Genomic DNA, 57,671 nt, shown 5'->3' with positions numbered 1-57,671 from the left:
GCGGCGGCCTGGTCGAAGCCGCGCTCGGCGAGGAACTTCCGGGCGATCTCGGCCTCGGGGCCGTCCAGCTGCTCGACGTAGAACTGCGCGGCGGCCTTGTGGGCCTCCACCAGGCGGGTGCGCTCGCCCTGCTGGCGGCCGGGGGTGTAGCCGCCCTCCTCGTAGCGCAGGGTGATGCCGGCCTGGGAGGCGAGGCGCTCGATGGTCTCGGCGAAGGAGAGGTGGTCGATCTTCATGATGAAGTCGACGGTGTCGCCGCCCTCCTGGCAGCCGAAGCAGTGGTAGAGGCCCTTGGCGGGGCTGACGTGGAAGGACGGGGACTTCTCGTCGTGGAAGGGGCACAGCCCCTTGAGGTTGCCGCCGCCGGCGTTGCGGAGCTGGAGGTACTCGGACACGACGGCGTCGATCGGGACCGCGTCCCGTACCGCCTTCACATCGTCATCGTTGATCCTGCCTGCCACGCGTGAATTCTACGGCCGGGGTCGGACAGTCCCGGCCGCAGGCCGCTGCCGGGCGGTCCCCGGCGGCGCGGCGGCGGGAACCGCCCTCGCCACCGCTCACCCCAGCAGCTCCACGAAGCGGTCCAGGCCGATGTTGCCGCCGGAGACGATCACGCCGATGCGTGGGGGAAGGGGGGCGACGCGGCCGGCCAGCAGGGCGGCCAGGCCGCTGGCGCCGCTGGGCTCGGTGACGATCTTGAGGCGTTCGAAGGCGAACTTCATGGCACCGCGGATCTCGTCGTCGCCGACCAGCACGACCGAGTCCAGGAGCCGGAGGTTGACGGCGAAGGTCAGGGCGCCGGGCCGCTCGACGGCCTGGCCGTCGGCGATGGTGCGCGGGACGGGGATGGTGACGGGGTGGCCGGCGGCCAGGGAGCGGCGGGTGTCGTCGCCGGCCTCGGGCTCGACGCCGATCATGCGGATGCCGGGCGCCAGAGCCGTGGCGGCGAGGGCCGAGCCGGCCATCAGCCCGCCACCGCCGACGGGGGCCACGAGCGCGTCGAGCGGGCCGGTCTCCTCGATCAGCTCCAGCGCCGCGGTGCCCTGACCGGCGATGACGTGCGGATGGTCGTACGGCGGGATGAGGGCCAGGCCGCGCTCCTCGGCGAGCCGGCGGCCGAGGGCGGCGCGGTCGCCCGTGTAGCGGTCGTAGCGGACGATCTCGGCGCCGTATCCGGCGGTGGCCGCGGCCTTGGACTCCGGGGCGTCCTCGGGCATCACGATGACGGCGTGGCTGCCGAGTTCCCGGGCGGCGAGCGCGACGGCCTGGGCGTGGTTGCCGGAGGAGTAGGCGACGACGCCGCGGGCCAGCTGCTCGGGCGCCAGCCGTGAGACGGCGTTGTAGGCGCCGCGGAACTTGAAGGCGCCGACGCGCTGGAAGTTCTCGCACTTGAGGTGGACCTCGGCGCCGACCAGCGCGTCGAGGGTGCGCGAGCGCAGCACGGGCGTGCGGTGTGCCACGCCCGCCAGCCGCCGGGCGGCGTCTTTGACGTCGTCGAAGGTGACGAGGTCCGAGGCGGCGCTTCCAGAGCGGCCGGCGTGGTCGGCGGGATCCGTGGGACCAGTGGGGCTCTGCGTCATGGACGCACGCTACGGGAGCAGCGACTCCAGCGGAACCTCCGGATCGGCCAGCGCGCCGGGCTCCAACGGGGCGCCGGAGCGGATCAGTTGCTGGACGGTCTCGGCGACGTCCCAGACGTTGACGTTCATCCCGGCGAGCAGCCGGCCGTCCGCGCCGAGCCAGAAGGCGATGAACTCCCGTTTGGCGACGTCGCCGCGGCAGACCACCTGGGTGTACGAGCCGGGCGGGGCGTAGCCGGAGTACTCCATGCCGAGGTCGTACTGGTCGGAGAAGAAGTACGGGATGCGGTCGAAGCTCGTGTCCTGGCCGAGCATGGCGCGGGCGGCGGCCGGGCCGCCGTTGAGGGCGTTGGCCCAGTGCTCGACGCGCAGGCGGGTGTCCAGGAGGGGGTGGTCGGCGGCGGCGACGTCGCCGGCGGCGTAGATGTACGGGTCGGAGGTGCGCAGCGAGGCGTCCACCGCGATGCCGCCGCCGGCGCCGCGGTCGACGAGGTCCAGGCCGGCCTGTTCGGCGAGGGCGGTGCGCGGGGCGGCGCCGATCGCGGCGAGCACGTCGTGGGCGGGGTGCTCCTCGCCGTCGTCGGTGCGCACCGCGAGGACCATGCCGTCCTGGCCGACGATCTCGGTGAGGCGGGCACCGAAGTGGAAGCGGACGCCGCGTTCACGGTGCAGGGCGGTGAACATGCCGCCGAGTTCGGGGCCGAGGACGCCGTGCAGCGGGGTGGGGGCGGTTTCGATGACGGTGACCTCGGCGCCGTAGGTGCGCGCGGCGGCGGCGACCTCCAGGCCGATCCAGCCGGCGCCGGCGATGACGAGGTGCCCGTTCTCCCGGCCGAGGGAGGCCAGGACGCCGCGCAGCCGTTCGGCGTGCGCGAGGCGGCGCAGATGGTGCACGCCGGCCAGGCCGGTGCCGGGGATGTCCAGGCGGCGCGGCTCGGCGCCGGTGGCCAACAGCAGCTTGTCGTAGGCGATCAGGGTGCCGTCCCCGAGGCGTACGGTCTTGGCCGCGGGGTCCAGGTGGACGGCGGGCTGGCCCAGATGGAGCTCGATGTGCGCCTTGGCGTACCAGGCGGGCTCGTGGACGAAGACGCTGTCGCGCTCGTCCTTGCCGAGCAGGTACCCCTTGGACAGCGGGGGCCGCTCGTAGGGGTGGTCGCGCTCGTCACAGATGAGGATCACCCGGCCGGTGAAGCCTTCCGAGCGGAGCGTCTCCGCGGCCTTCGCTCCGGCCAGGCCACCCCCGACGATGACGAACGTCTGGTGTGCGTCGACCACTTGCTTCCTCCTCGTTGCGGTGCCGTACGTCCGCGTCCGCGTCCGTAAACGCCCCCGATGTACCCCCGGTCTGCTCCCCCGTAGATGCCGGTTGCTTCCCCCGTAGATGTGTGTGGTGTGGTCGGGGTTCCCCGTTCGAAAACGATCGACTTCGAGAACGGTCGGCTTCGAGCGTCCCGCACGGAGCGTGAGGGGGGAAGAGGGGCTTCCCCCCTAGGGTCACCCCCGGTTGTCCCCTACGTAACCAGGGCGTCGGGTGAGACGGGCGTGCAGCGAGCGGGCCGAGGTGTCCGTCAAAGACGCGATCTGGTCGATGACGGCGCGCATACGGGCGGTGTCGTCGGGGGCCGCGTCGAAGAGCGAACGGAACTGCGGATCAAGGCCGTCGGGGGCGCGGGCGAGGAACGCCTCGGCGAGCTCGGCGATCACGACGCGCTGGTCGGCCCGGAGCGCCTCCTGGTCGGGGCGCTGCATGACGTACCGGTCGGCGACCGCTTTCAAAACGGCGCATTCCAGCCGCGTTTCGGCCGGAACCACCAGCTCGGCCCCGTACCGGGTCAGCCGCCCGCTCCCCCACTGCGCCCGGGTCGCGGCCTCGGCCGCCAGGCAGAAGCGGCCGATCAGCTGACTGGTGGCGTCCTTGAGGCGGGCCTGGGCGAGCGCCGAGCCGTCGTAGCCGTGCGGCCACCACTCCTGCTCCAGGAGGCGGTCCAGTGCCGCGGCCAGCTCCTCGGGTCCGGCGCCGGGCGCATAGCGCGCACCGGCGACCGCGAAGATCTCGGCGCGCTCGGCGTCGGCGAGCAGGACGTTGGGGTCGAGGTGCCCGGCGTGCAGCCCGTCCTCCACGTCGTGCACCGAGTACGCCACATCGTCGGACCAGTCCATGACCTGCGCCTCGAAGCTCTGCGTCCCGTCGGGCGCACCCTGCCGGAACCACTCGAACACCGGCAGGTCGTCCGCGTAGACCCCGAACTTCACCGAGGCGGGGTCGGTGGGGTGCCCGCCGCGCGGCCAGGGGTACTTGGTGGCGGCGTCGAGGGCGGCGCGGGAGAGGTTCAGCCCGACGCTGAGCGCCCCGCCGTCCGGGGCGGGCACGAACCGCTTGGGCTCCAAACGGGCCAGCAGCCGCAGCGACTGGGCGTTGCCCTCGAAGCCGCCGCAGGGCGCGGCGACTTCGTTGAGGATCTGCTCACCGTTGTGCCCGAAGGGCGGGTGGCCGAGATCGTGCGCCAGGCAGGCGGTCTCGACCAGATCCGGGTCGCAGCCGAGGGCGGCGCCGAGTTCCCGGCCGACCTGGGCGCACTCCAGGGAGTGGGTCAGCCGGGTGCGCGGAGTGGCGTCCCAGGCGTGGGTGTGCGCGCCCGGGGCGACGACCTGGGTCTTGCCGGCGAGCCTGCGCAGCGCGGCGGAGTGCAGCACCCGGGCGCGGTCGCGCTGGAAGGCGGTGCGCCCCGGCCGTTTGTCGGGTTCGGGGACCCAGCGCTCGGCGTCGGCCGGGGTGTAGCCGGGGATGGTCGGTCGTGCGCCCGGTGGTGTCCCGGGTGGAGTGCCCGTCATACAGCGACGGTAGCCGCCCTGGGGCTCTCGGAGCCGGATCCGGTACGCGCCAGGAGCGCCTGGTCGTAGCGGTGCAGCACCAGACGGGCCAATGCGGGGTGGTCGGCCAGGGGCGCGGCGGCGACGCCCGGGGCGGCCGCCGCGCACTGGGTGGCGAAGCGGCCGGGCGCGGTGAAGCAGCCCGCGACGGCGATCCGGTCGTGGCCGCGGGCGGTCAGCTCCCGGACGGCTTCGGCGACGGTGGGGGCCGCGGCAATCTGAGAGGGGCGACGCGAAGCGTCTCGTGCCGGGGTGGTGGCGGGCGACGGGTGGGCGAAGGCGGGCAGGACGGGAAGGCCGCCGAGCCGGTCGGAGAGCAGCCGCGCGATGCGCTCGGTGTCCTGGGTGGAACGCGCCGCCCGGGAGCCGGCGGCGGCCAGGACCACGGCCGTGCTTCCCCGGCCGGCGGCGAATCCGGCCTCCAGCAGGCGGCCGTGCAGCGCCTCGGCGAGCAGCGGGTGCGGGCCGAGGGGCTCGGCGATCCGGCCCGTCAGATGAGGAGCGGCCGCCAGCGCGGCGGGCAGATCGTGGGTGACGTGATAGCCACGGCCGAAGAGCAGCGGTACGAGGACGGCCTCGCCGGGCAGCTCCGCGAGCGTGTCGGCGAGCAGCGGCCGGTCGAGCTCGATGTTGCCGAGCCGCACGGGCAGGCCGGGGCGGAGCGCGCGGACCCGGTCGAGCAGGGCGTGGACGGCGGGCAGCGCGCGGAGGTCGCGGCTGCCGTGGGCCACGGCGACGAGGGTCGGCGCGGCCGCCCCCGGGTGGCGGCGGCCGCGCGGCCGGACGCCGCACAGCCGGGCGCTGAGCTGGGCGGCGATCTCGGCGGCGAGATCACCCGCACCGAGCGGCCCGGCGGCAGTGGGAGACCGGTGGGAGGACGAATGCGGTATCGGCGCCGTCATGCCCTGAGCGTGGCACCCGGTCGTTGCGGTGCCGTTTCCCCGCGGGTAACTCCGTGTTCCGTACGGCTGCCGCCGGGGCCGCCCCGGGTGTGCGCGCGGCGAGTGCGTGCGGCGGGTGTGCGCTGCCTGTGACCTGCGCCGTTCCGGTGCGCACTCCCCGTTGTTACGCGCCCGTCGCGTGCGCGTCGACCTCCGCCAGATACCTCTCGCGCGTCGCCTCGTCGAGGAAGGCCGCCCGGAAGGAGTTGCGGGCGAGGGTGCGCAGGGTCTCCGCGTCGAAACCGAGGGCGTCGCGCACGGCGGTGAAGTTGTCGTCCGCGTAGCCGCCGAAGTAGGCCGGGTCGTCGGAGTTGACGGTCACCAGCAGCCCGGCGTCCAGCATCGCGGGCAGCGGGTGGTCGGCGAGGTCGTCGATGACCCGCAGCCGCACGTTCGACAGCGGGCAGACCGTCAGCGGCACCTGCTCCGCCGCCAGACGGGCCACCAACCGCTCGTCCTCCATGCAGCGCACGCCGTGGTCGATCCGGTCCACCCCGAGGACGTCCAGGGCCTCCCACACATACGCGGCGGGCCCCTCCTCCCCCGCGTGCGCCACACACCGGAGCCCGGCCTCGCGGGCCAGCGCGAAGACCTCCTTGAACTTGGCCGGCGGGTGCCCGACCTCGGCCGAGTCCAGGCCGACGGCGGTGATCCGGTGCAGGTAGGGGCGGGCCGCCTCGAAGGTCGCCAGGGCCGACTCGGCGCTCTCGTCGCGCAGGAAGCACATGATCAGGCGGGTGCTGATGCCGTAGGTCTCCTGGGCGCGGTCCAGCGCGCGGGCCAGCCCGTCGACGACCGTGCCGACCGGGACGCCGCGGGCGGTGTGCGCCTGCGGGTCGAAGAAGATCTCGGCGTGGCGTACGCCCTGCTCCTTGGCACGGGCGAGGTAGGCGTCCGCGAGGTCGGCGAAGTCGTCCTCGGTGCGCAGTACGGCCATCAGCGCGTAGTAGAGGTTCAGGAAGGACTGCAGATCGGCGAAGGAGTAGGCGCGGCGCAGCTCGTCCTCGGTGGCGTACGGCAGCGTGACGCCGTTGCGCTCGGCGAGCGCGAAGGCCAGCTCGGGTTCCAGCGTGCCCTCGATGTGCAGATGCAGCTCCGCCTTGGGCCACGGACCGGGAGTGGTCGCGGCGCAGGGAGCGGACGGGGGGAGGGACGGGGAGGAAGCCACGCGGTCACACCTGTTCTGCGGTACGGAAAAGCGGCCCGGTACGCGAGGGCCGTCGGCCCGGAGGAGCCGCCGGCCCCGGAGCGGTTGCCGGTCCGGGAGGAGTTTGTTCGTCCAGGCTATCCGCGGTGTGGCCGGGGGCGCCGGGGCGGTACCGCCCCCTGGCCACGGGGATCGCGCCGCGGCTACCGGGAAGGCGCGCGGCTACCGGGAGTGCGCCGTCGTGCCGCGCAGCCAGTCACCGCCGTCGACGGGGGTGCCGGTGGCGCGCAGCCGGGCGGCGAGTGGCTCGGCGGCCAGGTAGACCCAGGCTCGTACGGTCCTGCCGTCCGGGCACTCGGCTTCGGTGACCACCCGCTCGTAGAGGTTTTGCGGGTCACCGGGGGTGTAGTCCTCCAGCCGGTCCAGCGTCGCGCGCACCTCGTCGTAGTCGGCGTCGCGGGGCAGGACGAGAGCGCCGTACACCACCGCGTCCGGGGGTCCGGTGACGGCGTAGGGGTATCCGGGGCCGTCGTAGAGCAGCGCGCCACCGATCCGGGCCGGCTCCTCGCGGGCGGTGCGGCCGCGCAGGGTGCGGGCGTGGTTGGCCTGGCCGGGGCGCAGCGTTCCGTAGACGAAGAACGGCAGCCGCTCGGGCTCGGTGGTCATGGTGGCGCGATCCTCTCCGGGCTCGGTGCTTCTCCTGCCACGATGCCAGGCCCCTGTGGCGCCCCTCACCGGTCAGGCCCCCGGTGCAACCGTCACCGGCCGGTGGGCGTCGCAGCCTGCAGGATCGATCACGACCGGACGTGATCGGATGCGATCGGGGACAGGGGCGGCGGATGCGAGCGCTGATGCGGCGGATATGGGGCGGGGTGCGCCGCGTGCGACTGCCGCGGACCCGGCGCGGATGGCGCCGCGCGTACCAGGTGTCGGTGGCCGCGACGGTGCTCGCCCTGGCGCCCGCGACGTGGATGAACGCCACCGGGGGTCCCCGGGTGCGCACCGTCGCCGACGCGCCCGCCGCGCCGGTCGCCATCGTCTTCGGCGCGGGCCTGTGGAACGGCGAGCCGTCCCCCTACCTCGCCCACCGGCTGGACGCGGCAGCCGAGCTCTACGACCGTGGCACGGTCCGCGCGGTCCTGGTCACCGGCGACAACAGCCGGCGCGACTACGACGAGCCGGACGCGATGCGCGCGTATCTGCTGCGCCACGGCGTCCCGGCCGGGAAGATCGTCAGCGACTACGCGGGCTTCGACACCTGGGACTCCTGCAGCCGCGCCCACCGGATCTTCGGTGTCGACCGGGCGGTACTGGTCAGCCAGGGCTTCCACATCCGGCGTGCGCTGTCGCTGTGCGCGGCGGCCGGCATCGACTCGTACGGGGTCGGGGTGGCCGCCAAACGCGATGTGACCTGGGCGTACGGCGGTGTCCGGGAGATCTTCGCGGCCGGCAAGGCGGCGGCGGACGCGCTGCTGCGACCCGATCCGCACTTCCTCGGGCCGCGCGAGACGGGGGTGGCGGAGGCGCTGCGAGCCGGGGCCGACCCTAAGGACGCGCCCGGCACCGACAGGCGACAGGGATAGGTGCGTCGTATCACTCGACATGTACGGCGATGGTCCGTGCGCACTCCATCGACTCGGCCTGCGCGGTGTCCACCTCCAGGTCGTAGGCCACGCCCTGGTGGACCACATCCGCCTGGGACACGGCCATCCCGATGGTCCGATCGCCTCGTGCGACCTCACGGCCCGCGGCGACCGCACCGTCACACCTGACGCCGACCCACAGCACCCGCAGTCCGCCCAAGGCCTTCTGCCAGCGCTGCTGTGACCCCGCTCCGCCGAGGAAGACCTCGTCGACGATGACCCGGGCTCCCGCACGGGCCATCGCGGCGACCCCCTCGATCCACGCCGCTTCCAGCGTTCGGAACTCCGGCCCGACGATCACCTCGCCGTCCGGAGCGAACTCGATGCCGGCGTCCGACGCCTGCATGGACGCCGGCATCGCCTCGACCAGCGTGTCCGTCCCGAGGGCCAGCCACGGATCCGGCAGGACCGCCTGCAGACACCGCACGATCCCGGACTTCCCCGAGCTGGAACCACCGTTGAGCACGATCACCTGAGTCGTCACCGCGCCACGGTAGAGGCTTCGGGGCGACGCTCGAAGCGAATTTCCCCGAAGCCTGCACCGCGTGCCATGGATTACGAGGACCCGCGGACTACGAGGACCCGCGGACTACAAGACCCCGTGGACTACAAGGACCGTCGATCACGCCTGTGACGCGCGGGTGTAGAGGGCGAGGATCTTGCCCCCGAAGTACGGGCTGTAGGAGATCCGATCGTGGTCGGGGCCCTTGGGGCCGCCGCCGTTGAGGCCGCCGATCAGGCCGATGATCCGGCCGGTCCCGGTCTCCTCGTCGAGGTCGGTGAGCCAGGGGCCGCCCGAGGTTCCCGCGGCGAAGCCTCCGCACTCCATGCGGAGTTGACGGGTACCGGCGAGCCGGGCGCTGCGGGTGTCGCAGCGTACGGCGCGGTCCTCCGGGTCGTTGCGGACCTTGGGGTAGCCGATGACGGTGACGTCGTTGGTGTAACCGGGCGTCGCCGTGAGGAGGTTGCCGCCGGTGACCTCCTCAAGGGAGCGGCCGTCCTCGGCGGGGGCGACGGTGGCGAAGGCGAAGTCGAGGTCGGCCTTGTCGCCGGTGGTGCCGCGTTCGGGGTAGGCGAAGGACTTGGTGATCGCCCAGACGCCGTACGGCTGGGTCTGCGCGCCCGAACGGTACTGCGGGACGAAGGCGGCGCGGGCGCCCGGGTTGCAGTGCCCGGCGGTGAGGATCAGGTTGCGGTGCCGGCTGTGCACCACGCTGGCGGTGCAGTGGTGCGCGCGGGCGTCCTTGTCGACGGAGAACAGCACGCCCACGGACGGGATTCCGTCGAAGTGCCGGGCGGTGGCCGGGGCTTGGGCCGCCGCGGAGTCGCTGGGCCGGTCCGGACTGCCGGACGCGGGCGGGGTGGTGGGCGACGGGCTGGTGGGCGACTGATCCGGCGTGTCCTTGCCGGGCGGGGCGGCGGGCGGCTGGCTCGGCGTGTCCCCTCCGGCCGCGGTGGTGGGCGGCTGGCTCGGCGTCTCCGCTCCGGGCGGGGCGGCGGGCGCCTGACCCGTCGCGTCCTCGCCGTCCGGAGTCGTCGGCGGCTGACTCGGCGTGCCCTCTTCCGGCGGGGCGGCGGGCGACGGCTGGTCCGGGGTGTCGCCGTCGGCCGGGGGAGCCTCGTCGGTCGGGGCCGCGTCGTCGGCCGGGGCCGCGGCGGCCATCCGCTCGGGTGTCCAGTAGGCGGCGGCGTCCCGGCTGCCCAAGACGGGACCGGGGTGCGGCCGGCTGCTGTCCGCGGTGCCCGGGACTCCGTCGGAGGCATGGCCGACCGGGGCGGTGACCAGGCACATGGCCATGCCGAGCGCAGCGGTCGCCGCCCTGGTCCAGCGCCGCCGGGTGCGCCGCACGGGCTCCCCTCGCTCCGCGCCGGCCGGCGCCCCGTCGTGGCCGCCCGGGGCCACGCAGCCGCTACCCGGAGCCACGTTGCCGTTACCTGCCGACCGGTCGCTGTCGCCCGGAGTCATACCGTTGTCCCGTGCCACGTCAGCTCGTCTCCTTTGCGACCCACGACAGGTAGTCGGCGCCGCCGCGAGTGATCGGGGTGGCGATGATCTCGGGGGTGTCATAGTCGTGCGCCTGGAGGAGATGGCCCTCCAGCTCCGCGTAGCGCGCTTGCGTCGTCTTGAAAAGGACCTGCCACTCCCGGCTGGTCTCGACCGCGCCGTCCCAGCGGAACACCGAGGTCACCGGCGCGCTGATCTGCGCACAGGCGGCGAGCCTGGCCGCGATCGCCCCGCGCGCCAGCCGCTCGGCCTTCTCCTCGCTGTCGGTGGTCGTCATGACGGTCAGGAATCCTGTGCCCTGCCCGGCCGATCCGGGCGGTCCGGACGGTTCGCTCAGGGCTGTGGGGTCGGCCACGGTGGCGCATCCTTCGCAGTGGGGGGACATTCGCAGTGGGGGCGGGGGACGCCGGGACGTGTCACGGGGACCGTCCCGGGCCGCATCGTACGGACCACGATGATCATCGCGTAAGTGACGGGCCGCCCCGCACCGGTATGCACCCGGACGCCCGGGGCCGATTCCCCGGTTGCGTCCACCCGCACAACGGCAACGATGGAGAGGGATCCCGCCGAGCCCGCCGCCACGGATGCGAAAGGGCAGCGAAAGGGCAGCATCATGGACGACCTCGCCACACTCACCCGTCACCAACTCGACGACGCCCGGGCCTCCGCCCACGGGCGCAGCGCCCATCTGTTCCTGCACGACGGACCCTTGCGGCAGACCGTGATCGCGCTGATCGCGGGCGTCGCACTGGACGAGCACAACGCGCCACCGGCAGCGAGCCTGCAGGTGCTGCACGGGCGCGTCCGCCTCACCGGGCCCGGCGGCGGCCAGGAGCTGAAGGCGGGTCAGGTCGCCGCGATCCCGCACGAGCGGCACGGCCTGCAGGCCATCGAGGACTCGGCGGTCCTGCTCACGGCCGTGACGGAAGTGCCGGCACGGGCCCACCGGGCGGTCCCGGCGGGGGCGGGGGCGGGAGCGGAGCCACGGACGGGGGCGGCGCGGGGGTAGCCGCTGATCACGCTCCAGCACTTCGGCCTCTGCTCGGCCACCTTCGCCCAGCCACATCGCCCCGGCACCACATCGCCCCGGCACCACATCGATCCAGCCACCACATCGCCCCAGCCACATAGGCTCGATTTTCGAGTATTCACATTTTTCTGAATGTTATGTAGTCTCTGCTGCATGACCAGCCCGAGTACCCGCCCGAGTGCCAGCCAGAGCCCAGGCCCGCGCCCCAAGGTCCAGCTGACCGGGGCGCCGGAGACCCTCCTCGCCACGCTCTACGGCCGCGCCGCGGACAGCCGCTCGAAGCGGCCGATCCTCGGTGACACCATGGCCCTCGACACCGTCCGGCGGCTCGACCACGACTTCCGGAAGATGCGGCTGAACTCCGGCGACGCGGCCGGAGTCGCGCTGCGCGCCCGGCAGTTGGACGTCTGGACGTCCGGCTTCCTCGCGCGGCACGACGAGGCGACGGTGGTGCATCTGGGCTGCGGCCTCGACACCCGCATGCACCGCCTCGCCCCGGGCCCAGGGGTGCGCTGGTTCGACATCGACTTCCCCGAGGTCATAGAGCTGCGCAAACAGCTCTATCCCGAGCGCCCCGGATACACCATGATCCCGTCGTCGGTGACCGACCCGGCCTGGATGGAGCGCATTCCCGCGGACCGGCCGACGATGATCGTGGCCGAGGGACTGCTGATGCATCTGACCGAGGAGGACGGCACGGCGCTGCTGCGGCGGCTGATGGCCCACGCTCCGAGCGGCGAGCTGGCCTTCGACGCCTTCAGCCCGTTCGCCATCCGCACGCAGTGGATCAACAGGATCGTCGTCAAGGCCGGCGCCCGCCTGTACTGGGGCACCGACGCCGCGGGGATCGCCGCACTGAGCCCGCGACTGGAGATCGTCGAGAACGTCAGCGCCCTGGAGGTCCCGGGTGTCGAGAAGCTGCCGGCGGCCTACCGGCTCGGCGCCCGGGCCTGGGCGAAGCTGCCCAAGGTGCGGGACATGGCGCGGATGTACCACTGCCGGTTCTGAGGCCGGGCCCGGCCCGCACCAGCCCCCTTGACCTCAAGTCAACTTCAGGTTCTACGGTGCCGCTCGTACCAGTGACCGTTCAAGGGGGCACCCGACATGACGACCCATCACCTCTCCGACACCGAGCTCGCCGCACAGCCCGCCGCGTACTGGACCGGGCTGGCCTACGAGGCCCTCATCGCGTTCATCCGAGCCCGGCAGGCGGAACTCGGCTTCACCCAGCCCCAGTACTGGCTGCTGCGCAACCTGTCGAAGAACGACATCTCGCCCGACGGCCAGGGCATGACCCTCCCCGAACTCCAGCAGGCCACGAACTCCTACCTTCGCCCCGAGGACGACCTGGAGACCGAGTCGCAGCTCCTGCTGGAGCGCGGCTGGCTCACCCGTGACGCCGAGAAGCGGCTGTGGATCACCGAGGCGGGAGAACAGGCCCGAGCGGACCTCAAGCGGCAGGCGCCGGCCATCCGCGACCGCATCCACCAGGGCATCAGCGACATCGACTACGTCACCGCCCTGAAGGTGCTCCGGCAGATGCTCCGGAACACCGGGAGCCCTCTGGCCTGACCGGCCGATCCCCACTTGGCGACGGCCGGAATGTGTGAGGGTGCTGTCATGAGCGACTCAACACCCCGCACACTCAACGGATTTGCGCAGACCCTGGTCCGGCTGGGCATCGCGACGCAGGAACAGGCAACGGCCGGCCTGGCGGAGGCCGCCGAGATCGGCATGGACCTCGACGAGGAATTCGAGGACACCGACGAGCTGACCTTCCTCGTCGGCGAATGCGGCCTCGGCTTCCAGACGCCCGAAAAGGTGGGTGGTGATCTTGAGGACGGATATGCGGAGCTGCTGACAGAGGCGGCGGCGTGCTCGGGCGGTTCGGTGGTGGTCGACGACGTCGAGCTGGTGAAGGTCGAGAACGAGGACGGGGAGGAGGACGAGTACCTGCACTTCCGGCGCAATGGCCGGTCGATATGGCACAGGACGGAGCACCTCGACGAGGGCACCCGCTACATGGACTGGAATGTCGCCATGGACGCCATCGGCGACCTCGTGCCCGGCAACGACGATCCCCGGGCCTTCTGGCAGCTGGACGAGGATTCCTATGACGCCTGGTGGCTGCTGCTGACACCTGAACAGGCCGAGGGCCTGGAGGAGTTCGGCCTGCCGATGCCGGTGGACCTCGGGAACCGGGTCCGTGACGGGAAGCCCACGGCGGAGCCCGAGACGCCGGAGTGGTACATGGAGGACGACCGCCTGCATGCGAGCGAGGAGTCCCGCCGGGGCCTCGACGAGTGGCTGGCCCCCATGGACGCCGCACTGGACCGGTGGCGGAGCGCCCATCTGCCCGACGACTTCCCCTTCGACTACTCGCCGGACTCGCTCACGGCGCTGGAACGGCTTGTGCTGGACCGCTTCGACGGCCTCGCCGCGCTTGAGGCGGCGGGCGAGGACGAGTTCTTCGAGGGCGCGGTCAGGTACGTCGGTCAGACCGCACTGCGGCGCTGGCCGTGCCGCTGGACGTACCGGCACTCCGACGACGACGCGTCGCCCTTCACCAACGAGCCGCTGATCCGCTCCAACACCCCGGACGGCTTCGGCGGCGGGTTCTCCCCTGATTTCGTCCTGCGGACCCTCGTGAAACGCCGCACGAACCGTGGCATGCGAGAGCGCATGGAATCGATCGGGGAGGGGGTCGAGGACTACCGCAAGGCGCTGCGGGCCCGCACGCGCGGCCGGTAGGCCGTGTCCGCGAGGGCGGTGCCCGACGCGCCGCGGCGGCCACGGTCCCCGCGGGCCGCGGGCCCTGCCCTCAGACCGCCAGCCACTGGTCGTACGCCAGCTTGCACAGCAGGGCGACGACCACGACCACCAGCACCCCGCGGACGAATCCGGCGCCGCGCTTGAGCGCCATCCTCGCGCCGACCATCCCCCCGACGAGGTTGAACAGTGCGAGCAGGGCGCCGAGTTGCCACAGCACGGTGCCCTGGATCGCGAACATGGTCAGTGCGCCGACGTTGGTGCAGACGTTGACGACCTTGGCGGTGGCGGACGAGGTGACCAGGTCCATGTGCAGGACGGCGGCGAGCGCGATGACGAGGAACGCGCCCGTTCCCGGCCCGATCAGGCCGTCGTAGAAGCCGATCCCCAGGCCCGCGACGAGGACGGCCGCCAGCACCCGCCGCCGGGTGACCGGCCCCGACGGCGCGGGGGCGGTCCCGAAGGCCGGGCGGAAGAGGAGGAACGCGAGCACCGCCAGCAGCACCGCCATGATCAGCGGGCGCAGCACCTCGCTGTTGATGCCGGCCGCGAAGAACGCCCCGGCCAGCGAACCGGCGACCGCGGCAAGGCCGATGCGCAGCGCCGTGCGCAGATCGATGGGCGCCTTGCGGACGTAGGTGACCGCGGCGGCGGTGGTGCCCACGATGGCGGTGGACTTGTTGGTGCCCAGGACGTAGGCGGCGGGCGTGTGCGGAAGGCCGACCAGCAGAGCGGGGAGCAGCAGCAGTCCCCCACCGCCGACCACGGCGTCGATCCAGCCCGCCGCGAGCGCGGCCAGGCAGAGCAGGGTCAGGGCGAAGAGCGATATGTCAGGGGGCACCGGGCGATCTTACGAACCGGGCACCGCCCTAGGCTCGGCATTATGAACGCTGAGACCGCCGACGCCTTCGACTCCGACTCCGCCTTCGACCGCGACCGCGACCGCGACCGCGACGTGAGTTTCTCCATCGGCGGGGAGCTTCCGGTCCGGCGGCTGGGTTTCGGGGCCGGCGGGCTCGTCGGGCCGGGTTACTGGGGGCCGCGGTACGACGATCCGCAGCGCGCCGTCGCCCTGCTGCGGCAGGCCGTGGAGCGTGGCGTCACGCTGATCGACACCGCCGACAACTACGGCCCGGACGTGGCCGAGGAGCTGGTGGCGCACGCCCTGCATCCGTACCCGGAGGGGCTGGTGATCGCGACGAAGGGCGGGGTGGTGCGGACCGGCCCCGACGTCTGGCACATCGAGGGACGGCCGGAGCGGCTGCGCGCCATGTGCGAGGCGAGCCTGCGTCGGCTGCGCACCGACGCCATCGACCTCTACCAGTTGCACCGGCTGGACCCGGAGGTGCCGATGGCCGACCAGCTGGGCGCGCTGCGGGAACTCCAGCGGGAGGGCAAGGTCCGGCACATCGGGCTGGACTCCGTCAGCGCGGCGGAGCTGCGGCAGGCCCAGGAGCTGGCACCGATCGCGTCCGTCCAGAACCGCTACAACCTGATGGACCGCGCCTCGGAGGACGTACTGGAGCTGTGCGAGGAGCGCGGCACGGCGTTCCTGCCGTGGTTCCCGTTGGGCAATGGCGCGTTGGCGGGCGGCGCGGGTGCGGCACTGGGTGCGGCGCTCGACGCGGTCGCCGCCCGGCACGGGGCGAGTACCGGGCAGATCGCACTGGCCTGGCTGCTGCACCGCTCCCCCGTGCTGCTGCCCACCCCCGGTACGGGGTCGCCCGCTCACCTCGACGAGAACCTGGCGGCGTCCGGAATCGCGCTGACGGACGCCGACATGGCGGAGCTGAACCGGACGCGTTGACCGGCCGCGTGGACCGGCCGCGCGTGATCGGGTGGTTCCGGGCGGTTCCGGGCGGTTCAGGTACGGCGTGGGTCCCGGCTCTTCGCGACGCGGTGCACCTGGGCGAGCGCGTCGGTCAACTCGACGGCCAGCAGGTGGATTTCGCCGGGCGTCCACCTTCGCCCGTCGAGGATGCGTCGCGACTCGCCGATGAGCTCCAGGGCGAGTTCGAGCTGGGCTTCATCGAGGTCGTCGGCCATCTGGGACACATACCCGGTGCCGTCGCCCACAAGCAGGCAGCGCTTGCCTTCGAGGCTCGACCACGGCAGGAGCCGTGCGGTGTCCTTGGGGTCTGTCATGGGCCAGTCTCCTGAGATTCGCGTCGGGTAACCGGATGTAGTCATTCGGTCACACGGGCAACGCAACGGGCAATAGAATTGGGGCGGTTGAACCGGCAGCGTTCAATGCTGAGACCTGCCGCGATGCCGACGTGCGCCCACATGACGAGAGGTCACAGCGTTGGACGAGACGACGCCTCCCGAGCATTTGAATCCGCTCCAGCGCTTCGGCCGTGACATCAGACAGGTACGGCTGGCCCGCAAGCTCACGCAGAAGCACCTGGCCAGCGCCACGGGCTACACCAACGGCTACGTCAGCAAGGTCGAGTCCGGGACGTTGCTTCCCAGGCCGAGCATGAAGTTCGCCAAGGGCTGCGACACGGTGTTCGGGACAGGTGAGTTATTCGCGGGGATGCTGCAGCGGATCGAGGAAGGGGATCACCCGAGTTGGTTCGTGCCGTACGCGAACCTGGAAGGGAAGGCCTCGCGGATACTGGACTACTCGACCAATGTGGTGAAGGGCCTTCTGCAGACGGAGGGCTATGCGCGGGCCATTTTCCGCTCGTACTTCTCCCACGAAGAAGACGACGCGATCGAGGGCAAGGTGGCCGCGCGTCTGCGGCGGCGTGAAGTGTTCGAGCGGGACGATCCGCCGTTCCTGTGGACCATCGTGCACGAGGCATGTCTACGAACAGTCGTGGGTGGGGCCGAAGTCATGGCCGAACAGCTTGAGTACCTGCTGACGGCGGCCACATCACCGCGCGTCAAACTCCAAGTCATGCCCTTCTCGGCAGGTGCCCCTGCTGCGTCCACAAGGCCCTTCACTGTGCTGCGATTCACGGACTCCCGCACGGTGCTGTACACGGAGACGCGGGTAGGAGGCAGGATGCACGACTCCGCACAAACGGTCGATGCCGCCCTGGACGACTACGATCTCCTGAGGGCACACGCGTTGTCCCCGGATCAATCAGGGGCTCTGATCAAGACCTTGTTGGAGGAGTACCGCGCATGAGTGGCGACTTGAATCTCGCCGGAGCCGAGTGGGTCAAGTCCTCCTACAGCGACGCCAACGGCGGGGACTGCCTCGAATTCTCCCGCGCCCTCACCGCCCCCCACGGCCTCGTCCCCGTCCGTGACAGCAAGAACCCGGACGGTCCGGCGCTCATTTTTCCCGCGGGTGGGTGGAATGCCTTCGTTACGGCAATCAAGCGCGGGGAGTTCCCCGCCTGAAGGGAGCACCCGTGAACCTCCGCGACGACGCCCGCAGCCTCTCCGACGACCTCGTACGGCTGCGCCGCTCGCTGCACCGGATGCCCGAGACGGGGCTCACCCTCCCCCGTACGCAGGAGGCGGTGCTCGCCGAGCTGGACGGGCTGCCGTTGGAGGTCAGCACCGGCGAACGGCTCAGTTCCGTCACCGCGGTGCTGCGCGGCGGGCGGCCCGGCCCGGTCGTACTGCTGCGGGGGGACATGGACGCGCTGCCGGTCGCCGAACGTACCGGCCTGGACTTCGCCGCCGACAACGACCGGATGCACGCCTGCGGTCATGACCTGCACACCGCGATGCTCGCCGGCGCGGCCAAGCTGCTCAGCGCGCACCGCGACCGGCTCGCGGGCGATGTGCTGTTCATGTTCCAGCCCGGCGAGGAGAGCCACGACGGCGCGCGGCACATGCTGGAGGAGGGGCTGCTGGACGCGGCGGGGCGGCGGCCGGCGGCGGCGTATGCGCTCCATGTGCTGTCCGCGGGCCTGCCCAGCGGCGTCTTCCGCACCCGTGGCGGCCCGGCGCTGGCGGCGTCGAACGTGCTGCGGGTGACCGTGCGCGGCGAGGGCGGGCACGGCTCGATGCCGTTCCGGGCCAAGGACCCGGTGCAGGCGGCGTGTGCGATGGTGACGGCGCTGCAGGCGTGGATCACCCGTACCTTCGACGTCTTCGACCCGGTGGTGCTGACGGTGGGCACGTTCCACGCCGGCACCCAGCAGAACGTCATCCCGGAGACCGCGGTCTTCGAGGCGACCGTCCGCAGCTTCTCGGACGCCGCCCAGGCGCGGGTCAAGGACGGCACGGTGGAGGTGTGCCGGGGCATCGCGGCGGCCTACGGGGTGGGGGTGGACGCGGACTTCGCGGAGGTGTACCCGGTGACCGTCAACGACCACGCGGAGGCGGACTTCGCGGCGGACGCGGTCCGCGAGGTGCTGGGCGAGGAGCGCTTCGCGCCGATGACGCAGCCGCTGGCGGGCGCGGAGGACTTCTCCCGCGTCCTGGCCGAGGTACCGGGCGCGATGATCCTGCTCGGCGCCCCGCCGGCCGGTGCCGACCACGAGCGCAGCCCCAACAACCATTCGCCGCTCGCCGAGTTCGACGATGCGGTGCTGGCGGACGGCGCGACCCTGTACGCGGAGCTGGCGGCGCGGCGGCTGGGCGGGGAGTGAAGCCGGGAGGTGTGCGGACGCCCGGCCCGGGCTCTGCATCGCGGGTGTCGCTCCCTCCCTGTGGCGCGGTTCCTCCCGTGATGCCTTACGGGCGGGTCTGCCGATGGCTTACGGGTAGGTCTGCGCCGTGCGGTGCCGCGGTGTTACTGCGGCACCGTCCCGGTCCCCGGCCGGGCGCCGCCACGTGAAAGGTCCATGCCGGACAAGTCCCCATCGGTCGCCGGTGTTGCGCGCGGGAGCGGGCTGAATTTTTCCGGCCGGAACAGCCGCTGTGAGCTTCGCCCTTCCCGTCGTCGAGGGCCGGCCGAGGAGGGCTTCGGGCCCGGAACCACTATCGGCCGTGGGTACACTCGCCGACCATGTGCGAGGCCAGCAAGCGTAGAAAACGCCAGGAAATACCTCATTCCCAACCCTGTGGAGGAGCTTGTTCCGGGCGTAGAAAGGATGCGCGGACCGGCCCCACCGCGGTCACCGCGTGAGGCGCCGCTCGAATCGGGGCCGGCACGCGCAGTCGCGTGATCCGCGCGGACACTGGCTGCTGCTGATCCTCGTCCTGCCGGTGATGTTCGGCGCCCTGCTCTTCGAGGGCTGGACCTCCCACGAGGTCGACGCCGCGAAGATCCGCAGCGACTGCACCACCCCCGTGCCGCGGGAGGTCGCCAAGGGCGGTCCGGTGCTGCGGCTGGACGGCGGAAGGGCGCAGTCCGCCAGGATGCCCGCCCGTACCGTGGCGCTCACGTACGACGGCGGGCCCGATCCCGTGTGGACCCCGCGTCTGCTGGGGCTGCTGCGCAGGCACCACGCGCACGCCACGTTCTTCCTGCACGGTGCGCAAGCGGCCCAGTACCCGGATCTGGTGCGGCGCATCCGGGCCGAGGGGCACGAGATCGGCTCGAACACCTACACCGGTGCCGTCATGGGGGCGGCCTCGCCCCTGCGGGCCCGGCTGGAGCTGTCGCTGACGCAGAAGGCGCTGGCGGGCACCGCGGGCATCCACACCAACCTGCTCCGGCTGCCGCAGACCACGACGGCGGACACCATGTGCGGCGCCGAGTGGAAGGCGGCGCAGCAGGCCGCGGCCGAGGGCTACACGCTGGTCGCGGCCGACCAGTGGTTCCGCAAGCCTTCGCAGGGCGTGGTGCGGCAGTTCGGCCAGAACGACATCGCCTATCAGGAGACGGCGAAGCTGCTGGGCAACCGGCAGGTCACCAGGTTCACCACCGTGACGGACGGGGCGGACCTCCCCGCCTCCGGCCGGCCGGTGTCCACCGTCGAGCGCTGGCTGGGGACGGGACTGACCTGGGCCAAGGCACTGGGGCACGCGTTCGTCGGCGGGATGACCTGGGTGCTGGCGATCGCGGGCGCGCTGGGGGTGCTGCGACTGCTCATGCTCGTCCTGTTCGCCCGCACGCACGTCAGGCGGCTGACGCGGTTCCGTCCGGGTGCGCCGCGGCTGCGGGAGGTGGTCGAGCCGGTGACGATTCTGGTGCCGGCCTACAACGAGGAGGCCGGCATCGAGTCCACGGTCCGTTCGCTGCTCGCCTCGACACACCCGTATCTGCAGGTCATCGTCATCGACGACGGATCGACGGACAGCACGGCGGACCTCGCCACATGGATCGACGACCCGCGTGTGGAGGTGATCCGGCAGCCCAACGCGGGCAAGGCCGCCGCGCTCAACACCGGTCTGTCGTATGCCCGGCACGACATCGTGGTCATGGTCGACGCGGACACGGTCTTCGAGCCGGACGCCATATACCGCCTGATCCAGCCCCTGGCCCACCCTGCCGTCGGCGCGGTCAGCGGCAACACCAAGGTGGGCAACCGCCGTCGGCTGCTGGGCAGATGGCAGCACCTGGAGTACGTCTTCGGCTTCAACCTCGACCGCCGGATGTTCGAGGTGCTGGAGTGCATGCCGACGGTACCGGGCGCCATCGGCGCCTTCCGCCGGGATGCGCTCATGGGCGTCGGCGGCGTCAGCGAGGACACCCTCGCCGAGGACACCGACCTGACGATGGCCCTGTGGCAGGCGGGCTGGCGGGTGGTCTACGAGGAGTCCGCGATCGCCTGGACGGAGGTCCCGACCTCGCTGAGCCAGCTGTGGCGGCAGCGCTACCGCTGGTGCTACGGCACGCTCCAGGCCATGTGGAAACACCGCGGCGCCGCCGTCGAGGTGGGTCCCGCCGGACGCTTCGGCCGACGGGGGCTGAGCTACCTGACGGTCTTCCAGGTCGCACTGCCCCTGCTCGCGCCGATCGTGGACGTCTTCGCCCTGTACGGGGCGTTCTTCCGCGGCCCGGCGCTCTCGGCCGGGGTGTGGCTCGGTTTCCTCGCGGTCCAACTGGCCTGTGCGGGATACGCCTTGAGGCTGGACGGGGAGCGGCTCAGGGCGCTGTGGGCGATGCCCTTCCAGCTCTTCGTCTACCGGCAGCTGATGTACCTGGTCGTCATCCAGTCCGTGGTGGCGTTCCTGCTCGGCACCCGGTTGAGGTGGCAGCGGATGCACCGCTCGGGCACCGCCGCCCAGCACATCGGGCAGCCGGCCGCGTACCAGAGCCTGACCTCGCGGTGAGCGCGCTGCCACAGCGGGGCGGACCGGGGCATTCTGCCTGCCTCCGGAGCGAAACGGTGCGCTTTTGTGCAGATCCTCAGTGCATTTGGTGAAGGGAAGGTGAGCGTGCAGACTGCCGCCCATGACTGATTGGCTGGGCGGGTCATACGACGGGACTCCATACGGCGACGCGGCGCCGTCGACGCACCTCGGCACCGGCGAGGTCGGTGCCGGTTATGTCGGCACCGGCCGGATCGGCGAGGGGCGGATCAGCAGCGGTCAGGTGTGGAGCCCGGACGGACGGCCGGTCGAGATGTACTCCGCCCCCGTGCAGCCGGCCGGCGGTGCCCCGCCCGTGCCACAGACCACGGCCACCCCGCTCGGGTACGCCCCTCCCCCGGCCCGTCCGCGCGGCGGTGGCGGCCGCGGCCCTTCCAGGGGCCGGGCCCCGGCCGCTCGTCCCACGCGTCGCCGGCGGCTCGCCCGGGCGGCGATCCTGCTGCTCGGCGTGCTGGTCACCGCCTCCGTCGGCACCTACGTGTGGGCCGATACCAGGCTCCACCAGGAAGTCGATCTCGGCAGGATCGCGAACCGTCCGGCGCCGGGCGAGGGCACCAACTACCTCATCGTGGGCTCCGACAGCCGTGCCGGCCTGTCCGGACGGGAGCGGAAGGATCTGCACACGGGGGGTTCGGCCGATGCCGGCCGCCGTACCGACTCGATGATCCTGCTGCACACCGGAGCGCACGGCACCACGATGGTGAGCCTGCCGCGTGACTCCTGGGTGACCGTTCCGGCGTACATCCGCCCCGAGACGGGCAGGCACTACCCCGCGTCGAAGAACAAGCTCAACGCCGCGTTCTCGCTCGGCGGCCCCGAGCTGCTCGTGCGGACCATCGAGAAGAACACGGGGCTGCGCATCGGTCACTACACCGAGATCGGCTTCGCGGGTTTCGTCGGCGTTGTGGACGCGGTCGGCGGGGTGCCGATGTGCCTGGACAGGGACGTCAAGGACGAGAAGTCGGGCGCGGACCTCAGGAAGGGCTGCCACACGCTCGACGGCCGCACCGCGCTCGCCTTCGTCCGCCAGCGCCATCAGGAGGCCCAGGGCGATCTGGGCCGGAGCCGCAACCAGCAGAAGTTCCTCGCGGCGCTCGCCCGCAAGACCGCCGCCCCGGGCACCTTCCTCGATCCCTCCACGGTCTACCCGACCGTGAGCGCGGGGCTGGACACGCTCGTCGTCGACGACGAGACGGGGCTGCCGGATCTCACCTCGCTGTTCGAGGCGATGAAGGGCGTCACGTCCGGTCACGGCAAACAGCTCAACGTCCCCGTCTCGTCCCTCGGTTTCGCCACCCCCAAGGGCAGCGCCGTGAAGTGGGACCAGGCGAAGGCGGAGCGGCTCTTCGACGAGCTGCGCAACGACCGGCCGGTGAGTGCGGTCAACGGTTGACCGCGGGGCGCGGGCGGGGCCGGGCGGCGGGCCTGCCGGCGACCCCGCTGGAGGTGACCGCGGCCGACGTCCTGGCCTGGGACGTCGAGCGCGGCGAACCGCCGTTGCGGGCCGGGTTCACGGACGAGGAGGAGCGGACGCGGCTGTCGCGGGCGGCAGACGGGACGGCCGGTGGGACAGCCGGTGGGACGGCCGGTGGGACGTCGTCTTAGGAGCCTCGTGGGCGCCGGGTTCTTAGAAGCCTCTTAAGCGCCGGGACTATCCAGTCCCCATGACACCCGACGTTCCCCACTCTCCCAACTCCCCCGAGACGACCGGCCGTAGGCGCCCCAACGCCGCCACCCGCGCGCTGGCCGCCTCCCTCGCGCTGACCGCGACCGCCCTCGGCGTCGCCGGATGTGACAGCGCCGCCGCCGGCACCCTGAAGGGCAGCCGCCTCGAACTGCCCGTCGACGGCGGTACCGCCGTCATCGACACCGACTCCCTCGCGGTGACCGCGCGCACCGGCGACGGGCGGCGGATGGTGCTGTCCGAGGCGGCCGGGGCGGCCGGCGGCGGGCTCGGCAAACCGGGGCCGGTGACGCGTACGGCCGACGGTGCGCGCTGGAGCTACCCGGCCAAGGGGCTGAGCGTGACGGCCGGTGCGGAGCGCGGGCGGCTGCGGATCAGGCTGCGTGCGGACCGTGACGGGTCGGTCGGCTGGCCGGTGACCGGCACCGACCGGGCCGCCTCCGCGGTGCAGTTGCCGCGCGGCGAGGGGCTGGACATCCCCGTACGGGACGCGTTCTGGAACTCCGCCGCCGAGAAGGGCGGACTGGCCGGCAGCACGGTCGACGTCGGCGGCGAACTGTCGCTTCCCCTGTGGGGCTACTCCATGGGCGGCGGGGCGGCCGGCTCCGGCACCCGGCACGGCGTCAGCTACCTCACCCCCACCGACATCGGTACCTCGCTGCGCTTCGCCTCCACCGGAGGCCGGCTGCGCGCCACCGCCACGCACGCCTTCGACGCCGGCGAGGGCACCCGCGACTACGAAGTGACCTTCGCCCTCACCGACGGCAACCCGGTCGCGCCCGCCGCCGACTACCGCTCCTACCTCTCCCAGCACGGCCGGCTCGGCAGCCTGCGCACGAAGATCCGGCGGACTCCGGCCACCGCCAAGCTGCTCGGGGCGTTCCACGCCTATGTATGGGGCGATGCCCGTACCGCGGCCGGGATCGAGAAGCTCAAGCGGCTCGGCGTGGACCGGATGTGGCTGGGGTACGACTCCGGGCCGGGTCCGATGAACGCCGCGGCGGTGCGTGCCGCCAAGAAGGCCGGCTATCTCGTCGGGCCGTACGACACCTTCGCCAACGGGCAGGACCCCAAGACGGCGGACAGTCCGACGTCGGTCTGGCCGGGCCGGGTCTACCCGGACTTCTGTGTGCGCAAGGCGGACGGCAGCGCGCAGACCGGGTTCGGGGGCCGGGGCTGCTATCTCAGCTCGCGGGCCTTCGAGAAGGCCGAGCCGGGCAGGCACTACCTCGCCGACCGTACCCGCTCGATGGTCGCCAACGGTGCGGACAGCTACTTCCTCGATGTCGACGCGACGGGTGAGCTCTTCCGCGATCACGGGGCGGGGCACGAGATGACCAAGGCGGGGGACCGGGAGATGCGCCTGGCCCGTATGCGGCGGCTGTCGAAGAGCCTCGTCCTCGGCTCGGAGTCCGCCCAGGCCTGGGCGAACGAGGTGCTGGCGTACGACCACGGGTCGGGCACCCCGGTCGCCGACGGGCTGTGGAAGCTGGAGCGGGACAGGGAGCGGTGGGGCGGCTACTTCCCGGAGAAGGCCCCCAAGGCCTTCTTCAAGCCGGTGCGGCTGCCCGCGGAGCTGGCCAAGGCCATGTACGACCCGAAGTACCGCGTACCGCTGTACGAGACCGCGCTGCACGGCTCCCTGGTCAACGTCGAGCGCTGGGAGCTGTCGTACGAGAAGCTGCCGGACCAGCAGACCACCCGGGCGCTGCTCGCGATGCTCTACAACACCCCGCTCAACCATGTCCTGGACGGGCCGACGCTGACCCGCAACGGCCCGCGGCTGGCCGCGCTGCAGAAGTACTTCTCGCCGCTGCACCGCGCCGCCGGCACCGAGCGCATGACGTCCTTCCGGTGGCTGACCGGCGACCGTACGGTGCAGCGCACGGTCTTCGGCGACGGCACGCTGACCGTCACCGCGAACTTCGGCACCCGGGCACGGGCGGGCCTGCCGGGCGGCTGTGTCGATGCCCGACTGCGTACGGACCGGGCGCCGCGCCGGCTGTGCCCGGCAAGCCTGGGCGGCTGACCCGGGCCGGGGTGGCGGGCCGAGGCGGGCGGTCCCTCACACGGCGGCCGTCCGCGTTCTGAGGGCAGCGTTCCGCCCGGGAAACAGAGCAGATGCGGGCGGGTAACAGCCGGACCGCACGCTGACGAGCATGACCACCACACACCCGCACTCCGACGCCGCACCAGGCACGATCCCCACCATCGCTCTCATAGGCCACGGCATGGTCGGCCAGCGCTTCCTGGAGGAGCTGGCCGACCGCGGTGTCACCGAGCGCGCACGGGTGGTCGTCCTGTGTGAGGAGCCCCGCCCGGCCTATGACCGGGTCCAGCTGACCTCGTACTTCGCCGGCCGGAGCCCGGAGGAGCTGAGCCTTGTCGATCCGGACTTCATGGCCCGGCACGGTATCGAGCTGCACCTCGGCGACCCGGCCACCGCCATCGACCGCACCACCCGCACGGTCACCGCCCGCTCCGGGCTGACCGTCCGCTACGACACGCTGGTGCTGGCCACCGGCTCGTATCCGTTCGTGCCCCCGGTGCCCGGCAAGGACAGCGCGGGCTGCTTCGTCTACCGCACCATCGAGGACCTGCTGGCCATCGAGGAGTACGCCAAGAACTCCCGCACCGGTGTGGTCGTCGGCGGCGGCCTGCTCGGCCTGGAGGCGGCCGGTGCGCTCAAGGGGCTGGGGCTGCGCACCCACATCGTGGAGTTCGCGCCGCGGCTGATGGCGCTGCAGGTCGACGAGGGCGGCGGCCGTGCGCTGCGCCGCACCGTCGAGGAGATGGGCCTGCAGGTGCACACCGGCGTCGGCGGCAAGGAGATCGTCGCGGACGAGGCGGGCACGGTGACCGCCATGGGGCTGTCCGACGACTCCCGCATCGAGACCGACCTGGTGGTCTTCTCCGCCGGCGTCCGCCCCCGCGACCAGCTCGCCCGGGACTGCGGGCTGCCGGTCGGCCAGCGCGGCGGCATCATCATCGACGAGCAGTGCCGGACCGACGACCCCGCGGTGTACGCGATCGGCGAGTGCGCGCTGGCCGTCGACGGCCGGGTGTACGGTCTGGTCGCGCCGGGCTACGACATGGCCCGGGTGACGGCCGGCGCCATCGCGGAGCGGCTCGGCGACGACTCCGGGAAGCTCGCCGGGTTCACCGGCGCCGACCTGTCCACCAAGCTCAAGCTGCTCGGCGTGGACGTCGCCTCGTTCGGCGATGCGCACGGTGCCACCGACGGCTGTCTGGACGTGGTGTACTCCGACGCGCGCAGCGGCGTCTACAAGAAGCTGGTGATCGGCGCCGGCGGCGAGCTGCTGGGCGGGGTGCTGGTCGGCGACGCCGAGGCGTACGGCATGCTGCGCCCGCTGACCGGCACCGTTCCCCCGCTGGCGCCCGAGCAGCTGGTGCTGCCCGCCGGCGCGGGCGCGCCCGCCGCGCTCGGCCCGGACGCGCTGCCCGGCGACGCGGTGATCTGCAGCTGCCACAACGTCACCAAGGACGCCATCCAGGCCTGCGAGACCCTCCCCGAGGTCAAGAAGTGCACCAAGGCGGGCACCGGGTGCGGCAGTTGCGTGAAGCTGATCGGCAAGCTGCTGCCGGACAGCGGCGACCAGAGCCTGTGCGCGTGCTTCCCGCACACCCGCGCCGAGCTGTACGAGATCGTCCGCGTCCGCCGGGTCGCCTCCTACGCCCAGCTGCTCGACGAGCACGGCCGGCAGGAGGCGCGCGGCGGCGAGGGCTGTGAGATCTGCAAGCCGGCGATCGGCTCGGTCATCGCCTCCCTCGCTCCGGCGGTCGGCGCCGACGGCTATGTCCTCCAGGGCGAGCAGGCGGCCCTTCAGGACACCAACGACCACTTCCTCGCCAACCTCCAGAAGAACGGGTCGTACTCGATCGTCCCGCGCATCCCCGGCGGCGAGATCACCCCGGACAAGCTCATCGTCATCGGCGAGGTGGCGCGCGACTTCGGCCTCTACACCAAGATCACCGGAGGTCAGCGGATCGACCTGTTCGGCGCCAGGGTCGATCAACTGCCGGTCATCTGGGCCCGGTTGGTGGACGCCGGCTTCGAGTCGGGGCACGCGTACGGCAAGGCGCTGCGCACCGTGAAGTCGTGCGTCGGCGAGACCTGGTGCCGCTACGGCGTGCAGGACTCGGTCCGTATGGCGATCGATCTGGAGCTGCGCTATCGGGGACTGCGCGCCCCGCACAAGCTGAAGTCCGCGGTCTCGGGGTGTGCGCGGGAGTGCGCGGAGGCCCAGTCCAAGGACTTCGGTGTGATCGCCACGGCGAACGGCTGGAACCTGTACGTGGGCGGCAACGGCGGGGCCACCCCGCGCCATGCGGACCTGCTCGCCCAGGACCTCAGCGACGCCGAACTGATCCGGCTGATCGACCGCTTCCTGATGTTCTACATCCGCACCGCCGACCGCCTGGAGCGCACCTCCACGTGGCTGGAGCGGATCGAGGGCGGCCTCGACCACGTACGCGATGTCGTCGTCCACGACTCCCTGGGGCTGTGCGACGAACTGGAGGCCCTGATGGCCGCCCATGTCACCCACTACCGCGACGAGTGGGCCGAGACCCTCGCCGACCCCGAGCGGCTGGCCCGTTTCGTGTCCTTCGTCAACGCACCCGACGCCCCGGACCCGTCCGTCCGCTTCGTACCGGAGCGCGACCAGGTCAAGCCGGACCTGACGCTGCTGGCCGGGCCGACCTTGGCAGTACGCACTCTGGAAGGGACCTCCGCCTGATGACCACTGCAACCGTTCCCACCGCCACCGCCACCGCGCCCGATGCCGTCACCACGGCCGCCGGCACGGTCGAGGTCCACTGCCCGCAGGGCGACTGGCTCGCGGTCTGCCCGCTGGACGCCCTCACCCCGGGGCGCGGTGTCGCGGCCCTGCTGCCCGACGGCACCCAGGCCGCGCTCTTCGTGGACCGCTCCGGCCAGATCTACGCGATCGGCAACCGCGACCCGTTCACCGGCGCCCAGGTCCTCTCCCGCGGGCTGACGGGCTCCGCCGGTGGCCGCCCGTTCGTGGCGTCGCCGCTGCTCAAGCAGCGCTTCGACCTGGCGACGGGGGAATGCCTGGACGATCCGGAGGTTTCGATTCCGGCGTACCGGGTGCGGGTGCGGGCGGGCGGCTGAGCGGGCGCCGGGCGCACGGATCGGGGAATGCGCAACCTTCCGGTTGCACCTCCTGCTCGACGTGCAACCATTGGGTAGCACGTTCCGAGAAGGGCGAGCGCGACAGCAAGAGCGCGACAGGAGGTCACCCCATGAGCACACAGAGCGCCCACGCCACCGGTGAGGACCGCAACCGAATCGAGCGGGAGATCAGCATCGCCGCACCCGTGGAACGGGTCTGGGCGGTGCTGACCGAGCCCGAGCACGTCGGTTCGTGGTTCGGCCAGGGCGAGCCCACCCCGATCGACCTGCGGCCGGGCGGCATCATGCACCTCGACCACGGCGAGTACGGCCAGTTCCCGACCACCATCGTGAAGGTCGACCCGCCGCACTACTTCTCGTACCGCTGGGCCAGCGCCCACCCCGGCGAGGTGGCGGTCGAGGGCAACTCCACCCTCGTCGAGTTCACCCTCGCGCCGGAGGGCGACGGCACCCGCCTGCGCGTCGTGGAGACCGGCTTCGAGGAGATCGTCATCCCCGAGGAGCGGATCCCGACCGCCGGATACGAGAGCCACTCCGCGGGCTGGTCCGGCCAGGCGGAGAACATCAAGCAGTACGCGGAGCGACTCGCGGCATGACCACGGACGAAGCGGCGGGTGCGGGCCGCGAGCGCGGGGCGGACGCGGACCGGGAGTCCGGCGCGGACGCGGTGGCGGAGGTGTTCGCCGCGCTCGCGGACCCGACCCGCCGCCGGATACTCGACGCCCTCGCCGCGCACGGCGAGGCGACCGCCACGGTCCTCGCGGCCGAACTGCCCGTCAGCCGGCAGGCCATCGTCAAGCACCTGGGAATCCTGGACCGGGCCGGGCTGGTCACCGGCCACCGCGAGGGCCGGGAGGCGCGCTACCGGGTCAGGCCCGAGCAACTCGGGGCCACCGCCCGGTGGATGGACCGGGTGGCCGCCACCTGGGACACCCGACTCGCAGCCATCAAGCGCCTGGCCGAAGGAGGGTGACGCACTGACGGACGGGGCCGCGACGCCGACCTGCACGGCATGGAAAGATCCGGATTCATGTACGAGCAGCAGTCCGCCCCGCAGCACCAGCCGGGGCAGCAGGTCCCTCCGCCCCCGCATCCGTATCAGCAGCCCGCCCAGCAACAGGCGTATCAGCCTTACCAGCAGCAGCCATACCCCCACCAGCAGCCTTACCAGCAGCAGGGGCCGCAGCACCCGTACCAGCAGCAGGCGGGCCCCTACCACCAGCAGGCGGGCCCGTACCAGCAACCCGCTCCGTACCAGCCGCACCCTCCGGTGGCCGCCACCCCGCACATCCCCCGTGAGGCCAACGACATGCGGCGGCTCGGCGCCGTCCTCCTCGACGGGCTGCTCGCCCTGACCGCCGCGCTCCTCACGATGCGCGCCACCGAGCGCGCCGGTCTGCCGGACATGCAGGTCTTCTACGCCACCGTCGGCGCCTGCTTCGGACTCTCGTTCCTCAATCACGTCGTGCTGACGCGCATCGGCGGCGCGAGCATCGGCAAGTTCGCCGTCCGCACCCGCGTGATCCGCGAAACGGACGCCAGCCGTCCGCGGCTGCCGCGGCTGTTCCGCCGGTGGCTGGGCGGCTATCTCTTCGTGCTGGTCTGGATCATCGCCGCCTTCTTCGACATGGCGGAGGGCCCCGAGGACTTCTGCGGCATTCGCCTGGTCCGTTTCCGCGATCTACGGGGAGCCGGAGCCGGTTCGACGCCCGGTCGCTGACGGGGCGCGGCGGGGTTCGGACGGGATGCGGGTGGGATGCGGGTGGGGTATGCGTGGGGTTCAACTGACATGCCTGGCTTGGGAGTTGGCATCCCAGCCCGGACGCGAGTTGATCACCCCATCCCGGACGCCTCGAACACCGCCCGCGCACCGTCGCGATCGATCCGGTCCGCCAGCGCCTGCACCGGCACCGCACCACAGCGCAGCAACCCGCGCTCTCGGGAGCGGCGTACGCCCTGCTCAAGGCGGTGCCACAGCAGCGGGTTCGCGGTGAGCACCCTGGGGTCCAGCTCCACCCGGCCGCCCACCGCGTCGCGCAGCACCAGGCGCGGGGCCACCCCGTCGCTGCGGCGGACGAGGACGAGCAGATCGGTGCGGACCCTGCGGGTGCGCACCGGGCCGCGGGAAGCCAGCCAGTGCTCGCCGGCGGTCACCCGTGGCGGGTAGAGGACCGCGAACAGCACCAACGCGACGGCCGTCCAGCAAAGCGCGCGCCATGGACCGAGGGTCCCGTTGGCGAGGTCGACCAGCAGCATGACGGTGAACAGCCCGGCCGTGCACCAGATCGCCGCTCGCAACTCGGGCAGCCAGGTACGGTCCCGGGCCGGCTCGCGGCGACGCACCGTCGGTGGAGGGATCGCCGGCCGAACACCTCGTCGCCCCTCCCCCGCCGTCCGTCCGGCCGCGGCCCTTCCCGGTCCCATCCGCCCCGCCGCGGCCCTTCCCAGTCCCATCCGCCCCGTCGCATCCGTCTCACCCATCCCTCCATCACCGGCCCTGTCAGCCCTTTCGGCCCCGCCATCCCCGCCATCCCCGCCATCCCCGCCATCGCCGTCGTCCCCGTCGTCCCTCGTGAAATCGGGCCCCAGGCCACGTCGCCGTCCCATGCGTTGAAGCTAGAGCGGCGCCCCGGGGCGGCCGGGGGCGTTTGCACGGCGCTGACGCGGCCCCCTCGAACCTTGACGCGGCGATGACGCGACGTTGACGCGGACGCCCAAAAGCGGCCACCGCGTACGCGAAAACCGGCCGCCTGCCCCGGCGGCGCGACCCGGGAACGCCCGCCTCCCCGTCAAGAACGCGTGAAGATCGCCCTTTCGCCCGCCAAGGGGCCGCCAAGGCCCGCAGACGGTGGCCGCCGCGGCCCGCACGCTGACCTGGTCCAGCACAGCGCCACAGTGCCGTACCGAGATACGGCCACCGTGCCGTACGGAGGTACGACGAAAGATGTCCATGGTGTCCCAGCCCGATAGGCGGCCCGAAGAACCGCCGGATACCGTCACCGGCGCGGTCACCACCCGGTCCGGCGGCCCGCACAAGGCCGCCACCGGCCCCGAAGGCGCCCAGGGCCCCGAGCCCGACGCCCGCCACCGCCTCACCTCCCTGCAGGGACTCGCCGCCCTCTCGCTGGACGCCATGGCGTCGGTCGCCTACGGCCCCGAGTCGATCGTGCTGGTCCTGGCCGCGGCGGGCGGCTACGGCCTGGGCTTCACACTGCCGGTCACGCTCGCGATCGCCGCGCTGCTCGCCGTCCTGGTCGCGTCGTACCGCCAGGTGATCGCCGCCTATCCCCACGGCGGCGGCTCCTACGCGGTCGCCCAGGCCCACCTCGGCCGCCGTACGGCACTGGTCGCCGCGGCCTCCCTCATCCTCGACTACGTCCTGAACGTGGCGGTCTCGGTGACCGCCGGCGTCGCGGCGCTGACGTCCGCCTTCCCCGCGCTCTACGAGGACCGCGTCTGGATCTGCCTGGCGGTCCTCGTCCTGATCACCGGCATCAACCTGCGCGGGATCGTCGACTCGGCGAAGGCGTTCATCGCGCCCACCGCGGTCTTCATCGGCTCCATCCTGGCGATGGTCGTCGTCGGTCTCCTCCGCGACGCGCCCGCCTCCACCGTCACCGCCGACGGCCATGCCTCGGTCCTGTCGGACAACGCCACCACGGTCGGGGCCCTGCTGCTGCTCAAGGCGTTCGCGTCCGGCTGCTCGGCGCTGACCGGTGTGGAAGCAGTCGCGAACGCGGTGCCGTCTTTCCGCGCCCCGGCCGCCAAGCGCGCCCAGCGCACCGAGGTCGCGCTCGGTGCGCTGCTCGGCGTGATGCTGATCGGCCTGTCCGTCCTCATCGGCCGCTTCCACCTCCAGCCGGTCGAGGGCGTCACGGTCCTCGCCCAGCTCGCGGACGCCTCGCTCGGCCACAACTGGGCGTTCTACGTCGTCCAGTTCGCCACCATGGTGCTGCTCGCGCTGGCCGCGAACACCTCCTTCGGCGGCCTCCCCGTCCTGATGGGCCTGCTCGCCCGGGACAACTTCCTGCCGCACGTCTTCGGCCTGAAGGCGGACCGCCAGGTCCACCGCCACGGTGTGCTGGCCCTCGCCGCCGTCGCCGCGGTCCTCCTGGTCTTCTCCGGTGGCGACGTCAACACCCTCGTCCCGCTCTTCGCCATCGGCGTCTTCGTCGGCTTCACCATCTGCCAGGTCGGCATGGTCCGGCACTGGCGCCTCGAACGCTCGCCGGGCTGGCGGGGCAAGGCCCTGCTGAACGGTTTCGGCGCGCTGCTCACCGGCGTCTCGGCCGTCGTCGTGACCGCGACGAAGTTCACCGAGGGCGCCTGGCTCATCGTCGTCGCGCTGCCGCTGCTGGTCCTCGCCTTCGAAGCGGTGCACCGCGCCTACGGCCGGATCGGCGAGCGCCTGGGCCTGGGCCGGGTCCCCGAGCCGCCGCGCCGCGCCCACTCCCTGGTCATCGTTCCCGTTTCGCATCTGTCCCGGCTGACCTGTGAGGCGCTGAACGCGGCGGTGTCCCTGGGCGACGAGGTGGTCGCGGTCACCGTCACCTACGACACCCCCGAGGACCGCCCGGCCGCCGAGGCACTGCGCCGCGACTGGGAGCTGTGGAACCCCGGCGTGGAACTCCTCGAACTGCCCTCCGCCACCCGCTCCATAGGCCGCCCGATAGCCGGCTACGTCACCGACCTGACGGCCCAGCGACCCGGCACCCGCATCACCGTCCTGATCCCGGAGGCCGAACCCGCCCACCTGTGGCAGCGCCTGCTGCAGAACCAGCGCGGGGCGGTCGTCGCCCACGCGATCCGCCGGGACACCGACGCGGTCATCTGCCGGCTGCGGTTCCGCCTGGAGGCGGCCGGGCGGGTGTAGGACGAGCAGGGTCGGCCGCGGCCGCATGTGGGAGCGGCCGATTGTCGGTGGCGCGCCCTACCGTTGGGTCATGGAAGCCACCGATGCCGCCGACGCCGCCGATGCCCCCATGGGTTACGAGGAGCACTGCGCCGAAATCGCCGCCGAGGCCGGACTGCTGAGCTCCTGCCTCGACGAGCGCACGGATCTGAGCACGTCCGTGCCCTCCTGCCCCGACTGGACCCTCGCCCAGCTGCTCCGGCATCTGGGCGAGGCCCATCGCTGGGTCGAGGAGATCGTCCGCACCCGGGCCTCACAGCCACCGCCCGACACCGCGCTGCGCGTCCTTCCGCGCGAGTCCGACCGGAGCCCGCAGGAGTTCGCCGGCTGGCTCACCGAGGGCACCGAACGCCTCGCCCGCACCCTGCGTAGCGCCGGCCCCGACGCCCGTATCTGGACCCCGCTCCCGTCCGGCAGCCCGGCCTTCTTCGCCCGCCGGATGGCCCACGAAACGGTCATCCACCGGGCCGACGCGACCCTGGCCCTCGGCGCGCACTTCACCGTCGACCAGCGCATCGCCCTCGACGCCCTCGACGAGTGGATGGAACTGGGCTCGCTCCCCGAGATGTTCGACTACCACCCTGACCGGCGCGCTCTCCTCGGCCCCGGCCGCACGCTCCACTTCCACGCCACGGACACCCCTCCGGAGGCCGCCGCCCACTGGCTCGTCGACCTCACCGGCGACACCCTGGCCTGGCGCCGCGCCCAGGAGCCGGCCGCGGTCTCCGTCAGCGCACCGCTGACGGACCTGCTGCTGCTCATCTACGGCCGCCGCTCCGCCGACGAGCAGACCTTCGAGGTGGTGGGCGATGCGGACCTGCTGGAGTTCTGGCTGTCGCTGGTCAACTTCGGATAACTGGCCACATCCAGACATCTGGCCACATCCAGATATCTGGCCGACTTCGGACAGGCACCGTCTTGGGACAGTCCCGTCTTGGGACAGCCGCCGACGTGGGACAGCCGCCGCCTTCGGACAGGCGAAGCCCTCACCGGCCCCTCCCCCTCCCCCTCCCCCTCCACCCTCACCCCCACCCTCAGGCGAACCAATCCGGCCGCCCACGCGTGAGTTAGGTTGACGGTCACCGACAGAATCAGCACCAAGGGAGACGCACCATGACCGATTCCGACCAGACGGGCAGCCAGCCTCCCGGTCTGCCGCCCACGCCTCCCCCGCTCCCCCCGGAGCCGGTGGACGCCGGACCGCGTCCGGTGCCGACGAACGAGGCCGAGGCACTGGAGATCGGTCGGCAGCACTTCCCCGAGGTCGGTTCGCCCGGTGGCCCCGCCGGCCTGTTCGTTCACGAATTCGATCTCGGCTACCTGGTGTTCGCCAGCTGGCCGCCGCCCGAGGACCCCACCGCCCCGCCGGCCGACCCCGGGGGAAGCCAGGTCGCCATCAACAAGACCAACGGCGACGTGACATTCCTGCCCAATTTCCCCCCGGAGGCGGCAGTGGAGCTCTACCACCGCTTCTACCGCCCAAGCGAGGCCTGAGCGCGCCTCCTGGGCAACGGCCGGCGCCTGGTGAGCTGTCATTGCCGCCGGTTAAGCTTTGGCTTGAATATCTCATTGGGTAACCATTACGAGCACGGGGGACGTTGTGGCTGGCGCTGGTGGGTTCCAGACCAATGTGGAAGGCCTCAAGGCCGAGGGCACGAACTTCGTCAAGCTCGGCGAGGACTTCGACTCTTCGGTGGCGCGGCTCATGGACGGCCTGAGCGCGTTGGGTGCGGGGCCGCCGAGCAAGCCCCCGGAGGGGCCGCCGCCGGAGAAGAAGTCGTTCGGTGAGCAGTTCATGAGCGGTCTGACGTCGTTCGCCAGCAAGGCCGACGCTCCTCCGTGGGGGGACGACGAGATCGGCGAGAAGTTCGGCGTCGTCTACGAGGGCGTCCGCGACGGCATGTACGAATCGATGGGTCACCTCGCCGCCAAGTTCCAGGAGATCGGCAAGGCACTGACCTCGATGTCCAAGAACCACGCGGAGAACGAGGACTTCAACGACTCGCTGATGAAACAGCACGTCGAGAACAAGCGGGCCTGGCAGGACCCGACGAAGGACCAGAGCGCGGTCCGTGTCTCCTGGAGACCGGCCAGCAGCTGAGGCCACACGTCGGCCCCAGGGGCTCCGACCTCATGAGGTCGCCCCCAGGGTTTCGGTCCCAAGGGTCCTGATCTCCAGGGTTCTGACCCAGGGCTTCCGTTCTCCACGGTGTTGGCTCAGCAACCAGCCCTTCCGCACGCCCTGCGTCCGTATCACGCCTGATTGCACTTTTTTCACGGGGGAGTTCCACCTTGTCTCTCATGCTGCCGGATCCTCTTGAGTGGGTCCTGGACATGCTCGGCTTCAACTGGCCGCATGCCGACGAGGACAAGCTGATGGAGTGTGCGCAGGTCTGGCGCACGTTCGCGGCGGAGGTCCAGGGGCATGCGGCGCAGGGCAACAGCTATGCGAGCAATGTTCTGAGCGAGAACTCCGGCGACGCCATCGAGGGGTTCAGCAAGACGTGGGAGAAGTTCTCCGGCGGTTCCGGTTACCTCAACGACGCCGCGCAGGCGGCCGAGGTCATCGCGTTCACGCTGGAGGCCGCGGCGATGCTGGTCATCGGCATGAAGGTGGCGGTGATCGTCCAGTTGGCGATCCTGGCCGCCGAGATCATCGCCGCGCAGGCCGCCGCTCCGTTCACGCTGGGTCTGTCGGAGATCGGTGGCGCGGCCGCGACGCTGGCCACGCGGGAGATGGTCCGCCGGATCCTGAAGGAGGTGGCCAAGCAGCTCCTGGACGCGATCATGGAGGCCGCCAAGGAGCCGGTGATCTCCGCGCTGGAGGCGATGGCCTCCGACCTCATAGCCCAGACCGTCAACCAGAACTTCGGCGCTCAGAAGGGCTACGACCTCGGCCGCACCGGCAAGGCGGGTCGGAAGGCCGCCGAGGACGCCGTCGACAACATGGGCGAGTCCCTGGGCGAGGGTCTGCGTGACGGCGCCGGCGGCCGCGCGGGCCGGCGGGCCCGCCAGGGCTTGGACTCCGCCGCCGGTCACGGCAGTGACGGCGGGGACGGCGGCGACGGCGGCGGTTCCGGCGACGGCGGCTCCAGCGGCTCGGGGAGCGGTTCCGGAAGCGGGTCGGGGTCGAACAGCGGGTCGGGCTCGGGCTCGGGCAGCGGCTCGGGTTCGGGGTCGGGGAGTGGCTCCGACGGCGGGGGCTCCGGCAGCGGCTCGGGTTCCGGTTCGGGCTCGGGCTCCGGATCGGGCTCCGGCTCCGATTCCGGCTCTGGTTCGGGCTCGGGCTCGGGTTCCGGCGGTACCTCCAACGGCTCCGGTGGCAGCGACAGCGGCGGCGGCAACAGTGCAGGTGGTGGCAACCGCAGCGGCTCCGACGGCGGCGGCTCCACCAGCCACACCCCCCGCGCCTCGGACAACACGGGCGCCACCGACGGCCCCAGCTCCAACGGCCGCAACGGTGCCGACTCCGGCGGCACGGGCACCGACCCGTCCTCCTCCCACACCCCCTCCAACGACTCAGGCTCCGCCCCTCCCCGCGACGTCCCCGACTCCCAGCCCCTCCCGCCGCCAGACCAGCGCTCCCCCTTCGACGAGGGCTACCGAGGCGGCAACGACAGCCCCTACTCGAACTCCCCCGACTCCGGCTCCACCCCGGACTCGAGCAACACCCGCGACTCGGGCCCCACTCCGGACAACTCACGCCCGGACACCTCCCGCCCGGACACAGACGGCATCAGCACCCAGCCGACGCCCGACAACACCCCGGACTCGGCACGCCCGGACTCCGACCCGATCAGCACCCAGCCGACACCGGACCACACCCCGGACTCGGCACGCCCGGACTCCGACCCGGTCAGCACCCAGCCAGCCCGGGACAACACCCCGGACTTCGCGCGCCCGGATCGCCCGGATGCGGACCCGATCAGCACCCAGCCCGCACCGGACACCACCCCTGACGGCGCCCGCCCCACCCCCACCCCGGACCCCGTCAGCACCCAGCCCGCACCGGACTCCGCACCCCACGACGGCGGTCCCTCGCGCCCTGACGCGCCTCAGCCCGTACCGACCCCCTCGCCGACCCCGGATCCCTCACCCACCCCGGACCCCATAGCCGGCAACCCGCCCTCCTACGGCGACAACTCCCACGACGCCAGCGGCAACGGCAACAACAACGGGGACAACACCAACAACAGTGGCAGTGGTGGCCGCGCCTCCATGCCGCACGTCGGCACACCACCCCAGGGCGCACCCGTCCAGCACACCCCCTCCTCCGGCCAGCCCGTCCAGCAGCGCGACCCCGCCCCCGGCGACCCCATGCCCACACTGGACGACTCGGACGACACCACCGTCTCCACCCAGTCCGCCGGCACCGCCACCCTCCCCCCACCCACCCAACACACCACCGACCCCACGGCAAACACCCCCAACACCCCCTCCACCCCCCAACAGGGCCAGCAACCCAACACCCCCCAGAGCTCCGGCCCAATGATGGGCGGCATCCCACCCCAGGGCGGCGGCACCACAACCCCGAACGGCGCCCCACCCCGCAACGGCGCACCCAGCAACACCACCCCCTCCCCGGGCACCAACCGCCGTCCCGACGGCTCCCAGGCCATCCGCGACGTCACCCAGCAGCGTCAGCCTGAACGCCCCGCCTACAACCCCCGCCTGGACGGCCCCCGCCGCGACGCGCCCACCACGCCTCCCGGCAACAACCGCCGCCCCGACGGCTCCCAGATCGTCCAGGACCACACCCAACAGCCCACCCCCGAGCGTCCCCCGCACAACCCCCGCCTCGACGGCCCCGCCCGCAACGACGAATCCGGACGGCCCGACGGCGCCCGCCCGGACAGCACTCGGCCCGACTCGACGCGCCCCGACGGCACTCCGGACAGCACCCGGCCCGACGGCACTCGCCCCGACGGCAACCGTCCGGACAACCGGCAGCACCCCCAGCAGGACGCATCCACCCCACGCCCCGACGGGAACCGGCCCGACGGCAACCGTCCGGAGGGCACCCGGCCCGACGGCACTCGCCCGGATGCGACCCGCCCCGACGGCGCCCAGCCCAACGCACCACGCCCGGACGCAGCACGCCCCGACGCGACACGTCCCGACAGCGCCCGCCCTGACGCGTCACGCCCCGACGGGACGCCACAGTCCGCCGCCCCCAGCCGTACGGACCGGCCGCAGAGCGACGCCCCTGCCCAGGTGCCGTCGCAGCCCGGCGCCCAGGCACCCACGCGCCCTGGTGCCCCGACCCCCAACACGCCGAACCCGAACGTCCCGCACCAGAACCAGCAGCCGCAGCACCAGCAGCCCGCCCCACAGCAGCAGCCGACGCAGCAGCAACAGCCGACCCAGCAACAGACACCCCAGCAACAGACCCCGCAACAACAGCCCCAACAGCAGCAGCCGGGTCCGTACGTCCAACAGCCGGCCCCCCACCAGCAGCCCGCGCCGCAGCAGCAAAACCAGAACCCTCAGCAGACCCAGCCCGCCCCGCACCAACAGCAGCAAGCACAGCACCAGCCACCGGTCGCACAGCCCCAGAACCTCCGCAGCCACAACGACGTACGGCTCGGCCTCAACGTCCAGCCGGGTGGCCTGTACTCGCCGTTCCCGCACGACCAGCAAGCACTGCTGAACAACTTCCCGCGGAACCCGGACGGCACCCCGCGGGCGTTCAACGACCCGTTCCAGCCGTGGGCCCAGCTCCAGAACGACGGCGGCCCCACCGTCTACGGCCGCTCCAACAACTGCGCCGACTGCACCCGCTCCTTCATGGAGTCCTGGTACGGCAACCCGCAGGTGTCCGCTCCGCGCACCTTCGACCCGGACGGCAAGGGCGGCATCGACCGCGCGTCCGGCGAGAACAACGGCACCGCCAACATCGAGCAGTACACCGGCGCCAAGTTCCGCAACTCCGGCCAGAACGCCAAGGACGGCTACGCCCAGATCGCCGACGATCTGCGCCAGGCCGGCCCCGGCGCCGCAGCTGCGGTACTGGTCACCTGGCCCAACGGCGGTGCCCACGTCTTCAACGCGGTCAACCACAACGGCAAGGTCGTCTGGGTCGACAGCCAGACCGGCACGATCAGCGACCAGCCCATCAACACCCAGGCCAAGAACGTCTGGCACCTCGTCACCGACGCCAACCGCCAGCCCTTCGACCCCGCCACGGCCCAGCACCAGACCCCCCAGCAACAGTCCCCCCAAAACCAGCAACAGCCCCAGAACCAGCAGTCCCAGCAGCAAGCCCAGGCACAGCAGCAAGCACAAACCCAGCAGCAGGCCCAGGCTCAAGCACAAGCGCACGCCCAGGCCCAGGCCCAGGCCCAGGCACAGGCACAGGCACAGGCACAGCAACAGGCACAGGCACACGCCCAACAGCAGGCCCAAGCCCAGGCCCAGGCACACGCCCAACAGCAGGCACAAGCACACGCCCAGGCACACGCCCAACAGCAGGCACAAGCACACGCCCAACAGCAGGCCCAGCAACAGGCACAACAGCAAGCTCAGGCTCAGGCACAAGCACAGCAACAGGCCCAAGCCCACGCACAGCAGCAGGCCCAGGCCCAGCAACACGCTCAGGCACAGCAGGCCCAGCACGCCCAGCAGCAAAACCCCTACCAGCAGCCCCACCAACAACAGCCGGGCCCCTACACCCAGCAGCCCCACCAGCAGCCCGCGCCGCAGCACCAACAGCCCAACCCGTACGCCCAGCAACAGCAGCAGCCGAGCCCGTACGCCCAGCAGCAGCCCGGCCCGCACCAGCAGCAGTCCCCCTACACCCAGCAGCCCGGCCCGTACCAACAGCAGCAGAACCCGTACGCCCAGCAGCCCCACCAACAGCAACAGCCGCAGCAGCAGCCCGGGCCGTACTCACAACAGCCCCACCAGCAACAGCCGGGCCCATACACCCAGCAACCCCACCAGCAGCCGGCCCCGCAGCACCAACAGCCCAACCCGTACGCCCAGCAACAGCAACCGAACCCGTACCAACAGCAGCCGAGCCCGTACGCGCAACAGCCCCACCAGCAGAGCCCGTACGTCCAGCCGCAGCACCAGCAAAGCCCCTACGCCCAGCCGCCGCATCAGCAGCAGCCCGGGCCGTACCAACAGCAGCAGCCGGGCCCGTACGCCCAGCAGCCCCACCAGCAGCCCCCGAACAGCAACCCGTACCAGCAACAGGCGCCGTACAACCCCCAGAACCCGCAACACCCGGCAGCAGCGCCCCACACCGCCGCCGGCAGTTCACCGACCCCGGACACCGATCGCCCGAACGACCGGACCGAGCCGGACGCGACCGACACCGCCCAGCGCCCCGACCACACCGACAACAAGGACCAGGGCGAGCACACCCCTGCCTCCGAGACCCGTAACCGTGAACGTCCGGGCGGTCTCGAAGGCCCCACCGACGCACACCAGCAGCACGTCGAGAACTCCATCCCCCGGGACGACGACGGCGTACCCCAACGCCACCCCGACCCCGACGACGGCAACTGGGTCGACTCCATCAACGACCCCGGCCCCGACGCCCCCGGCCGCAACAACAACTGCGTCGACGCCGCCCTCGCCACCGCCGACACCTACTCCGGCAACCCCACCGCCGCCGCCCACCGCACCCCCGACACCCACCCCGACGGCACCCCCTCCGACCGCGGCGAGAACAACGGCCGCGACCGCATCGAAAACACCCTCGGCGCCCGCTTCCACGACTACGGCAACGGCAACGACGCCTTCCACCACCTCGAAAACGACCTCCACGACGCCGGCCACGGCTCCCAAGCCGTCATCATCACCCAGGACAGCAACGGCCGCGCCCACGCCTGGAACGTCGTCAATCACAACGGCAACATCACCTACGTCGACGCCCAGACCGGCCAACGCAGCAACACACCCCTCCACGACGGCACCAACGGCGTCCACGCCATCCCCCTCGACCCCAACCGCCGACCCACCACCAGTAGCGGAACTCCGACGCTTCCCGGCGCCGATGGCACCCGCCGGCCGCCCGCCGAGCCGGCAGGGAAGCACAAATCGGATGAGACATCGGACGAGAAAGAAAAGCCCGCACCCAAAAAGAAGAAGACTCGTCCGGCGAAGGAGACCCGTGAGGCGATGCAGCAGCCTCTCGACTCCCAGCAGGCGGAAGGCACTCCCGGCTACGAGCAAGAGCAAGGGCCGGACCACACCGTGCAAGGCATGCTCGGGGACGAGGCCCAGCAACGCCTCCGTGTGACGCACGTCGTGCGCCAGGTGAACTGGGACAGGGTCCTCGGCAACCTGGACGGCTGGGCGGAGCGTGACGCGGAGACGGGCAAATCGCCACTGGAGAACGTCTTTGATCACATCCGTGAAAACGGACGGATCAGCGAAAACGACCTGGGCAACCTGTTGGGCGACAAGTACAAGGGGCTGAAGCAGCATGAGCGGCTTGCCACCGTTTCCTGTCTCGCCCGGATGAGCTACGACTATCACGCACAGCACACCGAGATAGCCGGGCACAACATCAACCCGGAGGGGCTCCAGCATCACAAGGACCACAAGCCGGGCGAAAAGAAAATTAATGACACCCGGGGCCGGGTGATCGAATATGTGGCTCAGAAGAATGTTCCGGAACCCGACGATATGACGCCGGAGGAAGCCAAGAAATATCGGCGCGACCTCCGAACAGAGCGGGACCGCATCAAGAACATTCTGGATGCCAAGATGCCGGACACGGCAGCTCTGCCAGACTTCTCGGGACGGAATTACGCAGTATACGAAGTCACCGAGGTCGACGGCGACGGCAAAACGAAGGACGTACACTTCATTATCGGATCTTCCGTGCCCGCCGGTGAAGGAGTACCGAACCCAGACCACTCGGAGCCTGCCGCGGGCGAGGGTCTACGTGAACTCGACGGCGAGAAGTTCAAGCGTACGGCTATGTTCACCGAATACGAGCCGTGTGGCAATGCAGGCGACCTCGGTGGTGCGGCGTGCGCTCACTACATCAGCGAAAACCTGGACCGTCAGAAGGGTGATCCGCGCGTCCCGCACGGCGAAATGAAAAAGCAGGGCCTGCTGACCACTCCAGAGAAGAAAAGCCCCATGGAGGTTTCGTACGGAACCAGCTACCGCTACGGAGAGTTCGCCGAGGGCGAGACGACAAAGGAAGCCCAAGACGCACTCAAGCAGCAGTGGAAAGACGATATGGACCGCGTCCGCGGCGAGTTGCTGCGTATATGGCTCAAGGTGCACGCATAGCCAACCCCGTAGTACCGTGCCGCTCGCATCACCACCCCCATGCATCTCGCGAACGATCGGAGTGAAGTGCCGTGTCCCGGAGCGCCGTCGTCACCCGCCTGACAGAGTGGCTGCAGGAGCCGGGGCGGCACCACCTCAAGCTCCCCGTCACCGGCCCGGTCGGCTCCGGAAAGACCTCCTGTCTTCGCCAGGCGGAGGAGGCTGTCCGAGAAATCAGCCCGGACTCCTCCCTGTATGTCGACTGCCGTGGTCTGTCGGCCGATGAAGTGGCTACGCGAATGATCGGCCACTGGGGATTCGACGAGCGGAGCCTCCGTACCCGCAACACCCCGCTGGCCGACGCGTTCGCGGACTGGACGCACGGCAAGGAAAAGGCCGTCGTTCTCTTCGCGAATGTTCAGTGGGCGGGCGTGACGGCCACGTCAGCAGAGCCCGAACGCGTGCTCAACCACGTCATCGTTCCACTTCTTCGCAGCACCAAGTGCCCGGTCGCCGTCCTCTTCGAAGTGGACCAGGAACAGGTACGGGCACCGCTGCCGTCGGGCCTTGAAGTGGAGATTCCTCGGTCGCTCGAAGCGCCGGCCACTTCCGAACCGCCGTTGGGTGAATCCCTCGCCAGATTCCCGCAGTTGCGCGCTTTGGCCGCCGCCGAGACCCGGGATGTCCCGCTTCAGGCCTGGTCCGCTCTCTGCGCTCCGCTCGGCCTTCAAGGTGCTCTTGCCGACCTGCAGAACGCGGTGAGCGCCCTGCCACACCTCCTGACGTCGCGGTCCGACAATGCAGGAACAGAGCGCGTTGGATTTCACGCGGACGGCGTGCGCCAGCTTCTTCGTACCGACATGCCGCTCACCGAGACGGAGCAGGTAAGCATCGTCGACGCCCTGCTCGACCACTCACTCCGCCGCAACGACATTCCCGAACCCTGGCGTGCACAAGGCCCAGTGGCGGAGTACGCGTCCCACGCACTCCCTCTCCACTGCGCGGCGGCCGGTGTACTGGCCGATCTTTCGCAGGATCCACGCTTTCTCGCGAATGTCGACCGGCACGCGCTGCTCACCGGACTTTCCCTCACCTACCCCGACGGAATCCCGACAGGACTCCCGGCTTCGGATGCCCACTATCTCGAGGCAGCCGGCGTCGAGCCCGCCACCCACGAGGAGTGGCTCTCCTGGCTCCACTGGGCATCGCTGAACCGCGGTGCCACGGAATTCGCCGAGGAACTGTCGCACGCGGCCGGTGAACTTCCGTGGCTGACCCGCTGGTCCCGCTGGCGGCCGTACGGCCTCTTCGGCTCGTCACCTCGGCACGACGCCGCGAAGGCGGAGGAACTCGTCGTCGGTGTCGCCAACGGCGTCGACGTGGTCGCCAGTCAGCTGGAGATCGACGAGGACGAACTAGAGAACACGGTGGATCCCGACGCGGACTGGTACGCCGTCGAAAGGCTCTGGAGCCTCGATGAGGGAGTCCCTCTGGGTGGCGCTGTACAGGTTCAACTGCACTACGACGACGACACCGACATCGACCAGGCGAGCGGTCGGGCGTTCGAACCGGTCGAAGAGCCGGACGATGAGGAACAGACGCCGGCGCCGAGAGCCCCGTCATCCAGCACGTGTCTGGTCAAAGCAGCCGACGGAGTGCAGGTCCATGGTGGCTCCGGAGGCATCTATGCCCTCCGCGTTTCCGATCCGACTCGTGTGACGTCCAAGCCTCGATGGCGTAGCCGCCCCCTGCTCACCACGCATAACGCCTCCGCGGTGTGGCCTATGCCCGGCGTGCTGCGAGCCGACGCCCCACCTGCACGATCTTGGTACGAGAGCGCGTTCGGCCAAGGCGCATGTCATGCCGTGCCCCGCAGCGGGCTGCCGGACGGCCTCGTACACGCCGACACCGTACGATTCCTGACCGAGGTCGGCCTCCCAGCTCTTGGCGACGAGTTCCGATACCTCGCCTTTGCGCCGTCGCCCGCGATGGCAGAAGTCGCCCGACCGTCCGTCCTTCCCGTCGCCGCCGGCCCCGGCCCCTTCTTCGATATCGGCAGATGGGTCAGGGGGAAACTGCTGCTGAACGGCACATCAGGCCAACTCTTCGTCACGGACGTGGGAGATGGCGATGCCGACTACCTCATCAGCAGTGGCCTGAGGCAGACCTGTACGTTGCTGGCTCTCACGGTGAAGCGCCGCCACAGCAGATTCACCGTCTGGGCGGAAGAACTGGACGCGAAGCGCAGCCTGACTTCCTGGGCCCACGAGATCGACCCGGTTGCTGCCTCACACCCCCACTGGACCGCCATTCTCAGCGGTCACTGGGACGACCCCGACATGGTGTGAATGAGAGGAGAGTTGTGCGCCGCGAAGTGACTCAGCGAGAGGCCGTCGTACGGCTCAGCAGCTGGTGACCCAGCCCCAGTTGGGTGCCCGAAGTGCTGGAGCTTGCCGGTCCGCCACGCTCCGGCCGCACGGGCGTGCTGCGAGCGCTGCCCCGGAGAGCTCTCGGACGCGATCGGGGATCGGCGACGACTGGATCACGGTGATCCCTCAACTGCTCTGATGCCTAGGCTGAACGCGGCCGACCACCTCGAACGTACCGATGCATGGAGGGCTCATGCCGCACGAGGTCACCGCCGAGGAGGCCGTCACCGCCGTGCTGACCTGGTGGCAGGACGACCTGACCTGGCAACCCTCGGTGGTCGAGGTCGCCGGCCCCCGGCGTTCCGGCCGTACCGCGGCACTGCGACGGTTGGACGAGGACGTGGCCGGCGCGGTGCTGCTGGACGCGGCGGGCCTGACCGCCGAGGAGCTGCACGCGGTGGTGTGTGAGCTCGGCGAGGTCGACTGGTCCGCGGCGAAGGAGGGCGAGTGGACGGCCTTCGGCGACCGTGACCAGGAGCGCAAGCTCATCGTCATCACCAACGGCCACCGCGCCGGCCACACCCGCCGGTCCTCCCACCCGCGGCGGATCACCGACCTCAGCCTGGACGACCTGGCAGTCACCGGTGAGCTGGGCATCGTCATCGAGATCGACGCCGACACCGCCCAGGACCTCCTTGTGGCGCAGCCCCGCCGGCGCCACGGCACGAGGCGGACGCGGAACAACTGCGCGCGTGGCTGGCGCGGCACGCACCGGAGTTGGTCGGTACGGCCAACGGCGAGCTCCTCGACTGGCTGCTGGGAGAGTTGGCGGACTCGGCCCACCCGCACGGCTGGCAAGCGTCCGGCGAGGTCGGCGGCTACGCCGCCCGCGCGCTCGCCATGCACGCCGTCAACGCGGGGACGTTCGACCTGATCCTCGACGGCGGAGGGCCGCGCACCTCACACACGGTCGTCATCGACGGGCCCACAGGCCAGATCCTGCGTACCCGGGCCGAGGGCGAACCGGCGGAGTGGAGCACCGACCCCTTGGTCGCCTCGGATCTGGACCGCTTCGTACTGATGGCGTACTTCTTCACCGTCGGCGCCTTCATGCTGTCCCTGTGTCCCCACCCCATCGAGGGCATCTGGCTGCGGAACGCCATCGAAGGCGGCCTGGAACGACTGGATCCGCCGGGTGCCAGGTCACCAGCCTGGATGTACCAACTGCGGCCCTGAGTAACGAAGTTCCGGGACAACGGCTCGCGGGTCCCCGGCCACCGTGGTGACTTCCCTCCGGCCGGCGTGCCGGGCACCGAGGGCCGGCCCGTACTTCCGCAGTCCGCCAAGGTCTGACATGACGCGGGCGCGGGCGGCTCCGTGTGCCGGGTCGGAGGGGAACGGTCGACTGCTGCGGAGTTGGCGGCGGCCGGGTCGATGGTCAGGCAGCGGCGGCCGCGTTCATGGATCAGCCAGCGGGCCAACCTGCCTGGATAATCAGGTCTGAGCGAGAACACCAGCCAAAGGAAACGGGATGACCGAGCGCGATCGGACGGCGGGGACCGCACCGGAGGAGGAGATGTTCTCTCTGCTCTCAGCGTGGTGGCGTGATCGGCGCACGGGAGAGAGCGGGGCTCATCTCGTCGACCCCTCGGGGTTCGAGGGCGCGGCCGTCCTGCAGCGACTCCATCGGCACATCGAAGGCAGCATCCTGGTGGATGCTTCCGGCCAAACAGCCGAGGAAGTGCAGAACGAGGTACTACGCCGACTTGGTATCGATGTGTCCCCCGGCAATCGTTGGGATTGGCGAGGTCGGCTCCGGCGGTTGGGTGAGAACCGGCTCGTTCTCATTGCGAACGCTCACCGGGCGGGTCGTACCCGCGGTTCGTCCGAACCGGAACGCGTGCTGTTCGCGACCATGGACAACTTGAGCGGCGGAAAGCTCGGCGTACTCGTCCATCTCACCCCCGAGAAGCTGCCACTGCTCTCCAAGGTCGTCTTCCACCTTCAAAGCCGGGACATCGCCGAGCGGGAATGGCCGACTCCGATTCGCGCGTTGGCGCTGGCCCAACCCCGCATCGTGCCCTTGCGCGTATGGGTGGAACTCACCACAGCGCTCGGCCGGGAGCCGGTCACCGAAGACGCTCTCCATGGCGTGCTGGAGGACTTCTCTTCCCATCTGGTGTCCGGCGAGTACGGGGTGGCTTTCACCGATGAGAGCGTGGCGGAGCGGCTGCGTCGAGGCACAGCAGACGACGAGATCTGCCGGGTCGACCGGCATATGACCGAGTGGCTGAGGCGCATTTCCCCAGAATTTCGCCATCCGGAGGGGTGGGAGAATTCGGGCCCTGAGGGGACGTATGCCGCCGCAGGGCTCGCTATGCATGCCGCACAGGCCGACTTCGCCGAATCCGTATCGGCCCAAGGCAGCGAACCCGGGGGCCCCTTCGAGGATCTGCTTCAAGACGGGGGCGTGCTGGCCAATATCCCGCAGACGACGCTGATGGATGCCGCTTGCTGCGCGTTCATCGGCGATGTCCCTGGGAACACCGGCGCGGGTACCGCGGTCCAGCTCTGGTCCTATGGCGTGATCCCGTCCACTCAACCGGAATGGGCCGCATGGCTGCATCTGATGGCCACCGCTCGTGGCGACCGGGCCCTTGCCGCCGCCGTCGCCGACTCCGGGGTGCGCCTTCCCTGGAAGGTGAAGTGGGCACACTGGCGCCCACCGGGCGGCTACCACTGGCGATTCCTCGAACCAGATCCCGTCGACGGGCTGGTCGAAGTGCGCTGGCAGGGTCGCCCCGCCGTGGCCGGCCTCCATACCTGGTCTTCTCGCGCCGTCATCTGGGACGCGGCCACCGGTGAGCACCTTGCCGGCTCCTGGCGCGAAGAGATCCCGGAGAAGCATCACGGCGACCTGTCCTGGCCACCCGGGGACGACTCGGACCGACCGGGCCCCGAATCCGTCGACGACCTCGAGGACGCCATGTCAGACGAGGAGGCGGTTCACGACCTGCTCCTTGAGAGTCCCGCGCTTCGGATCGGGAATCTGGTGTTCTTCGGCGGCTCGGGCGGTGTCTTCGCCATCGAGCCCGCAGAAGGGGAGACGCTCTCCGAATTCAATTTCCCGAATTCCACCCCCCTTTCGGGGCGCTATGCCTTCACCACCGCTGTCACACCCACTGACGCCCCTCCGCCCAGCCCCTCGGATCTGGTGAAGCTGTACGGACCCCATAGCATCCGTAGCTTCTCGCCACACGCGCTCCCCGACGGACTCACCGACGAGCCGACGCGCAGCACGCTCATCGAATTCGGGCTCCCCGAAATGAGCAATGAAGACGGCCTGGGTATCTATCCGTACGGCGACCACCGCATGCGCATCTTTGACGAAGTCTCCTGGCCTTCGGACATCGTCTCCGTCGAGGAGACCGGTCCGTTCTTCCAGATCGGCTTCTGGATGGGCGGCGAACTCGTCATCGACGGCCCTACGGGTCACGTACTGCGCGTCCCTACAGAGCCGGGTGAGGAGCACCTCGCGGGTCTGCCCGCCGCGCACAGCCTGGAGAACTTCCTCACCATGGTCGCGCTGTGGGTCACGGGCCACCTCACCAAAGGCCTCGTCGAGGGTGATGACGAGGCCAGACTCCTGCCCGATCACGTGCTCGCCGCGCACAAACTCATCGACAGCGTAGGCGCCGAGGCCCCCGCCTGGGCATACGCATTCCACAGCCAGTAGCCGCGGAATCCGTTCCCCGACTCAAAGCAAACCGTCTACCGGCGCACACTGGCCCGAGCACACAAGGAGAATCACGTGCCGGAAATCGATCCACCGAAATCCGGGAACCGGGTGCCATCAACCGTTCACGAAGCACGGGAAATCGCCAGCACCAACTTCAAGCCGCTCTGCCACGATGGCACCCCGGCATCCGTACACGTCGAAGAGTTCGACATCGGCTACCTCGTCCATGCCGCTTTTCCGCCCACCGAGCCCCGGTCGTTCGGCGGCAGCCACCTCATCATCTCCAAGGTCGACGGAGCGCTGGCCTTCGTTCCCAACTTCCCCCCGAAGTCGGCGATCTCCCTCTACCGCAAGCGCCACCATCCCAACCCTTAGAGTTGGCGCCGCCTGGCCTACGGCTCATACGGTCCGACCACCCTCAGGCTCAACTCAGCTCATCCGCGATGAGATCCATCAGCAGTCCGTCCGCCCAGCCGCCCGTCCGGTAGTCGCGGCCGTAGGCGCGCATGATGCCGACTGGCTTGAAACCGACCTTGCGGTAGCTGTGGATCGCGGCGGTGTTGGCGGCGGCCGGGTCGATGGTCAGGCGGTGGTGGCCGCGTTCGTGGATCAGCCAGCGGGCGAGGGTGCGTACGGCGTCCGTGCCGAGGCCGCGGCCGTGCATGGCGGTGGTGAGGAAGATGTCGATGCTCGCGTGGCGGTATTCGGGGTCGGTCTCCTCGTCGTACTGGATCGCCCCGATGACCTCGTCGTCGAGGACGATGGCGAGCATGTCGTCGTAGTCGTCCGGCGCCGACCACCAGGCGGCGACCGCCGGTTCGCGGACGATCCGGTCAAGGGTGGCGGTGTCGGCGGGCGTCGTCGGGCGGAGGAGGACGGCAGCGCCGCGAAGTGGGGCGGGGGTGCCACCGACCCATCCGGTGGCCGCAAGCACGTCGGCCGCGATGTCCGGGACGGTCCGGCCATCGGTGGCCACTCGTATCGTGTCCGCGGAGGCGCGCTCGTCCAGGAGCCGTGCCTTGCGGGCGCTGCCCTCCAGCTCGTGGTCCAGTTCTGAGCCGAGTTCGCGGGCGGTCAGGCGTTCGGCGGCGCTGGTGTCGGAGGCGGTGAGGAGGACCCGCACGATGCGGGTGCCCTCCCCCATGGCGCGCTCGAACATTGCCACGTTCTCGGGGAGAACGCTCACGGTGTTGGTGTAGATGAGGCGTCGGTAGCCGAGTTGGGCGTAGTTGGACCAGATCGCCGTGAGGTTGCGTTCGGCGATGTGGGAGCGGTGCGGGTCGCCGTCCGGGGCGGGATGCACCTGGCCCATGAAGTCGCCTTCGATGATGGCGTGGGGGACGTCGGCGCGCCGTAGGAGGGCGGAGACCTCCCAGCCGACTGTCGTTTTGCCCACGCCGGCCCGGCCGCCGACCAGCAGCAGTTCAGCAGGGGCATGGGCAGGGGCAGGGGAAGGTCCGGAGGCAGGAGTGGATGCCGGGGTGGCGTTCATGGGAGCAGGGTGGCAGTGGGGCCCTGCATACGCGATCGAATTGTCGGGCTTGAGGGCTTGAGGGCGTAGGGACCTTAGGACGCAAGGACACAGCGACGTACGGACGTGAGCGGTTTGCGGGCCTAGGTGGGCATAGATCGCGGGCGAAGGTGGTTCGTAGAGAGGTAGCAGGCAGTGAACCGGTGATGAGCAGACGACGTTCAGACGGCAGACGGTAGACGGCAGTTGCGAGCGGCAGGGGGCTGAGCGGCATGGCGGGGATCGACAGACGGCGGGTGCTGGCGGCGGGTGGTGGGGTGGCTCTCGCTGCCGCATTGGCCACCGCGTGCGGGTCCAACACGGGGCGTGGGGGCGGGGGTTCGGGTTCCGGGATCAGTCAGTGGTACCACCAGTACGGGGAGCCGGGGACCGAGCAGGCCGTGAAGCGGTATGCCGCGGCGTACAAGAAGGCGGAGGTGTCGGTGCAGTGGCGGCCGGGGGACTACGACCGGCAGACCGCGGCCGCCCTGCTGACCGACTCGGGGCCGGATGTGTTCGAGGTCAACGGGCCGTTGCTGGATCAGATCCAGGGCGGGCAGGTGGTCGATCTGACCGCCGAGGTCGAGCCGGTGAAGGACGACTTCAACCAGGCCGTGCTCGCGCCGAAGATCTGGCAGGACAAGATCTGGGGCATCCCGCAGGTCGTCGACATGCAGCTGCTCTACTACCGCAAGAGTGCGCTGAAGGATGCGGGGGTGGAACCGCCCCGGACGGTCGATGAGTTGGTGGACGCGGCGAAGGAGCTCAGCGGTAAGGGCGGCAAGAGCAAGGGGCTCTTCCTGGGGAACGACGGTGGGGTGGGGGTGCTCAGCGGGACGCCGCTGTTCGCCGCCGGGCTGAGTCTGATCGACGGGGACGGGAAGGTCGGGTTCGACGATCCGGCCGCGGCCCGGGTGCTGGGAAAGATCCGGCAGTTGTACGCCGACAAGTCGCTGCTGCTGGGGGCGCCCACGGACTGGTCCGATCCGGCCGCGTTCATCCAGGGGCTGACCGCGATGCAGTGGTCGGGGCTGTGGGCGCTGCCGCAGATCAAGAAGGCGCTGGGGGACGACTTCGGGGTGCTGCCGTTCCCGAAGGACGGCAGTGGAGGGAAGCCGGCCGTTCCCGTGGGGGCGTATGGCTCAGCGGTCAGTGCGCGCAGTGCGCGGAAGGCGGAGGCGAAGGCGTTCGCCAAGTGGCTGTGGGTGGAGCGGACCGACTTCCAGCGGGACTTCGCGCTGTCGTACGGGTTCCACATCCCGGCGCGGATCTCGTTGGCGAAGACGGCCGCGGAGCTGCGGGAGGGCGCGGCCGCGGACGCGGTGCGGTACGCGACGGAGTACGGCCACGCCGAGCCGCTGTTGTGGACGACGGCGGACCGTACGGCCTATCAGGACGCGCTGAGCCGGATCGTCAAGGACGGCGCCAACCCGGAGAGCGAGCTGAAGGGTGTGGTGCGGAAGGTGAATGCCGAGCTTCAGCGCGTCAAGAAGAAGTAGGGGAAGCAGAGAGAGAAGCAGAAGGAGTGATGGTGGGGGACGGGGCGGCGACGGGGTTACGGGCTCGGCTGCTCGGGCCACAGCGGCGGAATCTGTGGTTCTGGGTGTTCGTCGGGCCGTTCGCGGTCGGGCTGGGGCTGTTCACCTATGTGCCGCTGGCGTGGAGCGTCTACCTCAGCTTCTTCGACGCGCACAACACGGTCAGTCCGGCCGGCTCGGACTTCGTCGGGCTGGGCAACTACGGCGCGATGCTGAGCGATACGGCGTTCCTCGGCAGCCTGGGCACGTTTGTGCTGTTCACCGCCTTCATCGTGCCGGCCACCTACGTGCTCTCCCTCGCGCTGGCGCTGATGGTCAACCGGCTGCGTGTCGCCCAGGCCTTCTTCCGGTCGGTGTTCTTCCTGCCGACGGCGTGCTCCTATGTGGTCGCGGCGCTGATATGGAAGCTGTCGATCTTCAACGGGGTGCGGTTCGGGCTGGCCAACACCGTCCTGGGGTGGTTCGGCGCCGATCAGACGGCCTGGCTGTCGACCACCGATCCGCCCTGGTACTGGCTGGTCATCGTGACGGTACGGCTGTGGCTGCAGGCCGGCTTCTACATGATTCTGTTCCTGGCCGGGCTGCAGCGGATCTCGCCGGGGCTGTACGAGGCGGCCGCGGTGGACGGGGCGCGGCCCGGCTGGCAGACCTTCCGGCACATCACCTTTCCGCAGTTGCGGGCGACGTCCGTGGCGGTGGTGCTGCTGCTGGTGATCAACGCGTTCCAGGCGTTCGACGAGTTCTACAACCTGCTGAGCGACGCGCGCGGCTATCCGCCGTACGCCCGGCCGCCGTTGGTCTACCTCTACTACACGGCGCTGGGGCAGGACCAGAACCTCGGGCTGGGGAGTGCGGGTGCGGTGATCCTGGCGCTGATCATCGCGCTGGCGACGGTGGTGCAGGCTCGCTGGTTCGGCCTCGGCCGCAAGGGTGAGGACTGAAGGGTGAGGACTGAGGGGAGAGGAGTGAAACCCGGGATGGGTGATGCGCTGACCAGGGTGGGGCGGGCGCTGCGGGTGGTGCTGCTGATCGCGCTGGCACTGCTGTTCCTGGTCCCGTTCTATCTGCTGGTGCGGAACGGGCTGGCGACCGAGCAGGACATCACCGCTCCGCAGTGGACGTTCTTCCCGCACGATCTGCAGTGGTCGAATCTGACCGAAATCTTCCGGGATCCGAACCTCCCCATGGGGCGGGCGCTGCTCAACTCCACGCTGATCGCGGTGTCGACGACGGTCGGTACGGTCGTGCTGGCCTCGCTGGCGGGGTACGGCCTGGCCCGGATTCCCTACCGGTATGCCAACGTCGTCTTCTACGCGATCCTGGGGACGCTGATGGTGCCGGCGGCGGTGACGTTCGTACCGAGCTTTGTGCTGGTGTCCACGCTGGGGTGGATCTCGACGCTGCGCGGGCTGATCATTCCGACGCTGTTCAGCGCCTTCGCCTGCTTCGTCTTCCGGCAGTACTTCCTGGGCTTCCCCAAGGAGCTGGAGGATGCGGCGCGGGTCGACGGGCTCGGCCACTGGCGGACGTACTGGCGCATCGTGGTGCCCAACGCCCGCCCGGTCTTCGCCGCCGTCGGCACGATCGTCTTCATCGGGGCCTGGAACGCGTTCCTGTGGCCGCTGGTGATCGGGCAGGACCAGGAGACCTGGACGGTGCAGGTGGCGCTGTCCACGTTCACCACCGCGCAGAACCTCAATCTGCATGAGCTGTTCGTGGCCGCGGCGGTGTCGATCGCCCCGTTGGTGGTCGTCTTCCTGCTGCTCCAGCGGTACATCGTCGCGGGGGTGGAGCGCAGCGGGATCGATGACTGAGGCGTGGCCGGGCCACGCATCGGGTACGGTGCGTGGCATGAGCACGCACCTGGATGTCGGTGAGGCGGAGTCGCACGCACGCGGCCCCCACGGCGAGTGCGCGCCCCGCGGGCTGAGCTTCCTGCGCCGCCGGGGCCGGGTGGGCTCTCCCCCGGCCTGTTGTTCCCGTACGGCCTGACGGTTCGGTACCACCCGCCCGGACTCCGTACCGCGGCCTGACGACGGTTCGTCGCGGCCCGTGCGGGCTCGGTACGGCGGCCTGACGGTTCCCTACGGCCGGTACCGGCCGTCTCGCACCGACGACCGTCCCGACCGTCCCCTCGCGCCCTGGCGTGCGACGCCCCGCACCCTGACGCGCGACGCCCGCGCCCCCTCCCTTCCCCGCGCCCTTCCTCCAGGAGGCCCCGTTGACTCCCACCGCCACACCCACCACATCCACCACACCCGGCGCCCCCGCCCTCCGCCCCCACCGCATCCCCGCCGACGGGCTGTACGAGGGGCCGCGCAGCCTGCGGCGTACGCCCGACGGCTGGGAGGACCGCCCGTACGAGCGCTTCGAGGTGGTGCCGCAGGCCGCCACCATCGGGGCCGAGATCCGGGGGCTGGACCTGTCCCGGCCGCTGTCCGAGACGCTGCGTACGGAGCTGAACCGGGCCCTGCTGGAGTGGAAGGTACTGTTCTTCCGCGGGCAGCATCTCAGCTCCGCCGCCCAGCGCGAATTCGCCGCCAATTGGGGAGAGTTGGAGACCAATCCGCTCCTGGCGCAGGGGGATTCGAAGGATGTGGTGCGGTTCGACAAGGCCGCCGGCGGGGTCCCCACGTTCGAGAACGTATGGCACACGGATGTCACGTTCCGGGAGCGGCCGGCGCTCGGGGCGGTGTTGCAGCTGCGCGAGGTCCCGCCCGCCGGCGGGGACACGATGTGGGCCGATATGGCCGCGGCATACGACAATTTGCCTTCGAAAATCCGGACGCGGATCAATTCCGCGCGTGCGGTGCACGACTATCTACCGGGCTTCGCGCGCTTCTACTCCGAGGCTCAACTGGCGCCATTCCAGGCGGAGTTCCCTCCGGTCGAGCATCCGGTGGTGCGCAGGCACCCGGAGACCGGGCGGCGGATGCTGTTCGTCAACGCGTCCTTCACCACCCGGATCGTGGGGCTGGCGGAGACCGAGAGCGACCGGCTGCTGCGGATGCTGTTCCAGCAGGCGCACGTACCGGAGTTCCAGGTGCGGTGGCGCTGGCAGGCGGGGGACATCGCGTTCTGGGACAACCGGGCCACCCAGCACTACGCGGTGAACGACTACGGGGCGCACCGCAGGGTCGCCGAACGGGTCGCCATCGCCGGCGACCGCCCGTACTGACCCAGGGCGCGCCGCCGACCGCCCGACACGCGCCCCGCGCGTCGGCCACCCGCACCCCGGCTCGTACCCGGCGCATGCGCCGCGCCCGCCGCTACGCCGCGCCCACCCCCTCCGCCGAGCGCGCCCCGCGCAGCAGGGCCGCGCCCAGCGGGGTGAGGGTGTGCAGCACCGCGTTGCCCTGCCGCAGGGTGGTCAGCAGGCCGGCGTCGCGGAGTACGGTCGCGTGCTGGCTGGCCGACGCCAGCGAGACATCGGCGCGGCGGGCGAGTTCGCTGGTGGTGCAGCCGACGCCGATGCCCTGGAGTATCGCGGAACGGGTCTGGCCGACGAGCCGCCCGAGGGAACGTTCCTGCCCGGCGTTCGGCGTGAGACGGGGCGACTGGTGCTCCACGGGGTAGACCAGGACGGGCGTCAGGTCCGGGTTGTGGAAGGTGACCGGGGTGCGGCGGCAGAAGTACGACGGCAGCAGAAGCAGGCCCCGGCCGTTGAGATGGAGCTCGCGGTCCACCGGGTAGTCGGCCTCCAGGACCGGTGGGCGCCAGCGCATCATCGGCGGCAGCGAGGCGAGCAGACGGTCCGCGCCGCCGTCGAGCAGGGCCCGGCCGCGGGCGGCGCGGTCGGCCTCTATGCGGCCCTGGACGCGCGCCCAGTACGGGGCGACCGCCGCCTCGTAATAGCGCTGCAGTACGCCCGCGAGGCGGCCGAGGGCGCGGGTCTCGCCGTCGGCCATCGCCCGTATCCACGCGGGGAGCGGGCGGGTCGTGCTGGAGAGCCGGCCGAGCTCGTCGTGCAGCCGGGCGGCCGGTGTCTCACGCAGCGCGGCGAGCGCGTCGGCCATCCCCAGGAGCCCCTCGGCGGGCGTCAGGAAATCGGGAAAATAGCCGCGGGTGGGCACCAGCGGCGCCAGCAGACGCGCTTCGCCATTCAACCTTCCGCGCGTTTCCGATCGCCATTTGCCGAACGCCGAATCGTCGCGCCTGTCACGTAGTCGATGAAAGCTTAAGACCGTCTCCCACAGTGCGTCCGGGCGCGCCGCAATGCGCACACGGGCCAGATCGAGTCCACTGAAATGGACGCGTAACACCGAACCCCCACCTCTGGTTTCCTCAGTCGGCCCCCGGCACGCCTGAGTATGCACGCCAACACGCGCGGTCACCATGCCCTTTTGGCCAGACTTGAAAAGTGTCGCGCGACCAGGCGGCCGGGCGGAATGCTGTACTCAATTCGACGGCGGCACGAACGGCCCGGATTGCTCGATCCCGTGGGGGGTGATGGGCAAACAACCGGCCGCTCGACGGCCCCGCCGAAGGCCGCCTTCCCGCGCCGACCGGGGTGGCGGCAGCTCCCGAGGGGGGAGTCCGGAGAAAGCGTGGGCGGCACCTCCGCACAGGTGCCGCCCCCGCCCGGGAGCCCCGGGCCACCGGCCCCTCGGCAGGGCCCGCTGCGGCCAGGTTGCGGACGTTTCCGCACTTCAAACCCTCCCCACTCGACCGAGTGAACTCCCCCACTCGTCCGAGCGAGTTCCGGTGACCACCCCGCGTGGCTGCTGCGACGCTCTCCGCGTGCAGAGCCCACGGTGCCCGAGCCGCCGATGCGCCGGCCACCGTGCACAAGCCAACTCTGCTCGAACATCGCGTCCTCAAGAAGGAGTCGACCCGTGAGCGTTCGCCGTTCCCTGCCGGCCGTCCTCGGCGCCGTGGCACTCGTCCTCGGACTGTCCACCGCCGCCGCACCGTCCGCCGCCGCCGACCCCTGCGGGTTCTACGAGACCGGCAGCGACGCGTTCTACAACCACTGCACGAGCGACGGCTCCCACGTCGTCATCAAAGTGGAGGTGGCATGGGGCCCGGACTACGAGCGCTGTGTGGGCCCCGGCAGGTCGTGGCTGGGCTCGGCCGGCAGGATCCAGGGCGCGCACTACACCGGCCGCACCTGCTGACCACGGCATGGACCGCGGCACGACCAAGGCATGACGGCGGGCCCGGGGCAGCGCGCCCCGGGCCCGGCGACCCAGCGCAAGAGCGAGGGCGGCACCTCCGCACAAGGTGCCGCCCTCGTTGGGTGCCGGAGCCTACGGCCGGGCGGATGAGGGTTGGGGTTTCCCCGCCGCCGGCTCCGGTGGGCTGGTCGCCGGTCGCCGCGAACGCGCTCGGCGCCCGCGGCGACCGGAGCGGTCAGCGGCTGTCGCTGCCCTTGCTCTCCGCCGCCGCGCGGCCCGCCTCCAGTCGTGCGACCGGGATGCGGAACGGGGAGCAGGAGACGTAGTCCAGGCCCACCTCGTGGAAGAAGTGGACGGACTCCGGGTCGCCGCCGTGCTCGCCGCACACACCGAGCTTGAGGTCCGGGCGCGTGGCCCGGCCGGCCGCGGCGGCGTTGCGGACGAGCGAGCCGACGCCGTCCTTGTCGATGGTCTCGAACGGGCTGACGCCGAAGATGCCCTTCTCCAGGTACGCGGTGAAGAAGCTGGCCTCGACGTCGTCGCGGCTGAAGCCCCAGACCGTCTGCGTGAGGTCGTTGGTGCCGAAGGAGAAGAAGTCGGCGGACTCGGCGATCTGACCGGCCGTGAGGGCGGCGCGGGGCAGCTCGATCATCGTGCCGAGGGTGAGCTTGAGGTCGACGCCGTGGGTCTTCTCCACCTCGGCGATGACCTGCTCGGCCTCCTCGCGGACGATCTCCAGCTCCTGGACGGTGCCCACCAGCGGAATCATGATCTCCGCGCGCGGGTCGCCCTTGGCGTTCTTGCGCTCGGCGGCCGCCTCGGCGATCGCGCGGACCTGCATCGCGAACAGGCCGGGGATGACCAGGCCGAGGCGGACGCCGCGCAGACCCAGCATGGGGTTCTGCTCGTGCAGCTTGTGCACGGCCTGCAGCAGCCGCAGGTCGTTCTCGTTGGCGTCCTTGCGGGCCTCGGCGAGCGCGACCCGGACCGACAGCTCGGTGATGTCGGGCAGGAACTCGTGCAGCGGCGGGTCCAGCAGCCGTACGGTCACCGGCAGGCCGTCCATCGACTCGAACAGCTCGATGAAGTCGGCCTTCTGCAGGGGCAGCAGCTGGGCGAGCGCGGCGTCCCGATCGGTCTCGGTGTCGGCCAGGATGAGGCGCTCGACCATCTCGCGGCGCTCACCGAGGAACATGTGCTCGGTGCGGCACAGGCCGATGCCCTGGGCGCCGAACC

Annotated in this window: 50 protein-coding genes and 1 pseudogene (2 of these 51 cut by a window edge); 34 read left to right on the top strand and 17 right to left on the bottom strand. The window is 70.9% G+C overall.

Features of this window, described 5'->3' with window-relative positions:
- The 7 genes from dnaG to ACZ5XZ_RS22560 all read right to left on the bottom strand — a co-directional run.
- Positions 1–461, bottom strand: partial view of a DNA primase gene (gene dnaG, locus ACZ5XZ_RS22590; protein WP_468980738.1) — the 5' end (the start) only. 1,459 nt of this gene lie to the left of the window's left edge; only the first 461 of its 1,920 coding nucleotides appear in the window; it begins with the start codon at positions 459–461; its stop codon lies off the left edge, out of view.
- 96 nt (positions 462–557) lie between these two features.
- Complete coding sequence (locus ACZ5XZ_RS22585) at positions 558–1,580, bottom strand: threo-3-hydroxy-L-aspartate ammonia-lyase (protein WP_468980737.1); 1,023 nt, start codon at positions 1,578–1,580, stop codon at positions 558–560.
- Positions 1,581–1,589: 9 nt separating this feature from the next.
- The gene (locus tag ACZ5XZ_RS22580; protein WP_468980736.1) at positions 1,590–2,855 is read right to left on the bottom strand and encodes an NAD(P)/FAD-dependent oxidoreductase; all 1,266 of its coding nucleotides are present in this window, start codon (positions 2,853–2,855) and stop codon (positions 1,590–1,592) included.
- Between the two features lie 219 nt (positions 2,856–3,074).
- A complete protein-coding gene (locus ACZ5XZ_RS22575; RefSeq protein WP_468980734.1) occupies positions 3,075–4,412 on the bottom strand; it encodes a deoxyguanosinetriphosphate triphosphohydrolase in 1,338 nt (445 codons plus the stop codon).
- A complete protein-coding gene (locus ACZ5XZ_RS22570) occupies positions 4,409–5,353 on the bottom strand; it encodes a sirohydrochlorin chelatase (RefSeq protein WP_468980731.1) in 945 nt (314 codons plus the stop codon). Before ACZ5XZ_RS22570 ends, ACZ5XZ_RS22575 begins: the two co-directional genes overlap by 4 nt.
- A gap of 163 nt (positions 5,354–5,516) precedes the next feature.
- Entirely contained in the window at positions 5,517–6,560 is a 1,044-nt protein-coding gene (locus ACZ5XZ_RS22565; protein WP_468980729.1) for an adenosine deaminase, read from the bottom strand.
- Between the two features lie 201 nt (positions 6,561–6,761).
- Complete coding sequence (locus tag ACZ5XZ_RS22560; protein ID WP_468980727.1) at positions 6,762–7,205, bottom strand: gamma-glutamylcyclotransferase family protein; 444 nt, start codon at positions 7,203–7,205, stop codon at positions 6,762–6,764.
- Between the two features lie 173 nt (positions 7,206–7,378).
- On the opposite strand from ACZ5XZ_RS22560, the gene ACZ5XZ_RS22555 reads away from it, so the two are divergent.
- A complete protein-coding gene (locus tag ACZ5XZ_RS22555; RefSeq protein WP_468980724.1) occupies positions 7,379–8,122 on the top strand; it encodes a SanA/YdcF family protein in 744 nt (247 codons plus the stop codon).
- Positions 8,123–8,132: 10 nt separating this feature from the next.
- Here ACZ5XZ_RS22555 and cpt read toward each other — a convergent pair whose 3' ends face one another.
- From cpt to cutA, 3 genes are all read right to left on the bottom strand, one after another.
- The gene (gene cpt, locus ACZ5XZ_RS22550) at positions 8,133–8,666 is read right to left on the bottom strand and encodes a chloramphenicol phosphotransferase CPT (protein WP_468980722.1); all 534 of its coding nucleotides are present in this window, start codon (positions 8,664–8,666) and stop codon (positions 8,133–8,135) included.
- Positions 8,667–8,804: 138 nt separating this feature from the next.
- A complete protein-coding gene (locus ACZ5XZ_RS22545; protein ID WP_468980719.1) occupies positions 8,805–10,166 on the bottom strand; it encodes a trypsin-like serine peptidase in 1,362 nt (453 codons plus the stop codon).
- A gap of 1 nt (position 10,167) precedes the next feature.
- Positions 10,168–10,542 carry a divalent-cation tolerance protein CutA gene (gene cutA, locus ACZ5XZ_RS22540; RefSeq protein WP_468980717.1) on the bottom strand — a complete coding sequence of 125 codons (375 nt, stop codon included), beginning with the start codon at positions 10,540–10,542 and terminating at the stop codon, positions 10,168–10,170.
- 258 nt (positions 10,543–10,800) lie between these two features.
- Between cutA and ACZ5XZ_RS22535 the strand changes: the two genes are divergently transcribed.
- The 4 genes from ACZ5XZ_RS22535 to ACZ5XZ_RS22520 all read left to right on the top strand — a co-directional run bounded on the left by ACZ5XZ_RS22535 (position 10,801) and on the right by ACZ5XZ_RS22520 (position 13,968).
- Entirely contained in the window at positions 10,801–11,196 is a 396-nt protein-coding gene (locus ACZ5XZ_RS22535) for a cupin domain-containing protein (RefSeq protein WP_468980905.1), read from the top strand.
- Between the two features lie 174 nt (positions 11,197–11,370).
- Positions 11,371–12,225 carry a class I SAM-dependent methyltransferase gene (locus tag ACZ5XZ_RS22530; protein WP_468980715.1) on the top strand — a complete coding sequence of 285 codons (855 nt, stop codon included), beginning with the start codon at positions 11,371–11,373 and terminating at the stop codon, positions 12,223–12,225.
- A gap of 96 nt (positions 12,226–12,321) precedes the next feature.
- Positions 12,322–12,789: a MarR family transcriptional regulator gene (locus ACZ5XZ_RS22525; protein WP_468980714.1), complete on the top strand. Its 468-nt coding sequence runs from the start codon at positions 12,322–12,324 to the stop codon at positions 12,787–12,789.
- A gap of 48 nt (positions 12,790–12,837) precedes the next feature.
- Positions 12,838–13,968: a hypothetical protein gene (locus ACZ5XZ_RS22520; RefSeq protein ID WP_468980711.1), complete on the top strand. Its 1,131-nt coding sequence runs from the start codon at positions 12,838–12,840 to the stop codon at positions 13,966–13,968.
- Between the two features lie 70 nt (positions 13,969–14,038).
- Here ACZ5XZ_RS22520 and ACZ5XZ_RS22515 read toward each other — a convergent pair whose 3' ends face one another.
- Positions 14,039–14,827, bottom strand: coding sequence for a sulfite exporter TauE/SafE family protein (locus tag ACZ5XZ_RS22515; RefSeq protein ID WP_468980708.1), 789 nt, complete (start codon positions 14,825–14,827; stop codon positions 14,039–14,041).
- 42 nt (positions 14,828–14,869) lie between these two features.
- Here ACZ5XZ_RS22515 and ACZ5XZ_RS22510 point away from each other — a divergent pair, with 42 nt between their 5' ends.
- Entirely contained in the window at positions 14,870–15,793 is a 924-nt protein-coding gene (locus ACZ5XZ_RS22510; RefSeq protein ID WP_468980707.1) for an aldo/keto reductase, read from the top strand.
- Positions 15,794–15,849: 56 nt separating this feature from the next.
- Here ACZ5XZ_RS22510 and ACZ5XZ_RS22505 read toward each other — a convergent pair whose 3' ends face one another.
- Entirely contained in the window at positions 15,850–16,131 is a 282-nt protein-coding gene (locus ACZ5XZ_RS22505) for a hypothetical protein (protein WP_468980704.1), read from the bottom strand.
- A 160-nt stretch (positions 16,132–16,291) separates the two neighbouring features.
- On the opposite strand from ACZ5XZ_RS22505, the gene ACZ5XZ_RS22500 reads away from it, so the two are divergent.
- From ACZ5XZ_RS22500 to ACZ5XZ_RS22445, 12 genes are all read left to right on the top strand, one after another.
- Positions 16,292–17,122, top strand: a complete 831-nt coding sequence (locus ACZ5XZ_RS22500; protein WP_468980701.1) for a helix-turn-helix domain-containing protein — start codon at positions 16,292–16,294, stop codon at positions 17,120–17,122.
- Positions 17,119–17,340 (top strand): DUF397 domain-containing protein, encoded by a 222-nt coding sequence (locus ACZ5XZ_RS22495; RefSeq protein WP_468980699.1) that lies wholly within the window; start codon positions 17,119–17,121, stop codon positions 17,338–17,340. The genes ACZ5XZ_RS22500 and ACZ5XZ_RS22495 overlap by 4 nt, the downstream gene beginning before the upstream one ends.
- 11 nt (positions 17,341–17,351) lie before the next feature.
- Positions 17,352–18,542 carry a M20 metallopeptidase family protein gene (locus tag ACZ5XZ_RS22490; protein ID WP_468980697.1) on the top strand — a complete coding sequence of 397 codons (1,191 nt, stop codon included), beginning with the start codon at positions 17,352–17,354 and terminating at the stop codon, positions 18,540–18,542.
- Positions 18,543–19,017: 475 nt separating this feature from the next.
- Entirely contained in the window at positions 19,018–21,114 is a 2,097-nt protein-coding gene (locus ACZ5XZ_RS22485) for a bifunctional polysaccharide deacetylase/glycosyltransferase family 2 protein (RefSeq protein WP_468980694.1), read from the top strand.
- Between the two features lie 121 nt (positions 21,115–21,235).
- Positions 21,236–22,546, top strand: a complete 1,311-nt coding sequence (locus ACZ5XZ_RS22480; RefSeq protein WP_468980692.1) for an LCP family protein — start codon at positions 21,236–21,238, stop codon at positions 22,544–22,546.
- Positions 22,543–22,758 (top strand): hypothetical protein, encoded by a 216-nt coding sequence (locus ACZ5XZ_RS22475; RefSeq protein ID WP_468980689.1) that lies wholly within the window; start codon positions 22,543–22,545, stop codon positions 22,756–22,758. Before ACZ5XZ_RS22480 ends, ACZ5XZ_RS22475 begins: the two co-directional genes overlap by 4 nt.
- Positions 22,759–22,817: 59 nt before the next feature.
- Positions 22,818–24,866, top strand: a complete 2,049-nt coding sequence (locus tag ACZ5XZ_RS22470; protein ID WP_468980686.1) for a glycoside hydrolase — start codon at positions 22,818–22,820, stop codon at positions 24,864–24,866.
- Positions 24,867–24,996: 130 nt separating this feature from the next.
- Positions 24,997–27,597: a nitrite reductase large subunit NirB gene (gene nirB / locus ACZ5XZ_RS22465; protein WP_468980683.1), complete on the top strand. Its 2,601-nt coding sequence runs from the start codon at positions 24,997–24,999 to the stop codon at positions 27,595–27,597.
- Positions 27,597–27,995, top strand: coding sequence for a nitrite reductase small subunit NirD (gene nirD / locus ACZ5XZ_RS22460; RefSeq protein WP_468980681.1), 399 nt, complete (start codon positions 27,597–27,599; stop codon positions 27,993–27,995). The genes nirB and nirD overlap by 1 nt, the downstream gene beginning before the upstream one ends.
- A gap of 131 nt (positions 27,996–28,126) precedes the next feature.
- Entirely contained in the window at positions 28,127–28,612 is a 486-nt protein-coding gene (locus ACZ5XZ_RS22455; RefSeq protein WP_468980678.1) for an SRPBCC family protein, read from the top strand.
- Positions 28,613–28,683: 71 nt separating this feature from the next.
- The gene (locus ACZ5XZ_RS22450; protein ID WP_468980904.1) at positions 28,684–28,989 is read left to right on the top strand and encodes an ArsR/SmtB family transcription factor; all 306 of its coding nucleotides are present in this window, start codon (positions 28,684–28,686) and stop codon (positions 28,987–28,989) included.
- Between the two features lie 39 nt (positions 28,990–29,028).
- Entirely contained in the window at positions 29,029–29,736 is a 708-nt protein-coding gene (locus ACZ5XZ_RS22445; RefSeq protein WP_468980676.1) for an RDD family protein, read from the top strand.
- 113 nt (positions 29,737–29,849) lie between these two features.
- Here the strand turns inward: ACZ5XZ_RS22445 and ACZ5XZ_RS22440 are convergent, their stop codons facing one another.
- Entirely contained in the window at positions 29,850–30,359 is a 510-nt protein-coding gene (locus tag ACZ5XZ_RS22440; RefSeq protein WP_468980674.1) for a hypothetical protein, read from the bottom strand.
- A gap of 601 nt (positions 30,360–30,960) precedes the next feature.
- On the opposite strand from ACZ5XZ_RS22440, the gene ACZ5XZ_RS22435 reads away from it, so the two are divergent.
- The 10 genes from ACZ5XZ_RS22435 to ACZ5XZ_RS22390 all read left to right on the top strand — a co-directional run bounded on the left by ACZ5XZ_RS22435 (position 30,961) and on the right by ACZ5XZ_RS22390 (position 48,645).
- Positions 30,961–32,889: an APC family permease gene (locus ACZ5XZ_RS22435; protein WP_468980671.1), complete on the top strand. Its 1,929-nt coding sequence runs from the start codon at positions 30,961–30,963 to the stop codon at positions 32,887–32,889.
- Between the two features lie 70 nt (positions 32,890–32,959).
- Entirely contained in the window at positions 32,960–33,784 is an 825-nt protein-coding gene (locus ACZ5XZ_RS22430) for a maleylpyruvate isomerase family mycothiol-dependent enzyme (protein ID WP_468980669.1), read from the top strand.
- Positions 33,785–34,041: 257 nt separating this feature from the next.
- Positions 34,042–34,422: a hypothetical protein gene (locus ACZ5XZ_RS22425; protein ID WP_468980667.1), complete on the top strand. Its 381-nt coding sequence runs from the start codon at positions 34,042–34,044 to the stop codon at positions 34,420–34,422.
- Positions 34,423–34,528: 106 nt separating this feature from the next.
- Positions 34,529–35,029: a hypothetical protein gene (locus tag ACZ5XZ_RS22420; protein ID WP_468980666.1), complete on the top strand. Its 501-nt coding sequence runs from the start codon at positions 34,529–34,531 to the stop codon at positions 35,027–35,029.
- A 200-nt stretch (positions 35,030–35,229) separates the two neighbouring features.
- Positions 35,230–42,183 (top strand): toxin glutamine deamidase domain-containing protein, encoded by a 6,954-nt coding sequence (locus ACZ5XZ_RS22415; RefSeq protein WP_468980664.1) that lies wholly within the window; start codon positions 35,230–35,232, stop codon positions 42,181–42,183.
- A gap of 71 nt (positions 42,184–42,254) precedes the next feature.
- The gene (locus ACZ5XZ_RS22410) at positions 42,255–44,510 is read left to right on the top strand and encodes an SUKH-4 family immunity protein (RefSeq protein ID WP_468980661.1); all 2,256 of its coding nucleotides are present in this window, start codon (positions 42,255–42,257) and stop codon (positions 44,508–44,510) included.
- 274 nt (positions 44,511–44,784) lie between these two features.
- Complete coding sequence (locus tag ACZ5XZ_RS22405; RefSeq protein ID WP_468980659.1) at positions 44,785–45,465, top strand: hypothetical protein; 681 nt, start codon at positions 44,785–44,787, stop codon at positions 45,463–45,465.
- Complete coding sequence (locus tag ACZ5XZ_RS22400; RefSeq protein WP_468980657.1) at positions 45,432–45,767, top strand: hypothetical protein; 336 nt, start codon at positions 45,432–45,434, stop codon at positions 45,765–45,767. The genes ACZ5XZ_RS22405 and ACZ5XZ_RS22400 overlap by 34 nt, the downstream gene beginning before the upstream one ends.
- Positions 45,768–46,062: 295 nt before the next feature.
- On the top strand, positions 46,063–48,267 hold the full coding sequence (locus tag ACZ5XZ_RS22395; RefSeq protein ID WP_468980656.1) for an SUKH-4 family immunity protein: 2,205 nt from the start codon (positions 46,063–46,065) through the stop codon (positions 48,265–48,267).
- A 75-nt stretch (positions 48,268–48,342) separates the two neighbouring features.
- Positions 48,343–48,645 carry a hypothetical protein gene (locus tag ACZ5XZ_RS22390; protein WP_468980653.1) on the top strand — a complete coding sequence of 101 codons (303 nt, stop codon included), beginning with the start codon at positions 48,343–48,345 and terminating at the stop codon, positions 48,643–48,645.
- A gap of 49 nt (positions 48,646–48,694) precedes the next feature.
- Here ACZ5XZ_RS22390 and aac(6') read toward each other — a convergent pair whose 3' ends face one another.
- Positions 48,695–49,204 (bottom strand): aminoglycoside 6'-N-acetyltransferase, encoded by a 510-nt coding sequence (gene aac(6'), locus ACZ5XZ_RS22385; protein ID WP_468980901.1) that lies wholly within the window; start codon positions 49,202–49,204, stop codon positions 48,695–48,697.
- A pseudogene (locus tag ACZ5XZ_RS22380) lies at positions 49,178–49,762 on the bottom strand (hypothetical protein); the annotation flags it as partial. The gene aac(6') and the pseudogene ACZ5XZ_RS22380, both read right to left, overlap by 27 nt.
- Positions 49,763–50,013: 251 nt before the next feature.
- On the opposite strand from ACZ5XZ_RS22380, the gene ACZ5XZ_RS22375 reads away from it, so the two are divergent.
- The 5 genes from ACZ5XZ_RS22375 to ACZ5XZ_RS22355 all read left to right on the top strand — a co-directional run bounded on the left by ACZ5XZ_RS22375 (position 50,014) and on the right by ACZ5XZ_RS22355 (position 54,496).
- The gene (locus tag ACZ5XZ_RS22375; protein ID WP_468980651.1) at positions 50,014–51,279 is read left to right on the top strand and encodes an ABC transporter substrate-binding protein; all 1,266 of its coding nucleotides are present in this window, start codon (positions 50,014–50,016) and stop codon (positions 51,277–51,279) included.
- 29 nt (positions 51,280–51,308) lie between these two features.
- Complete coding sequence (locus ACZ5XZ_RS22370) at positions 51,309–52,259, top strand: carbohydrate ABC transporter permease (protein ID WP_468980648.1); 951 nt, start codon at positions 51,309–51,311, stop codon at positions 52,257–52,259.
- Positions 52,260–52,295: 36 nt separating this feature from the next.
- The gene (locus tag ACZ5XZ_RS22365) at positions 52,296–53,132 is read left to right on the top strand and encodes a carbohydrate ABC transporter permease (RefSeq protein WP_468980646.1); all 837 of its coding nucleotides are present in this window, start codon (positions 52,296–52,298) and stop codon (positions 53,130–53,132) included.
- 37 nt (positions 53,133–53,169) lie between these two features.
- Complete coding sequence (locus ACZ5XZ_RS22360; RefSeq protein WP_468980643.1) at positions 53,170–53,310, top strand: hypothetical protein; 141 nt, start codon at positions 53,170–53,172, stop codon at positions 53,308–53,310.
- A gap of 229 nt (positions 53,311–53,539) precedes the next feature.
- On the top strand, positions 53,540–54,496 hold the full coding sequence (locus tag ACZ5XZ_RS22355; protein WP_468980641.1) for a TauD/TfdA dioxygenase family protein: 957 nt from the start codon (positions 53,540–53,542) through the stop codon (positions 54,494–54,496).
- A gap of 91 nt (positions 54,497–54,587) precedes the next feature.
- On the opposite strand, the gene ACZ5XZ_RS22350 is transcribed toward ACZ5XZ_RS22355, so the two are convergent.
- On the bottom strand, positions 54,588–55,424 hold the full coding sequence (locus ACZ5XZ_RS22350; RefSeq protein WP_468980640.1) for an ArsR/SmtB family transcription factor: 837 nt from the start codon (positions 55,422–55,424) through the stop codon (positions 54,588–54,590).
- A gap of 729 nt (positions 55,425–56,153) precedes the next feature.
- Between ACZ5XZ_RS22350 and ACZ5XZ_RS22345 the strand changes: the two genes are divergently transcribed.
- Positions 56,154–56,435: a DUF6355 family natural product biosynthesis protein gene (locus ACZ5XZ_RS22345; RefSeq protein WP_468980636.1), complete on the top strand. Its 282-nt coding sequence runs from the start codon at positions 56,154–56,156 to the stop codon at positions 56,433–56,435.
- Positions 56,436–56,670: 235 nt separating this feature from the next.
- Here ACZ5XZ_RS22345 and ppdK read toward each other — a convergent pair whose 3' ends face one another.
- Positions 56,671–57,671: the end of a pyruvate, phosphate dikinase gene (gene ppdK / locus ACZ5XZ_RS22340; RefSeq protein WP_468980900.1), read on the bottom strand. The gene runs 1,780 nt beyond the window's last position; the window shows 1,001 of its 2,781 coding nt (coding positions 1,781–2,781); its start codon lies off the right edge, out of view — the gene reads right to left on this strand; its stop codon occupies positions 56,671–56,673.

The organism is Streptomyces sp. NPDC033270 (assembly GCF_055576575.1).
This window is presented reverse-complemented; position numbering and strand designations above follow the sequence as displayed.

Bases quoted from the DNA above. Each gene is read 5' to 3' on its own strand.
- ACZ5XZ_RS22585 (WP_468980737.1), bottom strand. From the start codon at position 1,580: ATGACGCAGAGCCCCACTGGTCCCACGGATCCCGCCGACCACGCCGGC.
- ACZ5XZ_RS22575 (WP_468980734.1), bottom strand. From the start codon at position 4,412: ATGACGGGCACTCCACCCGGGACACCACCGGGCGCACGACCGACCATC.
- ACZ5XZ_RS22570 (WP_468980731.1), bottom strand. From the start codon at position 5,353: ATGACGGCGCCGATACCGCATTCGTCCTCCCACCGGTCTCCCACTGCC.
- ACZ5XZ_RS22560 (WP_468980727.1), bottom strand. From the start codon at position 7,205: ATGACCACCGAGCCCGAGCGGCTGCCGTTCTTCGTCTACGGAACGCTG.
- ACZ5XZ_RS22555 (WP_468980724.1), top strand. From the start codon at position 7,379: ATGCGAGCGCTGATGCGGCGGATATGGGGCGGGGTGCGCCGCGTGCGA.
- ACZ5XZ_RS22535 (WP_468980905.1), top strand. From the start codon at position 10,801: ATGGACGACCTCGCCACACTCACCCGTCACCAACTCGACGACGCCCGG.
- ACZ5XZ_RS22530 (WP_468980715.1), top strand. From the start codon at position 11,371: ATGACCAGCCCGAGTACCCGCCCGAGTGCCAGCCAGAGCCCAGGCCCG.
- ACZ5XZ_RS22525 (WP_468980714.1), top strand. From the start codon at position 12,322: ATGACGACCCATCACCTCTCCGACACCGAGCTCGCCGCACAGCCCGCC.
- ACZ5XZ_RS22520 (WP_468980711.1), top strand. From the start codon at position 12,838: ATGAGCGACTCAACACCCCGCACACTCAACGGATTTGCGCAGACCCTG.
- ACZ5XZ_RS22510 (WP_468980707.1), top strand. From the start codon at position 14,870: ATGAACGCTGAGACCGCCGACGCCTTCGACTCCGACTCCGCCTTCGAC.
- ACZ5XZ_RS22505 (WP_468980704.1), bottom strand. From the start codon at position 16,131: ATGACAGACCCCAAGGACACCGCACGGCTCCTGCCGTGGTCGAGCCTC.
- ACZ5XZ_RS22495 (WP_468980699.1), top strand. From the start codon at position 17,119: ATGAGTGGCGACTTGAATCTCGCCGGAGCCGAGTGGGTCAAGTCCTCC.
- ACZ5XZ_RS22480 (WP_468980692.1), top strand. From the start codon at position 21,236: ATGACTGATTGGCTGGGCGGGTCATACGACGGGACTCCATACGGCGAC.
- ACZ5XZ_RS22470 (WP_468980686.1), top strand. From the start codon at position 22,818: ATGACACCCGACGTTCCCCACTCTCCCAACTCCCCCGAGACGACCGGC.
- nirB (WP_468980683.1), top strand. From the start codon at position 24,997: ATGACCACCACACACCCGCACTCCGACGCCGCACCAGGCACGATCCCC.
- nirD (WP_468980681.1), top strand. From the start codon at position 27,597: ATGACCACTGCAACCGTTCCCACCGCCACCGCCACCGCGCCCGATGCC.
- ACZ5XZ_RS22455 (WP_468980678.1), top strand. From the start codon at position 28,127: ATGAGCACACAGAGCGCCCACGCCACCGGTGAGGACCGCAACCGAATC.
- ACZ5XZ_RS22445 (WP_468980676.1), top strand. From the start codon at position 29,029: ATGGAAAGATCCGGATTCATGTACGAGCAGCAGTCCGCCCCGCAGCAC.
- ACZ5XZ_RS22435 (WP_468980671.1), top strand. From the start codon at position 30,961: ATGTCCATGGTGTCCCAGCCCGATAGGCGGCCCGAAGAACCGCCGGAT.
- ACZ5XZ_RS22430 (WP_468980669.1), top strand. From the start codon at position 32,960: ATGGAAGCCACCGATGCCGCCGACGCCGCCGATGCCCCCATGGGTTAC.
- ACZ5XZ_RS22425 (WP_468980667.1), top strand. From the start codon at position 34,042: ATGACCGATTCCGACCAGACGGGCAGCCAGCCTCCCGGTCTGCCGCCC.
- ACZ5XZ_RS22415 (WP_468980664.1), top strand. From the start codon at position 35,230: ATGCTGCCGGATCCTCTTGAGTGGGTCCTGGACATGCTCGGCTTCAAC.
- ACZ5XZ_RS22405 (WP_468980659.1), top strand. From the start codon at position 44,785: ATGCCGCACGAGGTCACCGCCGAGGAGGCCGTCACCGCCGTGCTGACC.
- ACZ5XZ_RS22400 (WP_468980657.1), top strand. From the start codon at position 45,432: ATGCACGCCGTCAACGCGGGGACGTTCGACCTGATCCTCGACGGCGGA.
- ACZ5XZ_RS22395 (WP_468980656.1), top strand. From the start codon at position 46,063: ATGACCGAGCGCGATCGGACGGCGGGGACCGCACCGGAGGAGGAGATG.
- ACZ5XZ_RS22375 (WP_468980651.1), top strand. From the start codon at position 50,014: ATGGCGGGGATCGACAGACGGCGGGTGCTGGCGGCGGGTGGTGGGGTG.
- ACZ5XZ_RS22370 (WP_468980648.1), top strand. From the start codon at position 51,309: ATGGTGGGGGACGGGGCGGCGACGGGGTTACGGGCTCGGCTGCTCGGG.
- ACZ5XZ_RS22365 (WP_468980646.1), top strand. From the start codon at position 52,296: ATGGGTGATGCGCTGACCAGGGTGGGGCGGGCGCTGCGGGTGGTGCTG.
- ACZ5XZ_RS22360 (WP_468980643.1), top strand. From the start codon at position 53,170: ATGAGCACGCACCTGGATGTCGGTGAGGCGGAGTCGCACGCACGCGGC.